52 protein-coding genes and 9 pseudogenes (1 of these 61 only partly in view) are annotated in these 56,631 nt (G+C 58.1%); 30 read left to right on the top strand and 31 right to left on the bottom strand.

The features are described from left to right. Positions 1-455, top strand: partial view of a Gfo/Idh/MocA family oxidoreductase gene (locus tag MHI61_RS32515; protein WP_239793561.1) — the end only. Its footprint begins 553 nt before the window's first position; only the last 455 of its 1,008 coding nucleotides appear in the window; its start codon lies beyond the left edge, outside the window; it ends in the stop codon at positions 453-455. A 168-nt stretch (positions 456-623) separates the two neighbouring features. Beyond that, positions 624-1,556 (top strand): SMP-30/gluconolactonase/LRE family protein, encoded by a 933-nt coding sequence (locus MHI61_RS32510; RefSeq protein ID WP_239793560.1) that lies wholly within the window; start codon positions 624-626, stop codon positions 1,554-1,556. A gap of 149 nt (positions 1,557-1,705) precedes the next feature. Here the strand turns inward: MHI61_RS32510 and MHI61_RS32505 are convergent, their stop codons facing one another. The 3 genes from MHI61_RS32505 to MHI61_RS32495 all read right to left on the bottom strand — a co-directional run bounded on the left by MHI61_RS32505 (position 1,706) and on the right by MHI61_RS32495 (position 5,573). Further along, positions 1,706-2,515 (bottom strand): shikimate dehydrogenase, encoded by an 810-nt coding sequence (locus tag MHI61_RS32505; RefSeq protein ID WP_239793559.1) that lies wholly within the window; start codon positions 2,513-2,515, stop codon positions 1,706-1,708. Further along, positions 2,509-4,482: a VCBS repeat-containing protein gene (locus tag MHI61_RS32500; protein WP_239793558.1), complete on the bottom strand. Its 1,974-nt coding sequence runs from the start codon at positions 4,480-4,482 to the stop codon at positions 2,509-2,511. Before MHI61_RS32500 ends, MHI61_RS32505 begins: the two co-directional genes overlap by 7 nt. A gap of 266 nt (positions 4,483-4,748) precedes the next feature. Then, a complete protein-coding gene (locus MHI61_RS32495) occupies positions 4,749-5,573 on the bottom strand; it encodes an IclR family transcriptional regulator (protein ID WP_239793557.1) in 825 nt (274 codons plus the stop codon). A 340-nt stretch (positions 5,574-5,913) separates the two neighbouring features. Here MHI61_RS32495 and MHI61_RS32490 point away from each other — a divergent pair, with 340 nt between their 5' ends. After that, positions 5,914-6,789 carry a ribokinase gene (locus MHI61_RS32490; protein WP_239793556.1) on the top strand — a complete coding sequence of 292 codons (876 nt, stop codon included), beginning with the start codon at positions 5,914-5,916 and terminating at the stop codon, positions 6,787-6,789. Between the two features lie 1,019 nt (positions 6,790-7,808). On the opposite strand, the pseudogene MHI61_RS32485 reads toward MHI61_RS32490, so the two are convergent. From MHI61_RS32485 to MHI61_RS32475, 3 genes and pseudogenes are all read right to left on the bottom strand, one after another. Continuing rightward, positions 7,809-8,828, bottom strand: a pseudogene (locus tag MHI61_RS32485) (nucleotidyl transferase AbiEii/AbiGii toxin family protein). Then, entirely contained in the window at positions 8,821-9,414 is a 594-nt protein-coding gene (locus MHI61_RS32480; protein ID WP_239793555.1) for a DUF6088 family protein, read from the bottom strand. The pseudogene MHI61_RS32485 and the gene MHI61_RS32480 overlap by 8 nt, the downstream one beginning before the upstream one ends. 136 nt (positions 9,415-9,550) lie before the next feature. Further along, on the bottom strand, positions 9,551-9,757 hold the full coding sequence (locus MHI61_RS32475) for a hypothetical protein (protein ID WP_183941098.1): 207 nt from the start codon (positions 9,755-9,757) through the stop codon (positions 9,551-9,553). A gap of 492 nt (positions 9,758-10,249) precedes the next feature. Between MHI61_RS32475 and MHI61_RS32470 the strand changes: the two genes are divergently transcribed. Continuing rightward, on the top strand, positions 10,250-10,999 hold the full coding sequence (locus MHI61_RS32470; RefSeq protein WP_239793554.1) for a sulfite exporter TauE/SafE family protein: 750 nt from the start codon (positions 10,250-10,252) through the stop codon (positions 10,997-10,999). A 173-nt stretch (positions 11,000-11,172) separates the two neighbouring features. On the opposite strand, the pseudogene MHI61_RS32465 reads toward MHI61_RS32470, so the two are convergent. From MHI61_RS32465 to MHI61_RS32440, 6 genes and pseudogenes are all read right to left on the bottom strand, one after another. Beyond that, positions 11,173-11,611 (bottom strand): annotated as a pseudogene (locus MHI61_RS32465) (hypothetical protein). 58 nt (positions 11,612-11,669) lie between these two features. Then, positions 11,670-12,485, bottom strand: a complete 816-nt coding sequence (locus tag MHI61_RS32460; protein ID WP_239793553.1) for a hypothetical protein — start codon at positions 12,483-12,485, stop codon at positions 11,670-11,672. A gap of 90 nt (positions 12,486-12,575) precedes the next feature. Further along, the gene (locus MHI61_RS32455) at positions 12,576-13,301 is read right to left on the bottom strand and encodes a DUF2726 domain-containing protein (RefSeq protein ID WP_239793552.1); all 726 of its coding nucleotides are present in this window, start codon (positions 13,299-13,301) and stop codon (positions 12,576-12,578) included. 339 nt (positions 13,302-13,640) lie between these two features. Beyond that, positions 13,641-14,231, bottom strand: coding sequence for a histidine phosphatase family protein (locus tag MHI61_RS32450; protein WP_239793741.1), 591 nt, complete (start codon positions 14,229-14,231; stop codon positions 13,641-13,643). A gap of 285 nt (positions 14,232-14,516) precedes the next feature. Next, complete coding sequence (locus tag MHI61_RS32445) at positions 14,517-16,610, bottom strand: ATP-binding protein (protein WP_239793551.1); 2,094 nt, start codon at positions 16,608-16,610, stop codon at positions 14,517-14,519. Beyond that, positions 16,607-17,347 carry a response regulator transcription factor gene (locus MHI61_RS32440; RefSeq protein ID WP_040113154.1) on the bottom strand — a complete coding sequence of 247 codons (741 nt, stop codon included), beginning with the start codon at positions 17,345-17,347 and terminating at the stop codon, positions 16,607-16,609. Before MHI61_RS32440 ends, MHI61_RS32445 begins: the two co-directional genes overlap by 4 nt. A gap of 216 nt (positions 17,348-17,563) precedes the next feature. Here MHI61_RS32440 and MHI61_RS32435 point away from each other — a divergent pair, with 216 nt between their 5' ends. The 7 genes and pseudogenes from MHI61_RS32435 to MHI61_RS32405 all read left to right on the top strand — a co-directional run bounded on the left by MHI61_RS32435 (position 17,564) and on the right by MHI61_RS32405 (position 25,606). Continuing rightward, positions 17,564-18,586 carry an ABC transporter substrate-binding protein gene (locus MHI61_RS32435; RefSeq protein WP_239793550.1) on the top strand — a complete coding sequence of 341 codons (1,023 nt, stop codon included), beginning with the start codon at positions 17,564-17,566 and terminating at the stop codon, positions 18,584-18,586. A 117-nt stretch (positions 18,587-18,703) separates the two neighbouring features. Continuing rightward, positions 18,704-19,732: an ABC transporter substrate-binding protein gene (locus MHI61_RS32430; RefSeq protein WP_239793549.1), complete on the top strand. Its 1,029-nt coding sequence runs from the start codon at positions 18,704-18,706 to the stop codon at positions 19,730-19,732. A 68-nt stretch (positions 19,733-19,800) separates the two neighbouring features. Continuing rightward, the gene (locus MHI61_RS32425) at positions 19,801-22,023 is read left to right on the top strand and encodes an iron ABC transporter permease (protein ID WP_239793548.1); all 2,223 of its coding nucleotides are present in this window, start codon (positions 19,801-19,803) and stop codon (positions 22,021-22,023) included. Continuing rightward, the gene (locus MHI61_RS32420) at positions 22,020-23,081 is read left to right on the top strand and encodes an ABC transporter ATP-binding protein (protein WP_239793547.1); all 1,062 of its coding nucleotides are present in this window, start codon (positions 22,020-22,022) and stop codon (positions 23,079-23,081) included. Before MHI61_RS32425 ends, MHI61_RS32420 begins: the two co-directional genes overlap by 4 nt. 31 nt (positions 23,082-23,112) lie before the next feature. After that, entirely contained in the window at positions 23,113-23,934 is an 822-nt protein-coding gene (locus MHI61_RS32415) for an inositol monophosphatase family protein (protein ID WP_239793546.1), read from the top strand. A gap of 122 nt (positions 23,935-24,056) precedes the next feature. Further along, positions 24,057-24,584, top strand: a complete 528-nt coding sequence (locus tag MHI61_RS32410) for an NUDIX hydrolase (protein WP_239793545.1) — start codon at positions 24,057-24,059, stop codon at positions 24,582-24,584. A 284-nt stretch (positions 24,585-24,868) separates the two neighbouring features. Further along, positions 24,869-25,606 (top strand): annotated as a pseudogene (locus MHI61_RS32405) (class I SAM-dependent methyltransferase). A 470-nt stretch (positions 25,607-26,076) separates the two neighbouring features. On the opposite strand, the gene MHI61_RS32400 reads toward MHI61_RS32405, so the two are convergent. Then, on the bottom strand, positions 26,077-27,096 hold the full coding sequence (locus MHI61_RS32400) for an inorganic phosphate transporter (protein ID WP_239793544.1): 1,020 nt from the start codon (positions 27,094-27,096) through the stop codon (positions 26,077-26,079). After that, positions 27,096-27,737 carry a DUF47 family protein gene (locus MHI61_RS32395; protein ID WP_239793543.1) on the bottom strand — a complete coding sequence of 214 codons (642 nt, stop codon included), beginning with the start codon at positions 27,735-27,737 and terminating at the stop codon, positions 27,096-27,098. Before MHI61_RS32395 ends, MHI61_RS32400 begins: the two co-directional genes overlap by 1 nt. A 1,029-nt stretch (positions 27,738-28,766) precedes the next feature. Between MHI61_RS32395 and MHI61_RS32390 the strand changes: the two are divergent. The 4 genes and pseudogenes from MHI61_RS32390 (at position 28,767) to MHI61_RS32375 (ending at position 33,678) form a co-directional block, all read left to right on the top strand. After that, positions 28,767-30,403, top strand: a pseudogene (locus tag MHI61_RS32390) (EAL domain-containing protein). A 483-nt stretch (positions 30,404-30,886) separates the two neighbouring features. Then, entirely contained in the window at positions 30,887-31,489 is a 603-nt protein-coding gene (locus tag MHI61_RS32385; protein WP_345774880.1) for an SMI1/KNR4 family protein, read from the top strand. Between the two features lie 198 nt (positions 31,490-31,687). Further along, positions 31,688-32,692, top strand: coding sequence for an HlyD family type I secretion periplasmic adaptor subunit (locus MHI61_RS32380; RefSeq protein ID WP_345774884.1), 1,005 nt, complete (start codon positions 31,688-31,690; stop codon positions 32,690-32,692). 539 nt (positions 32,693-33,231) lie between these two features. After that, positions 33,232-33,678: a helix-turn-helix transcriptional regulator gene (locus tag MHI61_RS32375; protein ID WP_239793542.1), complete on the top strand. Its 447-nt coding sequence runs from the start codon at positions 33,232-33,234 to the stop codon at positions 33,676-33,678. A gap of 298 nt (positions 33,679-33,976) precedes the next feature. Here the strand turns inward: MHI61_RS32375 and MHI61_RS32370 are convergent, their stop codons facing one another. After that, the gene (locus MHI61_RS32370) at positions 33,977-34,258 is read right to left on the bottom strand and encodes an alginate lyase family protein (RefSeq protein WP_275593100.1); all 282 of its coding nucleotides are present in this window, start codon (positions 34,256-34,258) and stop codon (positions 33,977-33,979) included. A 677-nt stretch (positions 34,259-34,935) separates the two neighbouring features. Between MHI61_RS32370 and MHI61_RS32365 the strand changes: the two genes are divergently transcribed. Continuing rightward, positions 34,936-35,610, top strand: a complete 675-nt coding sequence (locus MHI61_RS32365; RefSeq protein ID WP_239793540.1) for a transcriptional regulator — start codon at positions 34,936-34,938, stop codon at positions 35,608-35,610. 127 nt (positions 35,611-35,737) lie between these two features. Beyond that, entirely contained in the window at positions 35,738-36,286 is a 549-nt protein-coding gene (locus MHI61_RS32360; protein WP_239793539.1) for a hypothetical protein, read from the top strand. A gap of 204 nt (positions 36,287-36,490) precedes the next feature. On the opposite strand, the gene MHI61_RS32355 is transcribed toward MHI61_RS32360, so the two are convergent. Further along, positions 36,491-37,318, bottom strand: coding sequence for a helix-turn-helix transcriptional regulator (locus tag MHI61_RS32355; protein WP_239793538.1), 828 nt, complete (start codon positions 37,316-37,318; stop codon positions 36,491-36,493). A gap of 95 nt (positions 37,319-37,413) precedes the next feature. Here MHI61_RS32355 and MHI61_RS32350 point away from each other — a divergent pair, with 95 nt between their 5' ends. Continuing rightward, positions 37,414-37,665, top strand: a complete 252-nt coding sequence (locus tag MHI61_RS32350) for a DUF1127 domain-containing protein (protein WP_239793537.1) — start codon at positions 37,414-37,416, stop codon at positions 37,663-37,665. Positions 37,666-37,707: 42 nt separating this feature from the next. Continuing rightward, positions 37,708-38,442 carry a class I SAM-dependent methyltransferase gene (locus MHI61_RS32345; protein WP_239793536.1) on the top strand — a complete coding sequence of 245 codons (735 nt, stop codon included), beginning with the start codon at positions 37,708-37,710 and terminating at the stop codon, positions 38,440-38,442. 341 nt (positions 38,443-38,783) lie between these two features. On the opposite strand, the gene MHI61_RS32340 is transcribed toward MHI61_RS32345, so the two are convergent. Both MHI61_RS32340 and MHI61_RS32335 read right to left on the bottom strand, forming a co-directional pair. Further along, positions 38,784-39,080, bottom strand: a complete 297-nt coding sequence (locus MHI61_RS32340) for a type II toxin-antitoxin system RelE/ParE family toxin (RefSeq protein WP_239793535.1) — start codon at positions 39,078-39,080, stop codon at positions 38,784-38,786. Next, on the bottom strand, positions 39,077-39,343 hold the full coding sequence (locus MHI61_RS32335; RefSeq protein ID WP_077994576.1) for a type II toxin-antitoxin system ParD family antitoxin: 267 nt from the start codon (positions 39,341-39,343) through the stop codon (positions 39,077-39,079). Before MHI61_RS32335 ends, MHI61_RS32340 begins: the two co-directional genes overlap by 4 nt. A gap of 421 nt (positions 39,344-39,764) precedes the next feature. On the opposite strand from MHI61_RS32335, the gene MHI61_RS32330 reads away from it, so the two are divergent. Continuing rightward, positions 39,765-40,007, top strand: a complete 243-nt coding sequence (locus MHI61_RS32330; protein ID WP_239793534.1) for a hypothetical protein — start codon at positions 39,765-39,767, stop codon at positions 40,005-40,007. 340 nt (positions 40,008-40,347) lie between these two features. Here MHI61_RS32330 and MHI61_RS32325 read toward each other — a convergent pair whose 3' ends face one another. The 3 genes and pseudogenes from MHI61_RS32325 to MHI61_RS32315 all read right to left on the bottom strand — a co-directional run bounded on the left by MHI61_RS32325 (position 40,348) and on the right by MHI61_RS32315 (position 42,082). Then, the gene (locus MHI61_RS32325; RefSeq protein WP_239793533.1) at positions 40,348-41,349 is read right to left on the bottom strand and encodes an IS30 family transposase; all 1,002 of its coding nucleotides are present in this window, start codon (positions 41,347-41,349) and stop codon (positions 40,348-40,350) included. A 176-nt stretch (positions 41,350-41,525) separates the two neighbouring features. Next, positions 41,526-41,885 (bottom strand): annotated as a pseudogene (locus tag MHI61_RS32320) (type II toxin-antitoxin system VapC family toxin); the annotation flags it as partial. Continuing rightward, the gene (locus MHI61_RS32315; RefSeq protein ID WP_239793532.1) at positions 41,882-42,082 is read right to left on the bottom strand and encodes a type II toxin-antitoxin system VapB family antitoxin; all 201 of its coding nucleotides are present in this window, start codon (positions 42,080-42,082) and stop codon (positions 41,882-41,884) included. The pseudogene MHI61_RS32320 and the gene MHI61_RS32315, both read right to left, overlap by 4 nt. Before the next feature lie 159 nt (positions 42,083-42,241). Here MHI61_RS32315 and MHI61_RS32310 point away from each other — a divergent pair. Then, positions 42,242-42,361, top strand: a pseudogene (locus MHI61_RS32310) (IS481 family transposase); the annotation flags it as partial. Positions 42,362-42,377: 16 nt separating this feature from the next. On the opposite strand, the pseudogene MHI61_RS32305 reads toward MHI61_RS32310, so the two are convergent. From MHI61_RS32305 to MHI61_RS32275, 7 genes and pseudogenes are all read right to left on the bottom strand, one after another. Next, positions 42,378-42,581, bottom strand: a pseudogene (locus tag MHI61_RS32305) (helix-turn-helix domain-containing protein); the annotation flags it as partial. A gap of 315 nt (positions 42,582-42,896) precedes the next feature. Further along, positions 42,897-44,465, bottom strand: coding sequence for a BCCT family transporter (locus MHI61_RS32300; RefSeq protein WP_239793531.1), 1,569 nt, complete (start codon positions 44,463-44,465; stop codon positions 42,897-42,899). A 267-nt stretch (positions 44,466-44,732) separates the two neighbouring features. Beyond that, on the bottom strand, positions 44,733-45,008 hold the full coding sequence (locus MHI61_RS32295; protein WP_239793530.1) for a hypothetical protein: 276 nt from the start codon (positions 45,006-45,008) through the stop codon (positions 44,733-44,735). 1,051 nt (positions 45,009-46,059) lie between these two features. Further along, complete coding sequence (locus MHI61_RS32290) at positions 46,060-46,425, bottom strand: GtrA family protein (RefSeq protein WP_239793529.1); 366 nt, start codon at positions 46,423-46,425, stop codon at positions 46,060-46,062. Then, positions 46,422-47,126, bottom strand: a complete 705-nt coding sequence (locus tag MHI61_RS32285) for an HAD family hydrolase (RefSeq protein WP_239793528.1) — start codon at positions 47,124-47,126, stop codon at positions 46,422-46,424. Before MHI61_RS32285 ends, MHI61_RS32290 begins: the two co-directional genes overlap by 4 nt. Further along, a complete protein-coding gene (locus tag MHI61_RS32280) occupies positions 47,123-48,109 on the bottom strand; it encodes a UbiA prenyltransferase family protein (protein ID WP_239793527.1) in 987 nt (328 codons plus the stop codon). Before MHI61_RS32280 ends, MHI61_RS32285 begins: the two co-directional genes overlap by 4 nt. Before the next feature lie 596 nt (positions 48,110-48,705). Then, positions 48,706-49,071: a MarR family transcriptional regulator gene (locus tag MHI61_RS32275; protein WP_239793526.1), complete on the bottom strand. Its 366-nt coding sequence runs from the start codon at positions 49,069-49,071 to the stop codon at positions 48,706-48,708. A 98-nt stretch (positions 49,072-49,169) separates the two neighbouring features. Between MHI61_RS32275 and MHI61_RS32270 the strand changes: the two are divergent. The 9 genes and pseudogenes from MHI61_RS32270 to MHI61_RS32230 all read left to right on the top strand — a co-directional run. Next, positions 49,170-49,700 (top strand): annotated as a pseudogene (locus MHI61_RS32270) (hypothetical protein); the annotation flags it as partial. A 13-nt stretch (positions 49,701-49,713) separates the two neighbouring features. After that, on the top strand, positions 49,714-50,373 hold the full coding sequence (locus MHI61_RS32265; RefSeq protein ID WP_239793525.1) for a transglycosylase SLT domain-containing protein: 660 nt from the start codon (positions 49,714-49,716) through the stop codon (positions 50,371-50,373). Continuing rightward, positions 50,370-50,669 (top strand): TrbC/VirB2 family protein, encoded by a 300-nt coding sequence (locus tag MHI61_RS32260; RefSeq protein ID WP_239793524.1) that lies wholly within the window; start codon positions 50,370-50,372, stop codon positions 50,667-50,669. The genes MHI61_RS32265 and MHI61_RS32260 overlap by 4 nt, the downstream gene beginning before the upstream one ends. 5 nt (positions 50,670-50,674) lie before the next feature. Further along, positions 50,675-51,025 (top strand): VirB3 family type IV secretion system protein, encoded by a 351-nt coding sequence (locus tag MHI61_RS32255; RefSeq protein WP_239793523.1) that lies wholly within the window; start codon positions 50,675-50,677, stop codon positions 51,023-51,025. A 58-nt stretch (positions 51,026-51,083) separates the two neighbouring features. After that, positions 51,084-51,641, top strand: coding sequence for a thiamine pyrophosphate-dependent enzyme (locus MHI61_RS32250; RefSeq protein ID WP_239793522.1), 558 nt, complete (start codon positions 51,084-51,086; stop codon positions 51,639-51,641). Further along, the gene (gene fabG / locus MHI61_RS32245) at positions 51,638-52,414 is read left to right on the top strand and encodes a 3-oxoacyl-ACP reductase FabG (RefSeq protein ID WP_239793521.1); all 777 of its coding nucleotides are present in this window, start codon (positions 51,638-51,640) and stop codon (positions 52,412-52,414) included. Before MHI61_RS32250 ends, fabG begins: the two co-directional genes overlap by 4 nt. 38 nt (positions 52,415-52,452) lie before the next feature. Then, positions 52,453-52,893 (top strand): hypothetical protein, encoded by a 441-nt coding sequence (locus MHI61_RS32240; protein WP_239793520.1) that lies wholly within the window; start codon positions 52,453-52,455, stop codon positions 52,891-52,893. 11 nt (positions 52,894-52,904) lie between these two features. Next, a complete protein-coding gene (locus MHI61_RS32235) occupies positions 52,905-53,123 on the top strand; it encodes a helix-turn-helix domain-containing protein (RefSeq protein ID WP_239793519.1) in 219 nt (72 codons plus the stop codon). 355 nt (positions 53,124-53,478) lie between these two features. Then, positions 53,479-53,630: pseudogene (locus tag MHI61_RS32230) on the top strand (AAA family ATPase); the annotation flags it as partial. 85 nt (positions 53,631-53,715) lie between these two features. Here the strand turns inward: MHI61_RS32230 and MHI61_RS32225 are convergent. From MHI61_RS32225 to MHI61_RS32215, 3 genes are all read right to left on the bottom strand, one after another. Beyond that, positions 53,716-54,477 carry a slipin family protein gene (locus MHI61_RS32225; protein ID WP_239793518.1) on the bottom strand — a complete coding sequence of 254 codons (762 nt, stop codon included), beginning with the start codon at positions 54,475-54,477 and terminating at the stop codon, positions 53,716-53,718. Positions 54,478-54,505: 28 nt separating this feature from the next. Next, positions 54,506-55,906 (bottom strand): nodulation protein NfeD, encoded by a 1,401-nt coding sequence (locus MHI61_RS32220; RefSeq protein ID WP_239793517.1) that lies wholly within the window; start codon positions 55,904-55,906, stop codon positions 54,506-54,508. A 122-nt stretch (positions 55,907-56,028) separates the two neighbouring features. Beyond that, positions 56,029-56,532, bottom strand: coding sequence for a hypothetical protein (locus MHI61_RS32215; protein ID WP_239793516.1), 504 nt, complete (start codon positions 56,530-56,532; stop codon positions 56,029-56,031). Positions 56,533-56,631 lie beyond the last annotated feature (99 nt).

Genomic DNA, 56,631 nt, shown 5'->3' with positions numbered 1-56,631 from the left:
TCTCAGATCTGACAAAATCCCCCATCACCGAGGTCTCAGGCCAGGTCCAGATCTACCGGCCTGATGTGACCGTCGACGAACAGGCTGTCTTCACCTGCCGAACTGCCGCAGGACAGATCGGCGTGATCGAGACAGGGTATTTGTATCCCTCCACGGCCGACGATCAGCGGGATTTCGCCTTTTCGCTCTCGCATCGTCAATCCTACATTCGCGGTTACGCCGACCAGTTCTATGCTAAATCGCGGGAACACGAGAAGGCTTCTGCGACCACCATCGAGTATAACACGGACGAGTATTACCCGGTGTTTCTCCGCCGCAGTTGGGCGGACCTCGAGAATGGTCACCCTCCTGTTGCAGGCTTGCTCGAAGCGGAGCGAGCATTGGCCGTCATTGAAGCAGGCTATCGTTCGGCCGCCAAGGGGGGAGCGCCCGAGGTCGTCGACAGCACCATCTAGTTGTCCGCTGAACCTTATTTGGCGGCGCGCTACTGATTGGCGCTCGCTTTTGAAGCCAAGCTGACGTTTCAGTTGCGCAACAGCCTGATGTGTAGACGCTGCGAACACGCCCGAAACCGTTGCGTTACTTTTCGACGCCGACGGTTCCTTCCATCTTTGGCCGATCCTATGACGAAACCAGATATCGAGATTGTCGCGACTGGACTTCACTTCCCGGAAGGACCGGTCGAACTTCCCGACGGCTCCATAGCCGTCGTGGAGATTGGCCGCGGCAGGATTGTTAGGATCAGGGATGGCGGAAAACAGGAAGTAGTGGCGGTCACTAATGGTGGTCCTAACGGTATGGCTTTAGGGCCGGATGGGGCGCTCTACGTGTGCAACAATGGAGGTTTTTCCTGGGTAGAGGAGGGCGGTTGGCTCCGTCCCGTTGGCCTTGCCCCGGATTACGGCGGCGGTGTGATCCAGAAGGTCGATATCTCGACCGGCGAAGTCATGACCTTGTATGTTCAATGCGATGGCCGAACCCTTAGCGGCCCAAACGACATCGTTTTCGACAATCACGGCGGATTTTATTTTACCGACACGGGCAGGGTCCGGGAGTTCTACCGGGACCATGGGGCTGTTTATTACGGAAAAGCCGATGGCAGCTCGATAACGAAGGTAGTGTTTCCGCTTTTGGCACCAAACGGAATTGGTCTGTCACCCGACCTTAAGACCCTTTACGTCGCCGAGATGGAGACAGCCCGACTTTGGAGCTACGCTATCGCTGAGCCAGGGGTGGTCGATAAACGGCCCTTTCCGAGCTCAAACGGCGGTGAGCTCATTATCGGACTTGGTGGCTTCCAGCGCCTAGACAGTCTGAAGGTCGCGGCTTCCGGTAACATCTGCGTTTCAACCTTGGTGACCGGGTGCATAACGGTGGTGTCGCCACGAGGCGAGTTGCTCGACCAAGTGTGGATGCCAGAGATTTATCCCACAAATCTCGGATTTGTTGGCCAAGACTTGCAAGATGCCGTCGTGACCCTTTCGCTCACAGGTCAGGTTGGCAGACTTCGGTGGCCCGAGAAAGGTCTGAGACTGCAACATCAAGGAGACGGATAATCCTCGTCAACCCTCGGAAAAGGCATCGTGGATGTGTCATGGGAATTCAGTCCGGGAATCGTTTCCCTCGGAGGAGCGCGTTCGACGCAGGATAGCGCGGGAACGCCATGCCTGACGGTCAGTCATGGCGCCTGGTGCGGGAAACGTAGCTAAGCCCAGAGCTCACAGATGTGGTCGACGGTGAGGTCGGCTTGTCCGGTGATCATGTGCATGCCGGAATGGGTTTCGACACCTTTTGCCGCGGCCAGTGCGAGAAGTCTCGTGGTCTCTGGCTGGGCAATGACCTCGGCGAATGTCATTCCCGGCTGCAGCAAGTCCGGATCCAGCGGAAGCACGTCCGTGTCGTGAAGGCCGAGTGAAGTCGCATTGATGACGAGCTGACCAGCTTCTGGCTTGGGCCCGCCTGCTTTGGCAACCTTCCTTCCGAAGTCGGCATTTACCGCTTCCGCTAGCGCTTCAGCCTTGTCGAGGGTCCGATTTGATACCGTGATGCTATTGGCGCCGGCCTCGACGAGTGCAAACGCTATAGCGACCGAAGCGCCTCCTGCTCCGACGATGAACGCATCACGACCTCCGATAGTGATCCCCTTGGACTGAAGACCGCGCACAAAGCCCTTGCCATCAAATTGGTAGCCGCGGAAGCTGCCATCCTTCTCGCGGCGCACGAGATTGACAGCCCCGACGCGTGCGGCAACCGGGTCGAGACTATCGCACAGATCGATGGCAGTCTGCTTGTGGGGCAGGGTAATGCCGAACCCAACAAGGTTCGGCATCGCCTTCAGACCGGCCCAGATTGTAGTCAGGTCCTTTGCGGGTACATGGAGCGGGACAGATACGATATCTGCTCCGCGTGCCGCAAAGAGCGGATTGACCGCCGCCGGCGATTTGGCCTGGATGATCGGGTCGCCGATGATGCCAATCAGCCTGGTGGTGCCGCGAATGGTGACGCCGCCTACCACGACAGTTCCTCACGCTTGAGCCAGACAATGCTGCCGTCCTCGATGCCGACGATAATGTCGAGCGCGCCGCGACCAGCCCAATCGACGACTTCCGGGGAGGCGACATGCATCGCCATCTGAATGGTTTCATCCCGGTGCTTGATCGGAACTGGCAATGCAAAACGAGGCTCCTCCGGTGTCCCGACGTTGCGCGAATAGAAGAGGCCGGCCTGCTTGGTCGTGTTGCGCGGCGCACCGGTCTTCGGATCCGGCGGCACGCAGGCGCGGGCATGGGTACCGAAGATCAGGTCGGTACGGCCAGCGCCTTCCCAATCGCAGAAGCAAAGCTTCACACGGCCGCGCCCACCGCCAACGTCGACCGTGAAGCGCATGGCTTCGCCGTCTTGCCAGCGGAGGAAACGTTTGTCGACCAGTTCCGTGTCGGACGCCTTCCTCCAATCGCTGAGGACCCCGTCCTCATCCAGTGCGACATAGTGGAGGTCGCTATCCTTGAGCCAATCAACGACCGCCGGTCGAACCCGCCAAACTGTCTTCAAGGGCTTGCCCTTGAAGGTTAGGAACTCCTCCTCGCCGAACCGTGGCGGCAGGACCTTTTCGCCAGTGTTGCGGAATAGCCGATGACGGCCAGTAACATCGCTGACCAATATGTCCATGCTGCCATTGCCGGTCCAATCGGCAAGGGTCGGGCAGGAATAGCCGAACATTTTTTCCGACGGCCCCTGGATAGAGCCAGTCAATCCGGCTGCAAGCCGGATCGGCGTGTCGCCACCCTTGAGCATGATTTCCTTGTCGAGATAAATGATCCGGTTTTGTTCCCGGCTCTGGTAGAAGAGCAATTCGCCTGTGCTGTTGCCGACGACAAGATCGTAGTGCCCGTCACCGCTGAAATCATAGGCCGCCGGGCTTGGCAGGATACCCGCGTGAATCAAGGGCTTCGTGGTCTCGATGCGGCCGCGCTGCTCGAAACGTGGAAGTCCGTCTTCGCCATCGCCGACGTTCTTGAGAAAGCTGATGTATCCATCCTCCGCACCGTAAAGGATGTCTTCGCGACCGTCGCCATCCCAATCGACGACGCAGGGGAGATGGATACAGTGTCCGAGTTCCAGAACCTTGTCCTCGACAGCGCGGATCAGGCTGGTCGGCTCGAAGGTTCCGTCTTCTCGCTGGCGGGCAATATGCAGGATATTCCAGAACTCGCCTGCAATGAGGTGTTGCTGCTTAGTCCCGAATTTGCCGAATGCAGGCGCCAGCTGCCCATAGACCTCGAGTGGCGTTTCGCCGGCGATGAGGGCATGACCCTTTTCCAGCACGGGTGCTGCGAGCGTGCCTTTGTTTTTGAATGCGTATAGGAAGCCCCGCAGCGGACCGCCGAGCCAACGGCCGGCGTCGTCATAGCCGCGATAACCTTCATCGTTCCATTCGAGACCGTTCGGCCAATAGTCGTTCCAGTAGTCGCTACCGACGATGAGTTCCGCCACCCCGTCACCATCGATATCGTGGAACCGGGCCATATGGAGATATTCGTTACCCTTGACCCAGTCGGCATCGAGGTCAAGGCGGACGGGTTCGCCGAATTCAGGCTCACCTTTTTTTCCAACGTTGGGAAACACATAAATCTGCTTGCGCAGCCGCGACGCGGAGACAAGATGGAATACATCTCCGTCCTTGACGGCGGTCACGTAGCCGCGGACGCCTTCGACCAGTTCTTCTTCACCCAGGATAGGTGTGCCGTCAGGATAGGTGCCGATTTGGCGACGCAAGAAGATGCGACCGTCGTAGCAGGCGTCCCATGCAGAAATCAGCATGTCCTTTGTACCTGTGCCGCTCCAATCGACGATCTCGACACAGGTGATGATTCGACCTGCGACAGCCGCCGACTTGACGTCCGGATGATATTTCAAAGCCTCCGAGCCATAGTCTGGACCGTGCCAAAGAGTGGCGTCGTCCTCCCATCTTGTTACGCTCATCGCAAACTCTCTCCACTTGCAGAATTAATTGGAAATGATTTCTAAAACGAAACCGCCTTTCAAATCTAGTGGAAAATCGAGTTGGGCGCGCCTTCGGCACCGGGCAGAGGATAAACGCAAGCGTGCTCCTATTCAGCCTGCGTTACTGGCGGGCTGGCAGCCGACAAGCTGTTCTAGAGAGGGCGATGAGGTCTGCAGTGCTATAGCCCGGTGATCTTTGCAGATCCACAGGCCGTGATCATGCTTCAAAGTAACTTTAGACGCAGCTACCGCACTGCGCCGGTTGCAACGATCAGTGGCGTCATGGTTCGCTGACGAACTCGCAGAGGCCAGATATCGCTCAGTTCTTCCGCAGCCTTTTTGAGGGAACGAACTAAGTCGGGCCAACGATCTTCGGTTATGCGCATAAGAGGTCCCGCAACGGAGATCGTCCCAGCGACCGGCGCTTCAGCATCAGAACTCGTTCGAAAGGGAACCGCAATTGCTGCGGTACCAGCCTCACCCTCCTCGACAGAGGTTGCGAACCCTCGCTCCCGAGTTTCATTCAGTCGGACTCTGAGTTCATCGATTGATCGAGCAGAATTGGGACCAAGCTTCCGTTTAGCGGTAAAGCCGCGAGAATAGACGATTTCCAGCGCCCGTTCTTCGGGCAGAGTGGAAAGCCATGCCTTCCCATTCGCCGTTGCGTGGAGAACGATTTCCTGTCCCATGTCCGGATCATATCGGAGGCCGGTTGTTGCACCTTGTGCACGTGCCACCCATACCAAATCCTGACCTTCCAGGATTGCGAGACGACAATATTCTTGCGTTTCCGCAGCCAACCGATTCAAAACGGACTGGACCACGTCAGGCACATTCCGCGCATCAAGATTCCGGAACGCTAGGGCGCTCAATCGAAGAGAAAGGGCGTATTTTTGACTCGCGGCATCTTGTGTCACCCACCCGTGGGTAATCAGCGTCGTCAACAGACGATGGACCGCGCTCGCCGGCATGTCGAGGCGTCCGGCAAGGTCGGACAACTCGACTGATCCTGCTTCTCCAGCCAGCACTTCCAAAAGCGTGAGGCATCGTGATACGGCTGCGACGGTCAATCCTCAAATCTCCTTTTGGTGCAGACTAGAAGCTTTGTTTCCAATATGGAATAGGCTTCCATAACGATCCCCATTTTGTTGGCGCCTTCAAGTCTCGGTTTGTTGCTCCCGGGCACGCCCTCGCTCGGCACGTCCGGATTTGCTTTTTTAAGCTTGATGAAAATAGAACTCGATTCTAAATGAAAAATAATTTCTGATTACGCGTGATGCGCGTGAGAGTGAGAACTGAGCGGAATTGCGGTGATGTTAACTTCAATTACCAACGAAGATCACAGCCGTCGCGCATGGCCAAGGGACCATTTTGGCGCCGCCGGCGAGCAGCAAGCTAGGGGTTGGTAGTATGATCGTCACGTTCGGATCCATAAATGTTGACCTGATCTACTTGGTCAACGAGATACCTCAAGCGGGTCAGACTGTCTTGGCACGCGGATCGCGAACGGAGGCTGGAGGGAAGGGGGCTAACCAAGCGTTGGCAGCTGCGCGAGATGGCGCAAGCGTCGTCATAACGGGGGCGGTGGGTAACGACGCCATGGCCCCCATCGCCCTTCAGAATTTGGAAGGCGAGGTCGACATCAGCCGCGTGGTCCGATCGAAGGAGCCTACCGGCTCCGCCGCGATAGTCATCGATGCCGATGGCCGCAATATGATCGCAGTCGCAGCAGGCGCCAACCTGGTAGCCCAATCCGATGGCGTTGAAGATGAGCTGCTTCGTAACGCAAGTTATGTCCTGATGCAGATGGAGAACGACGCTGTTCAGATTGAAAATCTAATCAGACGGGTTTCCAATCATCCCGCAAAATCGATTCTCAACCTCGCGCCGCCCTACCGGCTGGATCGCGACCTACTATCTCTCGTCGATATCGTAATCGTCAACGAAGACGAGGCCGAAGCTCTTTCCGGTTGGCTTGGTTGCGAGCCGAGCGCGAGATCGTTGTCAGAGACTCTCAACACCGGGGTCTTACGCACCATGGGAGGAGAGGGAGCCGAAGCTTTCATCGATGGCGAGGAGATAAAGGTACCGGCAGTTCGCGTTGATGCCGTGGATACGACCGCAGCTGGTGATTGTTTCGTAGGCGTTCTCGCGTCGGCTCTCGATCGAGGCCTGTCGCTCGACGGGGCGATGCGACGAGCCGCAAAGGCCGCTGCGATTGCCTGCTCGCGTCCGGGAAGCCAGTCGAGCATTCCTCACAACGACGAGATAGATAGTTGGACCTGAGAAAAGCCAAGGGCAAATACCTGCGTGAACCCCATCCGAATTGACTGAGGACACAACGACTCCAGGCGACCTGCAATGAGCTATCCAACATTTATCTCGGCGGTGTTCATTCTCCTACTGAGTCCCGGCCCGACCAATACCTTGATGGGGCTGGCATCGGCACGCACCAGTTTTTGGCTCGTTCTGAGACTACTCCCCGCCGAACTGTTCGGTTACCTCACTATGATCTTGCCCCTTACGTGGCTTGGGGAGAGCTGATCAGCCGTTGGCCGGAAACCGCTCTGGTGTTGAAGGCCGCAGCGGCGATTTGGGTTATGTATCTCGCAATAAAGCTTTGGGTCGCGGGAAGCAAGGATGTCATGGACCGCAGCGTGACCGCTCGACGCATATTTGTGACGACGACGCTCAACCCCAAGGCCCTTGTGTTCGGACTTGTTCTTCTACCTCCGCCGATCGCGCCCGACTTCCTGCCAAAGCTTACAATCTTCGTTGCCTTGGCAAGCATCGTTGCCGTGATTTGGGGTTTGATCGGCAGGTTGACGCAGGTCGGTGCGCGAAGCCATTGGCGCCTAATGATACTTCAGCGGACCGCGTCCGGCTGGCTCGCTATCGTGTCCTGCACGGTTGTCGCGAGTCTTTTCAGGCCTAGGACCATTAGCTGATCAGGTCTAAGTCCGTGTCCGAGTACCTTGCAACAGTGACGCAGCAAGTTCGAAATCTTCAGCCGATGTTGAGGATACCTAGTCTATTCAAGGTGCCTAGTTGACACAAACATTCGACGCAAACGATTATCCTCCGCGTGCTATAGACTTGAATTGGCAGAACTTTGCGATCTGAGTGTTTTCGGCTCGTCGGAATGGCGGAAACCTGTGAGACGATAACCGACACGTAGTGCTATGCGGATGCGACTGAGAAATGGACCTTGCCTCGACAAGCCAAGAGTTCCATAAATACCTCTTATGCCAACGGCACTGAAAGTTGCAGGGTCGACGGTTCTGTTCCTTTTAAATTGTAAGTGGCTATTTCGGTGTGTCGGCTTTGTTGGCGCGCGCCTGAATTTGCGTGCATCGCTCGAATAGGTGCTCGAACGGCTCGGAATCGCCGAGCAGCAGACCGTCGTCGACCATCCGCGCGTAATCATCGCCGAGCGCGCGCAGACCTTCTCCGGATGGCGTCAGAACCAGATTGCCGTTGACGGCTGCGGCGTAGTCGATGGGCGAGCGGTCGGCCGCCTTTTCCGCAAAGAACATGGATTTGTGTTTCGCCACTGCATTGGCAAGCTGCCGATCGTTGAATGCCTTGTCGGCAAAACCCGCATCGTCCAGCCGGACGACGTCATGCCAGTGGCGCGCAAACCGATCACCGCGGAGGCGCTCCTGCAGGCAGAAGACATGGATCGCTGTCGCCTTCTCCCAGAATGTCCGCTCGGCATGCATGACGCGGGGGCTCGCTTTTGGAATCGACACCATCGACCTGACCCGACGCGTCGCAGTCCACATCGCGGATACTGGCTGGCTCGCCAGTCGACCGTGCGCCGAACTCGAGCATAACACTCGGGGTGACATAGCCGGACCCGCTGCTCACCGCTTCATAGTCCAGGTAGAGCGCATCATCCTCGATGCGGATTGCCGCCGGAAGAGAGTGATCGCGCAGCGCGCCGGCTATCACCGGTTCCACCGACTCCGCCACCCACACCGGAAGCCGCTTTCGCACCTCGCTGGTCCAGCGTTTCTCTTCGCTGCGGGTTTTCGGCATTGCTTCGTCGTTGTCGCCGACCAAGTCCGGCGCCAGGGCCCGGATATCGTAGGTCAGGTCGACATCCTCGGAGAACCTTTTGATGACCCCATAGGCTTTCGAAAGCGAGGTGCCGCCCTTGAAGACGAGATGCTCGCCAAGCCTGGAGGAAAAGAGCGTCTGCAGCGTCCAGACGACCCAGACATCCTTTTCGAGCAGATGAATGGCCGTCCGGTGCGGTCGGCTGCCACAGCCAAGGCTTCGCGCCGGTCATCCTTTGACAAGGTCAGGAACAGATCAGCCATGCGCAGCCTTTCCCACGCTTCTTGCAAGCCAGGTCGGGAACTGCGGAGCCGCCGTCACCAGCTCGCCGAACGCGTCCGGCGGCAGCTTTCGCTTGATCCGCGATAGTGCTTCATCGGCCTTCTCTGGCCCAAGCCAGGCGAGCGCACGGACCGCCACGCCGGCGGGCCGGTCGGCCAAGGCCAGTTGCCAGCGAGGCACATGCCTGAGCTCGACCGTCTGCTGTCCGAGGTTCATTGTCCGGCTGCGGCCGGATGTCAGGTAGACGGAGCGGACCGGGACCTGGGTGGTCAGGCCCAGGGCATTCGCAGCGGCGGCGCCGTTTGAGACGATGACCTCGCCGCGTTGCTGCGCCACGGCCTCCACTGCTTGTTCAACTGTCGGCGGCCGGCTTCCAAAACGGCTTTTGACAGGCCGCATATAGATGCCGCGGCCGGCCCGGACGAGCTCGCCGCGCTCGGCCAGGCGCGACAGAGCCTGGTCCAGGGCGGCACGATTTCCGAGATGCAAAAAGCTCTTTGCCGAAAGCGCGGATCCTTCCGGCAGTCCTTCAGCATGGCCCATGATTTGCGACGTCAGCTTTTGCACGGCATTTCTCCTGTCAGAAATATATGCGAGTTTCTGACAGTTTGCAACGGAAGGAGAAGGGCAGGGGAGCCGAACCGCGCCTACCAAAATTCATATCGACATATTGGTCAGTAGCCCGCCTATCGCCCACCCAGCGCTACTCGTCTATCAGGCCATCAAACACTTCCAACATCGCATCACTGATGGCCTTGCCGAGCGCGGCTGCAGTGTTCGCCAACGCCTCCTCGTTCATATCGCGGGCGGCCATGGCAAAAGCAGCTCCCTCGGACGTTACGATTTCCCGCGCCCGCTCGATTGCCCATAGGGCGAAGTCACTGCGGTTGCTGATCTCCACGGTTTCCATGTCGTCTCCTGATTCTTGTTCCGGGGGTGGCTTATACCGATTTGCCGGACAATGCAGACCGGAGAGTTCGTCCTACGCCCGGAAACGAGTGACCCAGCAGTTCGATTGCTTCTTGAGCGCATCCCTATGGGAGCGTGCTCTATTGCGCCGCACCTTGTCTCCACTTCGCTCTGACCAGGCACTGCTCCACCGAACCCCGAGCGGGTTTCTGGGCCTGGTGTCTAGAGTGAACGGGGCGCACATGGCTGCTTGTCGCCGCGGCCTCTATGAGCGGTCGGTCAGTAATCGGCCCCAAATTAGTCATTCCAGCCAGCCCAAGTTCTTAGCTCGCCTAAGAATCTATTGCACAGGGAATTTGGAATAACAGGGTCGTTGGTTCTAATCCCTTCAAGGCGGCCTACCTTTCCGCACCACTTAAGCCGGCGGGATTGCCTTAGGCCACGATTATAGACAAGTGTCTCGGCGGAGCTTCGGTGCTAAGGCGACCTGAACATGTACGATATCATTCTTCTTTTCCTGGCCGGCTTGTTGGCAGGCAGCATGAACGCCTTGGCGGGCGGCGGGTCGTTCGTATCCCTACCTGCGCTGATATCGGTCGGAGTGCCGTCGGTGGCCGCAAATGCGACAAGCACTTTAGCCTTGTTTCCCGGCGGTATGGCGAGCTCGTGGGTCTACCGTGATGGGGTTAGGAGTGTGTGCGGTATCAATGTCGTGGCCATTGCTATCGCGACGGTGTTGGGTGGTGTGGCCGGAAGTGTTTTATTACTTCTAACCCCATCCAGGATCTTCGACGGAATCCTGCCATGGCTTTTGCTGGTGGCGACATTGATGCTGGCTGCAGGGCCAAGGCTCAGCGCCAAGCTGCAGACGCAGGCACATCCGAGTGTTATGGCCTTCGCGACGGTTCAGTTCTTTCTCGGTCTTTATGGCGGCTATTTCGGCGGCGCGGTGGGCCTTATGATGCTCGCGGCATGGAGCGTGCTCGGGGGCGGGGAGATCAAGAGCCTGAATCCGACAAGAATGGTAATGGTAACTGCCGCAAACGCGGTCGCCGTCGTCGTCTTCGTACTGGCCGGGGCAATCGTATGGCAACAGTGCATTTCCATGACGTTCGGAGCTGTTATCGGCGGGTGGATCGGAGCGCATGTCGGACGCAGGCTGCCGTCATCGATCGTCCGGATGCTAACCCTCGCGGTCGCCCTTTTGACGACCGCTGTGTTCTTTTCGCGAGCTTATCTTTGAGCGGAGCTCCGGCACCCGCAACGAATCCGAGGAACTGAATGCCAAAAGACTGAAGGATGCGGGCTCCGCTTGGAGGATGCCGATCGGCGCCCCCTCATTATGCGGTGTGGGCCGCGAGCGGAAAATATCTCTTCGGTATCAATCTGCCACTGGCGCGATCACGGATGAAGTCGTCATTGGCCTTTGGGCAGATCGCTCCGCCTTATCCTCAGTAGAGGTTTAGCCGTTTTGGGAAGCTTCGCGCGGTCAACCATCCGCGATGAGACTTCACAGTCGGCGTTGATTTTCACGACGAGCAGCTTGCTGAATCTCCACGTGATCGTTACCAAGCCGCCCGTCGGCACCCTGCGCGCAGTTCTTGTTCAGCTTTATCCCGTAGGTGATGGCGCCGAACAGTTCACCAATGACTCCGTACACATCAAGATGACGACCGGTCTCAAGGTGGTAGCTTTCGGCCAGTGCCAACAGGTCCTGAAAACATGGGATCAGATGCCTTATCGCATTGGGGTATTTGGCCCGCCACTCCTGGTATTGGAGTTGTTCTTCCACGTCGGACCGGGAAACCCACTCGCCGTCGTCATAGAAGGCTCGATTCCAGATATCAGCATCCATTTCAAACCTCTTAGAAGCCCGATTTTCGCGACGCTGCCTGGGCGATCTTATGATCTATCTATGCAGCAAGGCTGTTCCAGAGCGCTCCGTCTCGGCTGACTTGGCAAGCTATTGCAATGATCTGCTGGTAGGAGATGGGCGTGATCGCCCCTTGGCCGGGGAGACCAGGAACTATCAGGCCTCGTTTCACTTTCCGCGCCGTTGGAAAACTTGGGTGATCGGCAAAGGCTGCCAGGGCAGTGGCTTGACGGTTGCGGTGCTTGCCGATCGCCGCCGCCAACACGGCGTTGCGCATCCACTGATAAGCGTCTCCCTTAAAAGGGCAGGGCGTATAGTCGGCACCCGGATCGAGCTCGAAGATTTTTGGGATGTATTCCCAGTACCGGATGCTCTTGCTTGTCAAAGCGCACCGCGACCGCACACCGTTGCCCGGGTTGATTTGGTCTTCGTAGTTTCCGTTGCATTGGCGTTCGCCCGAGCGAGAAACAGCCGTTTGGCTACATTGTCCTCCGGGTTCGGTGAACTTGCACTCGATGACGAGTGAGGCGGCGGAGCCGACGGCAAGTGCATCGACTTGGGTCGGCCTGGGTTCTCCCAGAAGCCGATCGGTATCGGTCCACTCGAGTGTTACAGTCCATGGGCCACCCGGTGCAACGCCCACACACTCGGCGATGGCGTCGAAGATGCGATCGCGATCGCTGCTCATCTTGAGTGTGCCGAACACATCGATAGCGAGGGCTTGCGACGAATGCGCCTTGTAGGCTTGAATTCGATTGGTTCGATCACGATGCCAGGGAAACGCCTCCCAGTCCTCGATCGCTGCGCGACTGGCCGGAAACAGATTTTCGCGAACTGCGTGGAAGTCGAAGATCATCTCGGATGCGCCTCAATTCCATGAACGCATGTCGATGCTTTGTTCCAGTCGAAGAGGCTCGATCGTGCAGACATTCTTGATGAGGTCCCATTAGGTGGCACTCGGCTTGTCCACCAGTTTCTCGACCAATCGCCTGAGTTCCGACGGCGTGGTTTGACCAGCCACCACCTCGTAATAGCCGATCCCGGCGCGTCGCAGCGCCTCCTTCTTGACCGCGTCGCGCGCGGCCGCGGCTCCTTGATGGTGCGCTCCGCCCTGGTATTCGATGACGTGCCGCGGCTGGCAATTGCCGTCGACGAGGAGCAAGTCGACACGTTTGGAATTGATGCAACTGTAGGCGTCTGGGTCGGCACTTCGAAGGATCTCGCCCAATGAAACCTGAGCCATCACCTGCCATGACGGATTGCAGCCGATCACGACACTGTCGAGTTCTCGAAACACCCGGGCTTCACTCTTGTTCAGCAATGGCTGGATGGTGAACTTCGAGCGCATCACGATACGCAGTTGATCCGTGGCATCGATTGGCCGCGATGGCTGAGCAGCTGGGGTCTGAAGCCAGGGGCCTTGTATGACGCGCTCGTTCCAGCGCCTTTCCTCCGATTGCGACCTGTTTCTCTCTCGCCACGCCTGTCTGCTCGTCGCAGTTAGGAACTGCTCGACGGCCATGCCGAGGATAATGCCCACGAACAGCGCGGCTATTAGCAGTTCCGGCTTTTCGAAGTCTGCAATGGTTATCCCGCCCGAAGCGCCGACTGCGGCAGCTCCGATGATCAGCCCAGGTGCTGCGAACAGCACCGACCGTTGGCGATATTGCATGCCCCTCTCCGGATTTCCCGCGGAGATAGTATGACGCTTTTACGATGCGCGGAAAGTCATCCAAAAGAATGAGGTCGCGCACGCGTAAACTTCTTCCCGACGACCGATTCCCTGACCCCGAGGGACCGATATTGGTTCTAGGGGCTAGTCGACATCCGCTTCAGTCAGGTTCCTACACCCGGTAGCACCGCGGGAGCTTTAGACGCAGCACCACGGCTTGTTGCCATGGTGTTCACGCTCGGGGCGAAGAAGATCGCATAATGGATCGTCAGGGATGGCCTGATCGCGCTGCTTGTGGCAGTCGATTCGAATTCAGCCGATGGATCCTGGCTGGCGCGCTTACTGCGCACTGAGAGCTGCGCCATCGACAAAGCTAAACTCACCTTCGTAGAGCCGATAGAACCCGTCTTGAGGAACGGGCAGGTCTAGCATTTCTCGCCTCGATAGACCTGAGTACACGCCCCGCACCAACCTACCGAATAGCCCGTGAGAAATCGCTACGGTCGGCCCTTGGACATCTGCAATCCAGTTCTTTGCACGGCCACACGCGGCATCGAAGCTCTCTCCATCCGGAGATCTGAAATACCAGTCAAAGGCGTCGGAACCGTCGAGCATACCTGGAAACTCATTGTCGATCTCGAACTTCGTCAAACCATCCCACGTGCCAACAGAAACCTCCATCAGTCGGGCGTCTTCATGTGTAGCCAGCGGTAGCACTCGCTGCAAACGTCTGGCGGTTTCCCGAGTTCTACCAAGAGGACTGACATGCATTTCGAAGGATGGCACATTGTCCGAGATTTCCTTGCGAAGAAGCCCCGCGACGAAATCCGCCTGCTGGACACCTCGCTCCGTGAGAGGGGAATCTCTTTGTCCCTGAAACCGACCTAAGGTATTCCAAATGGTCTCGCCATGGCGGAGGAGATAAATCACCGGCGCATGCCGCCGAAGGCGAGTTTGATTATTCACTTTTGCCCCCGATCATCGCGACCCAATCAGATGGGAAAAAATTTGGCGATCGCCTACGTTTGTTGTGGCTCCAGCTTGCGCGACTGAGCGGTAACCACGCGTTCCAGCAACTGCGTAAATGCCTCGGCGAGAGTAGGCCTTGCAAACTGGAACTTATTGACAAGAGAACCGAGCCGCAACCATGCGAGCATGGACGCTCTATGCTCCGGGTAATGCTTTGTTGGCTTTCGCGCCCTGGCTTGGAGAATTTCAGGCTGGAAACCAAAGTTCGACGACTGTCCCCTTTCCCGGCAGTGAGGTGATGCGAGCGTCGCCGCCGCTTTGACGTACGAAGCCATAGACTATGGCCAGCCCGAGACCGGCGCCGCCTTGTGCATCGCGGGTGGTAAAATAGGGCTCGAAAGCCTTGTCGACTGCCTCGGGTGTCATGCCGATACCGTCGTCCGCCACGCTAACGGTCATGCCAGTCTCGCTGCGGGCGCAACGGATGCGGATCGTGCCGCCTGCCGGCATGGCCGCGGCGGAGTTGAGGCAGAGATTGAGGATCGATTGTTCGAAAAGCGCCGTGTCGATGAAGATCATGGGCAGGTCGTCGGCGATCTCGAAGTCAAGCCGGCATTTCTCGCCGATGGCGATCTCCAGCACGTCGGCCATGCCGCGCAGCACCGAGCCGAGTTCTACCTCGCTCGGGTGGATTGGCTGCTGACTGCCGATGGAAAGCATGCTTCCGGCAAGCGATCTGCCACGGTCGGCCGCCTTGCGAATGCGCGCGAGATGTCGCTTTTGCCGGTCGTTGAAGCCCGTTTCGCGCTCGAGTAGGCCGAGGCTTCCGGTGATAATGCCGATCATGTTGCCCACCTCGTGGCTGACCTGGTGGGTCATGCGCATGATGCCATCAAGCCGTTGGATCTTCGCTGCCTCGGTTTCTTGCCGGTCGATCTCGGTGATGTCGCGCGCCAGCAGCACGATGCCGCCATCCGGTTGCCGGGATAACGACACCTCCGTCACGTATCCGGCATCAGTGCGGTGGCGCAGCACATACCGGTCCGCTAGCAGGCCAGGATCGTTCTCGGCCGGCAGGAGTGCCAGATCGATCTCCGGCAGCGGCATGACGAAGCTGCGCAGCGGCAGTTTTCTGGCCGAACCAGACCAGCCGAGCAGCGCGATGACGCGGCGGTTCATGGTGATCGGTCGGCCGCGCGGATCGAATAGAGCGATGCCTTCGTTCATGCTGCGGAAGGTGGAGCGGATGGTGCGGGCGGCCGCTTCCGCCGTGCGTCTCAGCCGCGTGACGCGCTCGACGCTCTCCCGGAACGCGCGGAACGCTTCGAGCAGACGCACCAGCTCAGTTTCCGTGCCGTCATAACGCGGCGCATCGACATCCTTTCGCCCCTCAGCCAAAGCATTCATGCCGTTTGAAAGGGAAACGATGCCGCGCGAGACGCGCATGACGGAACGGATTGAGACTACGGCCATTGCCAGCACGAGCAGCGAAGCGACGGCGACGATAACAAGGATGCGGCTCAGGGCATCAGAGGTCGAGACAAGGTCGTCGCTGAGACTGCGGGCAACGGTCTCGCTCTGGGTTTCCGTCGCATGCGACAGATCGCGCGAGACATTATGCAGGCGAGAGACAGCGCTGCGGATGGCGAACATTTCGAGCAAGTACTGCGTCTGTGCAGCGAAGATCCGTTCGTAAGGTGCAAGCTCGGCGGCAGCAATCCTGATATCCGGGGCAGCAGGTTGCAGGCGCGGGGCGGTCTCGGAAACGTAGCGCCGGCGCAATTCCCCGAGTTGAAAGAGACTGTCCGAATTGGAGGCGGCTTGTACGATGGCATTCAGGCGGCCGCGAAAATCAACATCCGCAATGCCGCTGCCGGTTGCAATCTCGCCGAGCGCTGCCGCAGCTTCCGCCTTATGCTGCTGGGCGGATTCTGCGTCGTCGGCAAGTGCCGTGGTTTGCGTGCGGATCGTCTCCAGCAACTCGACGATGCGGCCACTGCCAAAACCCCTGGCAGCGACTTCGCCGTTTTCAGGTTCCATCGCCCGGATTAGCGCGTCGACCTGCACGACAACCGAGCGACTTTCGCTGGAGACCCGGTAGGGGGAGGTCGCATTCATCAAAAAGGGCGCGCTCGAGACAAGATCCGAAACCTGCCGCGACACCAGCGAAGCCTTTGCGAGGCTCGAAAAAGCTTGCAGGCCATAGGCTGCCATTTCCTGGCGGGCTCGTTGCAAGCCGTAAATAGCGATGGCCGCCAGGCTGAAGACGAGGATACAAATGAAGACGATCGCAAAAGGCAGCCGAAAGGCGATGGAAGAGAGGAAGGGGCGGCTGATCAAGGTGCAATCTCGCCATCGTCCGTATCGAGAACATAGCCCTTGCTGCGCCGCGTTTTAATATGTCGTGGCAGGTCCGGATTGCGCTCGATCTTGCGACGCAGACGCAGCACGAGTACGTCGACATTGCGGTCGATATAACGTTCGCTTTCCGCGCCGAGCCGGTCGAGAATATGGGCGCGGCTGACGGGGGTGTTCGGCGTCTCAGCGAGGATCTCGAGCAGGGCGAATTCGGCGCTGGTGAGCGACTTTGCGGGGTCAGTGCGACACGTGGCGCGCCGATTCTTCAGATCCACCGACCAGTCGCCGAGCTTCAAGGAGGTGGGCTCATGCTCACGTTCGCTTTCCCGCTCCGGCTTGAGCGAAGGGATCGTCCTGCGCAGCACGGCCTTGATGCGGGCCGTTAATTCGATGGGTTCAAAAGGTTTAACGACGTAGTCGTCCGCCGCCGTTTCGAGGCCGAGCACCCGGTCCGCGGCGCTGCCGGCAGCCGTCACCATGACGATGCCGATATTCGTCTGCGCGCGCAGACGCTGCGCGAGGGTGCGGCCGGAGGTGCCCGGCAAATTATGGTCGACAAGCACGAGATGAACGGTTTCGCGCGAAAGCACGATCGCCGCATCCTCCGCCGATGGCGCTGTGAGCGGGGTCCAGCCTTCCGCCTCCACGAGGTCGGAGATAAGCTCCGCCATGTCCGGGTCGTCCTCGACGATCAGAATGCTTATCTTCTCATTCAACACATGCACGTCCTCCCGCATCCATTATAGGCAGGGCCTTCAAGATCTTCAAAGCAGCCTCTTGTTATGCGATTTGTCACATTTGTAACCTTTGTCATCTTTTCGACCGCAAGACCTCTCCCCGCTGTAAGAACCGTAACCATTCTCCGATTGCGCGGGGCGGTAGATGTGACATCCTGACTGTGGAGATTGGGACGTAACGTCCAATGGGAGGTAATCGTGAGAGGCATCACCGCTTTGAGCGCGGTCGCGGCTCTGTGGTTGGCGAGCGCCGGCACCGGCACGACTGCCCTATCCCTCACCGTTCTATGCGGTGTCGACGAGACGTGGTGCGCCGCGATGAAGACAGCCTATGAGGCGAAGAGCGGGCTCGAGATTTCGATGACCCGCAAAAGCACTGGCGAGATCTTCAATCAGATCCGCGCAGAGAAAGCTGCGCCAACCGTCGACGTCTGGTGGGGCGGGACTGGCGATACCCATCTCCAGGCTGGTTCCGAAAATCTTCTCGAGCCCTACCAGCCGGCTCATGAACGCGACATGCTGCCTTGGGCGCAGAATTTCTTTGCCATGTCCGGTGGCAGGTCTGCCGGGATTTACGCCGGTGCTCTCGGCTTTGCCTACAATGCCGATCTGCTGCGCGAACTGAAGCTTCCTGCCCCGACCTGCTGGAAAGACCTGGCGGACACCACCTATCGAGGGCGCATCCAGAGCGGGAATCCGACTTCGTCCGGGACCGCTTTCACGACACTTGCGACGCTGGTGCAGCTCTTCGGAGAGGATGAGGCTTTCCGTTACCTCGCTGCGCTCAACCGCAATATCGAGCGCTATACGACTTCGGGGGCTGCGCCCGTCAAAGCGGCAGCTCGCGGAGAAACGCTGATCGGCATTTCTTTTATGCATGATGCCGTCACGCAGAAGCAGGCGGGCTTTCCCCTCGTTATCGTCGCACCCTGCGAAGGCACGGGCTACGAGATCGGCGCGGTGAGCATCGTCAAAGGGGCGCGTAATCTCGCGGAAGCCAAGCGTTTCGTCGACTTCGCGCTCAGTCCGGAAGGACAGGGTACGGGTGCAGCCTCCGGCCAGAACCAGGTGCCGTCCAATGCGAATTCCAGCTTGCCGTCGGCAGCCCCTGATATCTCGATGATCAAGATGGTGGACTATGACTTCGCCACCTTCGGCTCCCCGGACCAACGAAGTCGACTGCTCCACAGGTTCAATGCGGAAATCGCCGCGACGAACTGATCGAGTCCTTTAGACAAAACGCAATCCGAGATCGTGAAGGCGCCGACGGGCAGGCCGATGGCCCCGCTGTGGCTTGTTCACGTGAAGAATCAACCAAGGCAACAGGAGGATGCCCCCATGAAAATGAAGACCTTTTCCATTATGCTCTTCGCCGGCTCTACTCTCGCTGCGCTACCCGCGCAGGCGGCTGGCGAATTGAACCTCATCTGCTCGGCCGATGTCGTCATCTGCGAACAGATGAAGGGCGATTTCGAGAAGGCCCATAGCGACATCAAGGTAAGCATGGTTCGCCTTTCGTCCGGCGAGACCTATGCCAAGGTGCGGGCCGAAGCTCGCAACCCGAAGACCGACATCTGGTGGGCCGGTACGGGCGACCCGCATCTTCAGGCGGCATCCGAAAATCTGACGCTGGAATACAAGTCGCCGAAGCTCGATGAACTCAACGACTGGGCGAAGAAGCAGGCCGAAAGCTCCGGCTACAAGACGGTCGGCGTCTACGCCGGCGCGCTCGGCTGGGGCTACAATACCGAGATCTTCAAGTCCAAGGGCTATAAGGAGCCGGTCTGCTGGGCCGACCTCCTGGCGCCGGAACTGAAGGGTGAAATCCAGATCGCCAACCCGAATTCTTCCGGAACCGCCTATACGGCGCTCGCCTCTCTCGTTCAGATCATGGGCGAGGACCAGGCCTTTGACTACCTGAAGAAGCTGAACACGAATGTTTCGCAGTATACCAAATCCGGCTCGGCGCCCGTTAAGGCGGCGGCACGCGGGGAGACGGCGCTCGGCATCGTTTTCGTGCACGACGCGGTGGCGCAAACGGCGGAAGGCTTCCCGGTCAAGTCAATCACGCCCTGCGAAGGCACTGGCTATGAAATCGGCTCCATGTCGATCATCAAGGGCGCACGAAATCTCGACAATGCCAAGATCTGGTACGACTGGGCGCTGACAGCTGAAGTCCAGTCGCGCATGAAGGATGCGAAATCCTTCCAGCTGCCTTCCAATAAGAGCGCGACAATCCCCGAGAAGGCGCCGCGCTTTGAGGACATCAAGCTAATCGACTACGACTTCAAGACCTATGGCGACCCGGCAAAGCGCAAGGCGCTGCTGGAGCGCTGGGATCGCGAAATCGGCGCTGCCGCCAACTAATGTGCCGACCGGCGGCGTCCGTCTCACCCGGGCGCCGCCTCCCTTAACTCAAAGACAGCGAGGTAGCCATGAGACATGGCAATCGCAGGCTGGATGTCGTCCTGGTCCTGGGCGCGGTCGCATTGACCCTATTGCCCTGGTACCGGATGGAGACCGGCTTCTTCGGACTCGGATGGTTGGCCGGCTTTCCCCTTTCCCCGGAAGCGGCCCCGGGTCTCGTGCAGATTTTCGCCTATGGCCGTGTGTGGCTTGCCGGTGCGCTTGTGCTTCTTTTCCTCGCGTTCGCAGCCCGCGGAATGGCGGATCCGATGCGCCGCGGCGCGGTACTCGCCTGGCTCGGTGCGCTCGGCGTTTTCTTTCTTTCGCTCCAAGGCCTCGCCATAGGCATTTCAGGCTGGACCTGGACCATGAGCGAAGCGCTCTTCGGCACGCTCGCGGATGGCCAGCCCTCCATGGGGGCGGGCGCGGTGCTCTCTACTATTGCCTTCGTGCTACTCTTTGCCTTCGGCCTTGCCGAGCGCGGTGCCATGAAGGGCGATGCGTTCGTCGTCAGCGCGATCGCACTGCTCGTCTTCCTCGTCACGGTCTTCGTGTTCTACCCGATCGGCAGTATGTTTGTCGGTTCGGTGCAGGATTTCGACGGCTCGTTCAATGCGGATAACTTCATTCGCAACGTGCAGGACCCCAGCATCTGGAGCCTCAACTGCGTGATCGGGGCCGGTCGCTGCGGCGTCGCCTGGCGCACGCTGTGGCTAGCCATCATGACCGGCCTCGGCTCGACCTTGCTCGGCCTTGCCTTCGCGCTTGTTGCCACCCGTACGCGTTTCCCCATGAAAAAGGGTCTCAGGCTGCTGACGATCCTGCCGATCATCACGCCGCCCTTCGTCATCGGGCTGGCCCTTACACTGCTCTTCGGTCGTGCCGGTGTCGTTACACAGGGGCTATCCGATCTGTTCGGCATTGAGCCCGGCCGCTGGCTTTACGGGCTGACCGGCATCTGGATCGCGCAGGTGCTGTCCTTCACGCCGATTTCCTTCCTCGTGCTGATCGGCGTCGTCGAAGGCGTCAGCCCGTCGATGGAGGAAGCGTCGACGACGCTGCGCGCTGACCGTTGGCGCACCTTCTGGCGGGTGTCGCTGCCGCTGATGAAGCCGGGGCTCGCCAACGCCTTCCTCATCGGCTTCATCGAAAGCATGGCCGATTTCGGCAATCCGCTGGTGCTCGGCGGCAGCCATGGCGTGCTGTCGACTGAAATCTTTTTCGCCGTGGTCGGTTCGCAGAACGATCCCTCGCGCGCCGCCGTTCTCGCCACGGTACTGCTCGCCTTCACGCTGTCTGCCTTCCTCGCTCAGCGCATCTGGCTGTCGGGCAAGAACTTTGCCACCGTCACCGGCAAGGGCGATAGCGGCTCCCACATTGCGCTCCCACGCGGGTTGTCGATCGCCGTTCACGCCGTGGTCATCCCGTGGATCCTCTTCACGCTGGTTATCTACGGCATGATTCTGATCGGCGGCTTCGTGAAGACCTGGGGCCTGGATAATTCCCTGACGCTCGACCACTACGCCAAGGCCTTCTCGATCAGCTTCGAAAGCGGAATTGCCTGGACGGGCGTTGCCTGGAACTCGTTCTGGACAACCATGGAAATCGCGTTGATCTCCGCGCCCTTGACGGCCGTCGTCGGCCTGCTGACCGCTTACATCATCGTGCGTCAGAAATTTGCCGGCAAGAATGCCTTCGAATTTGCCCTGATGATGAGCTTTGCCATCCCTGGTACCGTCATCGGAGTCAGCTACATCATGGCCTTCAACCTGCCGCCGTTGGAAATGACCGGCTCGGCGCTAATCCTGGTCGCCTGCTTCGTCTTCCGCAACATGCCGGTCGGCGTGCGCGGTGGCATCGCGGCGATGAGTCAGCTCGACAAGAGCCTCGACGAAGCCTCGCTCACGCTGCGAGCCAACAGCTTCCGCACGATCCGTAAGGTCATTCTACCGCTCTTGCGTCCTGCCGTCACCGCCGCGCTCGTCTATTCCTTTGTGCGTGCCATCACCTCCATCAGTGCCGTCATCTTCCTCGTCAGCGCGCGATACAACATGGCGACCTCCTACATCGTCGGCCTCGTGGAGAATGGCGAATATGGCGTGGCGATCGCCTATTCCTCCATGCTGATCGTCGTGATGATCACCGTCATCGCCGGCTTCCAGCTCATGGTGGGCGAACGTCGCCTGCGCCGTGAAAACCGCGTCGCCGGCATTGCCACTTCTGCTCCCTCTCGTCAGGAGAAAATAGCATGATCAACCAGAAAGCCGGTTCCGTCGTCTTCCAGAACGTACGCAAGACGTTCGGCGCCTTCACTGCCATCCCAGACCTCTCCCTCACCATTGAGCCCGGCACGCTCGTCACCCTGCTTGGTCCTTCAGGTTGCGGCAAGACGACGACGTTGCGCATGCTCGCCGGCCTCGAACATCCTTCAGCTGGAAAAATCCTCATCGGTGGCAAGGACGTCACGATGCTGCCGGCCAATGAGCGCGATGTCTCGATGGTGTTCCAGTCTTATGCGCTGTTTCCGCACATGAATGCCCGCGACAACGTCGCCTATGGCCTGGAATCCTCCGGCCTCAGTCGGAAGGAAGCACGGGAGAAGGCGGAGGAGGGGATGGCGCTGGTTGGCCTTGCCGGCATGGGTGGCCGCCTTCCCGCCGAACTGTCAGGCGGTCAGCAGCAGCGCGTTGCTGTTGCCCGCGCACTGGTGCTGGAGCCGCAGGTACTGCTGCTCGATGAGCCGCTCTCCAACCTCGATGCGCGCTTGCGCCGGAAGGTGCGCACGGATATCCGTGAACTTCAGCAGCGTCTCGGTTTTACCGCCGTTTATGTCACCCACGATCAGGATGAGGCTCTGGCGGTATCCGACCGCATCATCGTCATGAAGGATGGCGAGATCGCCCAGTCCGGCACACCGCGTGAGCTTTACGAAGCGCCCGCCTCCTCCTTCATCGCCGATTTCATGGGAGAGGCGAATGTCATCCCCTGCGAGGTGATCCGCATTGAAGGTGCGGAGGCGCTTATCCGCGTGGCGGGGGTGAACCACCGCCTGCCCGGGCGCGGCGCAAAACCCGGCATGGCGAAACTCGCCGTCAGGCCCGGTTCGATCTCCATCGCGGCACCCGGTCAGCAGGGTCTGGCGGGGCGGGTTCTCCACAGTGCATATCTCGGCGGTCATGTCGAATATGAAATCGAAACCGATGTCGGGACGCTCTTCATTATCGACCATGCCGTCGAAAGAAACCTTGCGCCATCGAGCGACGTCACACTTGGATTCGAGAGCCGCGGCATTGCACTGATCGCCGCCTGAAATATTGGAATGCAAATAAAAGGATAGAAATATGACTGTGCGTGACACGGATCTTGAGCGGCGCTTCATTTTGGCAAAATCCCTCGCTGAAAAAGCGGGTGCGCTTGCGCTCGATTATTTTAACAAGCGGGACACTCTCGTGATCGAGACAAAACGCGATCTTCAGGATGTCGTGTCGATAGCGGATCGTGACGTCGAGACGTTCCTACGGGAGCGCGTCGCCGCAGTATTTCCCGACGACGGCTTCCTCGGGGAGGAGTTTGGCCATGAAGTCGGAAGCTCGGGCTACACTTGGGTAGTCGATCCGATCGACGGGACCGCGCCCTTTGTCAACGGCATGCCGACCTGGTGCGTTTCGATCGCTGTCCTGCATGGCGGTCTTCCCGTCATCGGCGTGATCCATGTCCCGTGCGCCAATGAGCTATATGCCGCTGCTCTGGGCCTCGGTGCAAGCTTGAACCGAGAGATGCTGTCACTTGATCCGTCCCGAACAATTCAGAACGCGATGACCGGCATCGGCTGTAATACGTATGTGGCGCCGGAGCGTGTCGGCTCCATCATATCGGCCGTGCTCAACAACGGCGGCACATTTATCCGAAACGGCTCGGGCGCGCTTATGCTCGCCTATGTGGCGGCAGGCCGACTGGTCGGCTACTATGAACCTCATATGCGAGCCTGGGACTGCATGGCGGGTTACTGCCTGGTCAAAGAAGCCGGAGGCCAATATCTGCCGTTTTCGACCGCGGGAGAAGATCTGCTGGCGGGTCAACCTGTTTTGGCGAGCAATGTATCGGCCTATGCGGAGTTGTTAGCGATCCATAATGCCAATGGCGGCAACGGGTCCGGATCGTGAGCGGGGTTAGGGCGCCTACTCCGCCTCCGGCCGGCGGTTGCTCCCCCATTGATTGTCATCACCTGTCATGAACATGCTCTTAGAGAGGTGACGCGCCTACAAAACTCAGCAATGACAAGCACATGAAGACTCCGAAAAAACCCCGCAAGCCCCGGCCGGACAAATCGGAGCCACTGCTCCGCCAGCTTGCCGCCGTCTCCACGAAACTGTTTTCCGGCGCGTTTCGCCAACAGTATGGCGCGCTGTGCTTCCGTTACGCCGAAGGTGAAGTCGGGCTCCAGATTCTTGTGATCACGTCGCGGGAGAGTGGGCGTTGGATCATTCCGAAGGGATGGCCAATAAAAGGCAAAAAGCCCTTCGAAGCGGCGGCGGTCGAAGCGTGGGAGGAGGCTGGCGTGCGCGGGTCGGTGAGAAAGAAGCCGGTCGGCCGCTACACCTATCTGAAAGAATTTGACGACGGTGACATCGCCCCCTGCATTGTCGACGTGTTTCAGGTGGAAGTCACAGAGGTCGGCGACGGTTTCAAGGAGCAGGGGCAGCGTATTCTCGAATGGGTCGACCCGGTTGAGGCGGCACGACGCGTTCGCGAGGTTGAACTCAAAACTCTGCTGGTGGAATTCAAGGTCCGCGGCCGCAAGAAGGGCGGTTAAGGTACGAGTGGCACCCCGCTCACGGAAATCGCTCGCGAAAGCTGATGTTGTGACGATTTCGACATGAGCGTCGGCGGTTGATTTCATCAGATGCGTTGCTAAAATGTCGTTCATGGTCGAGCAGGACACCCATATTGTCCCCCGGGTTGCCGGTATTCCGTTGGCGGGATACCGGGATGTCGACCACGCAATCTAAACACGCGGATCGTTGCCTGGTCTCGCCCATAGCGGACGAGGCGCGTCGACGTTGCAGCCTTGTCCTCCCTATTTTCCTGGAGATTAACATGGCACAGAATATCTACGACAATCCCGATTTCTTTAGCGGTTACAGCCAGTTGCCTCGGCAAGTGCACGGGTTGGACGGCGCACCCGAATGGCCCGCGATCAAAGCGATGCTTCCAAGGCTAGAAGGCAAGCATATTGCGGACTTGGGCTGTGGATTCGGTTGGGCCTCACGATGGATGCGTGATCAGGGCGCGGCTTCAGTTATTGGATACGATCTTTCCCAGAACATGATTGCCCGAGCGAAAGCCGACACGGCTGACGCTGCCATCGACTATCGCTTTGCCGATCTCGATATTTTGGAATTGCCACATGCAAGCTTCGATCTGATCTATAGCGCCCTGACGTTTCACTACGTATAGAACTTCGACAGACTTGCGCGGATGGTTTACGATGCGCTCATCGCAGGGGGAGACTTGGTGTTCACCATCGAGCATCCTATTTTCATGGCAGCTCGGCATCCGCACTGGATTTTGGATGAAGACGAGCGCAAGACCTGGCCGGTGAATGGCTATTCTATCGAGGGAGAGCGCCGTACAGACTGGTTCACGAAAGGCGTTGTTAAACACCATCGGACCCTGGCGACGACCCTTAATACCCTGATCGAGGTCGGCTTCAAACTAAGCCAAATCAATGAGTTTGCGCCGACGGACCACCAGATTGCGGCGATGCCTGAACTGGCCGAAGAGCTTGAACGTCCGATGATGTTACTGCTCTCGGTCCGCAAGGCAGGAGCTTAATGCAGATGCGCCGCTCGATGGTCCGTGCCTAGGAATCTCAATTTGTCCTGGCTAGGGCTTTTGGCTTGTCTGCATGGATCAAGCATGTTCGGTAGTGAAAGCTCGACGCCAAAACTCTGACATTTTGCAAATGTGCCCTGGCAGCAACGTTTACGGTTGACGGGCGGACCTGGAGACAGCTCCTTATCGCAGACGGCATTGCGGTACCATTCCTTTGGCGGGAGGAGTGATGCCCCGCAAACCCCGAGACTGTGGTGCGGGCGAGATCATGATCATTCTCACAATAGCGCACCCGACTAGAATCAGCCGCCCGCGCCCCTAATGACTGTGTGTGAAATAGTCCGGCACTTTGTACCAATCCACCGCGGAGATCGACGCAGGTTCAGTTTTTCGCCAAGACCGACTTGCTCCGTCCGTCACAAAGCAAACCAAGCAGCCGGCGGCGATGCGGTGCCGGACGGATTCCGGCATCAAAGAATAAAGAACTGGTTCGCTACCGTCGTGAGCCAAAACGAAACTGCCGCAATGATTGCCGCCGCCGGTAGGGTGATAACCCATGCGACTACGATGTTGCCCGCCAGCCCCCAACGGACCGCAGATACGCGCTTTGCGGCGCCCACGCCTATGATGGCACCGGTTATGGTGTGCGTGGTCGAAACGGGTATGCCTAGCCACGTTGCGCCGAAGAGCGTCAAAGCGCCGCCCGTTTCGGCACAGAAACCCTGCATCGGGTTCAGCTTGGTAATTTTCGAGCCCATTGTGTGGACGATGCGCCAGCCGCCGAATAGGGTGCCGACGGCCATTGCTGCCTGGCACGAAAGTACGACCCAGAGCGGCACATGAAAGCTACCGCCGAGATAGCCCTGCGAATACAGCAGCACGGCAATGATGCCCATTGTCTTTTGTGCGTCGTTGCCGCCGTGGCCGAGCGAATAGAGTGAAGCAGAAACAAATTGCAGGAAGCGAAACGATCGATCGACCGCGAAGGGTGTCTGCCGGATGAATGTCCAGGTCACCGCCAAGATGAGAAGCAGCGCCAGAAGGAAACCGATCATTGGTGACATGACGATTGCCGACGCGGTCTTGAGGAGACCGCTCCAGACAATCGAGCTCAGTCCGGTTTTGGCGAGACCCGCTCCGACCAATCCACCGATCAGGGCATGGGAGGAGCTGGAGGGAATGCCGAATATCCAAGTGAGGACGTTCCAGACGATGGCCCCGACGAGAGCCGCGAATATCACTTGCGGAGTGACGATCGCCGGATCGATGATGCCGGTGCCGAGCGTTTCGGCCACGTGGAGCCCAAAGAACAGAAAGGCGATGAAATTGAAGAAGGCCGCCCAAAAGACAGCATATTGCGGCCGAAGCACCCGTGTTGATACGATTGTCGCAATTGAATTGGCTGCGTCATGCAGGCCATTGAGAAAATCGAACAGCAGAGCGACCCCGATTAGGCTGACGAGCAACGGGAAAGCAAGAGTGGCATCCATCAGATATTCTCGATCACGATGCCGCTAATCTCGTTGGCGACGTCCTCGAAACGGTCGACCACCTTTTCCAGCTCGCCGTAGATCTCGCTGCCGATCATATATGCCATCGGATTGTGCGCGCCGTGCCGGCGAAACAAGTCTTTGAGCCCTTGTTCGTGGAGCTCGTCTGATCGTCCTTCCACCCGCGTGACTTGCTCGGCGATGGCCGATAGACGCGCGGCATTGGCGTTCACTCGATCCAGCAGCGGGATTGCCTCGGCAATTAGATTGGCCGCCTCGACGACAGTCTTGCCCATCTCCTGCATGCCTGGGTCAAAGCTCCTCTGCTCGAAGAGGCGGATGGTCTTCACCGTTTTGTGCATCGTGTCGATTGCGTCATCCATGGATTGGATGAGATCCTTGATGTCTCCGCGATCGAACGGCGTGATAAAGCTTCGCCGCACGGCTTGCATGACTTCGCGCGTGACGTTATCCGCCTCATCCTCCAATCGGATGATTACTTCGCATTGATGCTCGATTTCTATCCCCGAAAGCAATCTGTCGAGCGCTTCTGCCGCTCCGACGATCGTCTTGGAATGTTGTTCGAAGAGGTCGAAAAACCCGTCTTCGCGTGGCATCAACCTACGAAACCAACCCAGCATGAGCACCTCGCGATTTTGGTCTGTGTAAGATATGTCGGACGGACGTCATCCGGGACCATTGTCTAAACATTATCTATTTGAGGAGATAGCGCCGAATTCTGGTTTATGACAGTTTTATGACAGACAAGGATGCGCGCGGTCGCCGGAAAGCCCCGTGATCCATATAGTGACCTCCCTGCCGACTTTGCCCACGTTTTTGTTTCCTTTCTTCGGGGTGGCGGAGGCGATGTCGGGCCCAAGCGCATGACGGTGAATATGGGGAGTTTGCTTGGAGGCCGCGCCCTCCGACGGTGGCTTCCGCGCCGAAACCTCATCCAGTCGAAAGGACGACATTCCGCAGCCAGCGATGTCTGGCGCTGGCCTCGGAGTTTCGCCATAAGAGCTTCATCTTCCCGCTCGTCAAGGGAGACTGATTCTAATTGCTACGTGCGAGCGACGCTTGCATGATACCGGTCAGTTTGCGCCCGGAACCGCAGCTCGGCTGTGAGCGGAAAGTGCTCGCGGTACTGGTCGTAGCAGAAGAAGATAAGGGTGCCATCGTGATCGTCACCAATGTCTGCCGGACCCGGTGCAAGTCCCGTTCAAGAACCCGCTTTTCGGTCACGTCCCGATTGTGAGGGATTATGCCGAGCAAGGTGCCGTCGTGTCGCGAAGAGGCACTTTGAGTTTCGAGAGACAAACTTTGCTTCCTTCCGCACGTTCGATGCGTTGCTCTATCGATGACCTTCTGCGCCAATTCCTCCTCACGGCGGAACGCCGCCGCCGTGTCGCTATCGAAGAAGTCGAAAGGATGATGAGAATAAGCCTGTATCGGGCGCCGATGACACGCGACATGGCTTGGCGGTCATCGCTCTCGGACGTCGCCGCATCACGCGAAAGGGCTCGGAGCGGCCGCGATCGAGCAATCGAAGCCTGGCTGCACGGTTGGCTCTCTCTGCGGAAAACGCTTTCAAGCTGTATTTCTGTTTATCGGCTAGGGCTGATTGAATATTCGCGCCGGCATGTTAGCCTTCGCACTGACTCAACGAGGTGGGGTCCGGTCAGCCTGATGAACTCGTTTCTTTCTATGGCAACAGCCTGGAAATAATCAAATGCTCTCGGGCGGTTACTGAGGTCTACAAAGTTGCAGCAGCGTCAGGTACGACCCTTTGGGATCTATATCCGGAGCTGCTCGAACCCGACCACATATCGGGGATCGAGGCCGTACTTGCCGGCGGCCTACCGCGCAACATCGCGATTGGACGCGGTCCTCCCAGCAAAAGTCGCAGTCTTCTGGTTTTCGGCACTGAACGGGGCCTCGGCGTCATCGAGTTCACAGAATGGGAACGCGATTTCGAAGGAAACGACCGGGGAACCCGACCGTGCTCTCCTTCTTCATCAGGCTAGGCACGACGTACTGACGGGACTAGCCAACCGTCGCCAGTTCAGCAGCGATCTTGAGACAGGCTTTCCCGTAACAAGGGATCATAAGGTAGCGCTGATGCAGCTCGATCTGGATGACTTCAAACCCGTCAATGACACCCTTGGTCACGGTGCCGGCGACGTGGTGCTCAAGATGACGGCGGAACGGATTCAGGCCTTACTTCGCGACGGCGAGACAGCTTATAGAACTCGCGGGCGACGAATTCGCCGTCATTCAGCGGCGTGGTGATCAGCCCGCGGAGGCGGAAAACCTGGCCGAATCTCTTGTCCGTGCGTTCAGAGAGCCATTTACCATCGACGGGATCGATGTATTTGTCGGCGCTAGCGTCGGTATCGCCATTGCGCCGAGCGATGGCAATGACGGCGAACAGTTGATGAAAGCAGCCGACATTGCGCTCTATGCTGCCAAGAACGACGGACGTGGCCGGGCGAGGACGTTCAATCGCTCGATGATGATCATGCTGGAGCAGCGCGAGACGCTGAGGCGCAGCTTGCGGGTTGCGCTCAAGGAGCAACAGTTCCTCATCGAGTATCAGCCTCTGGTGGAGGTATCGGAGGGGATCGTCGGCTTCGAGGCGCTGCTGCGTTGGCGCCATCCTTATGCCGGAGTGATTCCCCCAAGTGTTTTCATCCCCATGGCCGAAGCCGATGGCCTTATGGGAGATATTGGAGCGTGGGTGCTTGAACAGGCCTGTCGCGAAGCTTTGACGTGGCCCTCGCATTTCATCGTGGCGGTCAATCTCTCGCCGGCCGAATTCCTGCGCCGTGGCTTCACCGATCGCGTAGCCGGTATCCTCGACGATGTCGGGTTTCCCGCCGACAGGTTGGAGATCGAAATAACCGAAACCGTCCTGCTTGAGCGCACCACCAACAATCTCGATACGCTGCATACTCTGGAGGTCCTGGGCGTCCGAATCGCACTCGACGATTTTGGCACTCGCTATTCATCCCTGAGCTATCTACAGAACTTCCCGTTCGACACGATCAAGATCGACAGGCACTTCATCAAGGATGTCGAGACCAACCCGAAGAGTCAGACGATCGTGCGTTTCGTCGTCGGCCTTGCCCATGGGCTGGGGATGCGGATCACGGCGGAAGGCGTCGAAACAGCCGGTCAGGCGAGTTGGCTTAGAAGAGAAAAATGCGATCGACTACAAGGACTTCTGTTGGGCGCCGCGATGTCCTCCGATGCCATCGGCGATTTCCTGCGTCAGGAGTTGTTCGCGACGCGTTGGATCTGCTAGAGATCCCAGCCTGCTTCTGGTCGGCTCGACGGTTCTGGCACGGCGACAGCTTTCCCAGCGTTCGGCTTGTTGTTATGGGGTTCACGTTTTAGGCCAAAAAGATCGCATAATGGATCGAAGGGAACTAGGCGGCAGCGACGACGTAAGCAGACTTACCTTACCAGGCCGGTTTGTGCTGTGAATCAATTCAAGAGCACCTTTTCTAGGAGGCAATCGGCAGGTTCGTGAATACTTTGATCGCGGTTGTCATCCATAAGTAAGTACGAATTCAAATCGCTCATGACAAATTTTATCAATCGGCCTACTTGCAAATTGGCTGGCTAGATATGCCGGGAAAGTCAAACAGTGTGCTGGGAGGTGGGCTTTCCTCCCGAATTGGACAACGTATAGATGTAATTACAGTGGACGGGCAAATTCCATGAATACTCCCTATTAACCAACCTTGCGTCGTTAAGTGACGTCTGTCTCTACCCTGGGGCCAATTTGGCGATGGTAGATGAGCTTGAATCAATCTGGGGCATTCATCTTCCGACCGATCATCGGGCTGTTCTAATAGAGAGTAATGGTGTTCAAGTATTTGGCGGGTATTTTCGACTTTTTGGGATTGGTCCAGAGGCGAGCATAGATATAGTGAAGTGGAATGATCCGACACTCTGGAAATTCGCTTGGGAAACCCGTTGCTCTGACTATCTATGCTTTGCTGAAACGGCGTGTGGCGACCAATACGCTTACAATGCGGCCGCCTTGAAGGACGGATATTCTGAAGTTTATTTTCTTGATTGCCTTTCAATGTCGGCAACGTTATTAGCATCGACGTTTTTAGAATTCCTGCAAAATGAATTCCTACGCTGTGCCAAGGAGCCATATGACACCCTGCTTGCGGAGGCGCGCCAAATTATAGGCGATCTTGATACCCAAGAACATTTGATCTATGTGCCTTCTCCGCTCCTGAGGAGGAGCGGAAGTAATTTCAAATGTCCAAAAAATGGACGCTCGATCAGCGATGATTTGCAATGGCGACATTGCTATCCAACTAGACGCGGGTCCGGCAGATGGAAGCGTAAAAGCAATCATCCCATACGATGATATAGAAGGACGTATGCGCCTACGATTAGATTGGGCCTAGCGTGCTTGCACAGCTTGTCGGTCCCGCACGGTCGAGCGGACCTAGTGGTGAAGATGATCAGCCTCGCAGCGCTGCGGGCGGAGGTAACACGGCGAGGCGCGGCATTGGTCGAGGTCAATGCCTAGCAGAAGGGCGATCTCTGGAGCGGACCGCGTGGGATTGAGATCGTCCCCGATTTCGCCGCTTCCATACCGGCCGAGATCCGCACTCGCGAGGCGCTGCTCTACACTTCCGATCTCGAGCAGCTCGCATCGACCCTCGACAGCCTCGCGGCCCAGCGCAATCAGCAGTTCGCCGCTTTGAAGCGATATACCGAGATGATTGCCGCCCAGCAGGCGCTGGTCGCCACGCTGACAGATCGCGTCACCATGCGTTCCAACCTCGTCGATCTCAGTGCCGGCTCGAGATCCGGCGTCATCGATGCCGTCGAGGTCAAACAGAAGGAAGAGGCAACGCTTGCCGAGCAGATCGGTCAGCGGGCGGAGGCGGAGACGGCAATCGTCACGGCAACCAGCGAAGGCCTGAAAGCCATCAAGACCTTCGTCGCCGACAATGCTCAGAAACAGGCGCAGGCATCACGGGAGATCGACGAGAAGGAACAGCAACTGGTGAGGGCGGCCAAGCGGCTCGAATCGATGACGATCAAGAGCCCGATCAAGGGCATCGTCCAGACATCCGCCATCACGACAGTCGGCCAAGTGGTGACGGCCGGCGCGGAGCTGATGCGGATCGTACCGGACGACGCTTCGCTGGAGATCGAGGCCTATCTGCCGAACCGGGACATCGGCTTCGTCTCGCCTGGACAGCCGGCCGTCATCAAGGTCGAGGCTTTCCCCTTCACCCGCTATGGCACCCTCAACGGCACGGTCACCCGCGTCGCGACCGACGCCATTCCCGAACCCGACGCACAGCAGCTCGAAGGCCAGCCGGCAAAGGAGCTGCAGAGTGTGATCCCGATCGGCAACGCTCAGCGGGTTCAGAACCTGGTCTTCCCCATCGTCATCAAGCCGAATGTTGCGAGCATAGACATCGACGGAACCCGCGTCGCGCTATCGCCCGGCATGTCCGTCACCGTTGAGGTCAAAACCGGGAGCCGGCGTATCCTCGAATATCTTTACTCGCCGCTCGCGGAGATCGCCTCCCAGGCAATGCAGGAGAGGTGAGTGGGGCGAGTGCCAACAAGAGGAAGATAGAACACTAACCGGGCGCGTTAAAACAACAACGCGGCGGTAACAAAGAGTATTGACACTATCACCCCCTAATCATCTCATGGCGCGATCCGCATCCAGGACGATGTGCTCGGCTGGGTGCCGCAATATGATTTGTCCGAAATGACCCGCTCCGCCTGAACTGGCACTCAAAATCCACCAGCATTGTGGGAACGCTAGCCGTACGTCCTGCTGACCGCCGTCGACCAGCGACGGCCACCAACTGTCGGGCGTCGGTCATGTTTGTAAGGGCTGTTCCGCGACACCTGCCTGAGCGTGCCGATGTTTGCCAGGTCGAAAAGTGAGTCGGCAGCCGATTACGGGCCAGAAGGGGTAGACAAATATGGGAGCATAACATCGAGGCCCTTTGATGAAACGGAAGCAGAAATCCGAGTTCATCTTCCTGCCTGCGTTCTATCGAGTTTCGGCTTGCCCTGCCGATAGATTTGATGTCGAGAGGAGTAATGTCGCAATGATGCAATCGGAGCCAAGTTGTGGACCCAAAACGAACTGAACAAAAGCAGCGTCGGACGATCATAGCCGAGGGAGCCCATCCTGTTGATGCTCATGTGGGGCAGCGCATATTTGCAGCGCGCCAAGCCAAAGGGATGTCTCAAAAGATTCTGGCGGCACGGCTCGGGATAACCTTCCAGCAAATTCAGAAATACGAAAAGGGTAAGAACCGCGTCAGTGCGTCAGTACTCTACGGGATCATGTGCGCGCTGGACGTGCCCGCTACCTATTTTTTTGACGGATTAGCGGCCCCTGACAAGCTTGCGCTGCAGGCAGATCCCCCGCCAATGAGAAAACCGAAGGCAATGGAACCATTGTTTAGGGCCCAGGAAAATGTGAATCTCTTGCAAAATTACTTAGCCTCTTCCTCGGCCGTCCGGAAAGCGGTTCGCTCCCTGCTTTCACTCGTTGCAAAGGAGGAGACATAGGTGCCGATGCAGGACAGCAGGGTCCGGTTGTGAAGGGTCTCGATCCGGTGAATGACCGCGCGACAAGGTGGCAACAGCAGTCGGCGCATATGAGAAACCACCGCATCCTCCGGAGAACGCCGTCGACCCGAAATCCCCAGCCAGCCTCTGCTTGGATGCGATGCTCGGCTTAGTTTTCATGCCACGCCGAATCCGAGAGATGGTACGGGTTCGAATCTCAGCAACGGCGTCTCCGGCATCGCTCAAGGGGGACCGATCATCCGGAGGTGAGGAATTCAAGGACGATTGAAGGCCCCACTCAGAATATCGAAAGCGCATCGAGCTTAAGAGCCGCCGAATAACTCGATTCTTGAGAACTCGGTGCCTGACGTAGCCCGGCGATCTTTTCGAACTGATCCGGATCTTCGAGCGCTTCGTGGGTCATTGAGGCGAGGCGCTTGAAGCCATCAAAACACTTCGAGTGGAGAGGCTCCCCATGTTCCGCAGCAATTTTTGCGATCGCTGCCAGGGGGCGCAGCGCGCAAATGTGATAGTCCAACGCCCTGGTCCCACGAGCGAGTTCCGCGGGGCCGATCGGCATCCGTTCACTCGAGCGTTATCGCCCATGGACCGGCCGTCGCCACGCCCACACGCTCGGCGATCGCGTCGAAGATAAAGTCTCGATCCGTGCTCATCTTGAGTGTGCCGAACACATCTATGAGCAAGCAAATGCGGCAGGCTGGTTTATCGGCCCTCCTTATGCAGCAGCTGAGTTGGTTTTTGACGAAAACGATCTCGAAGGCTGTTCGCTTGAGACGGATGAGCTGTGAAGGCTAGACTGGAGAGTGGCAGGGGCTAACTTGGTGGAGGCGATGAAGCCAACGGGTGATCGAATGTGGACACGCTGGCGGGTGGTGGGATCCAGCTTCAGGACCAACGCGCACCCTACCATTGCGGGGCAGGGCGAGGGAGCCCTTCTTCACGAGCGCCATGCACGGCTTGTTTCGAGGATGTTCGCGTTCTGGGCCAAGAAGATCGCATAATGGATCGTCGGGACCCTTTGAAAATACCTCGGGACGAGCTACTGGCCGCCGCTCCCTTTCAAGAGCTTTGAGCGTATAGACCGCCCTCAGCCCCTATTAGATTGGCCACATATTCTGCCCCGGGCTGCGGTGGATCGGATATGACGGTGGTATAGACTGGTAGTCCGGTAGGCACTATTCGTGATGTACCAGCACATCACCAAACCATCCCGTGGATTCTCCAAGGCCTCCTATATTGAAAAAAGTGCAACGCAGTTTCGCCGTCGAGTACAAAAGCGGCAGGCGAAAACTAGATACCAGGTCAAACTCGATCTGGGGCAACGTGGCTCTAAAGTCCGTCGCTCGCGACCTGGAGAAAGAGACAATGCCGTTTCTGTCGGGTAGCCCTCAGGATGGCACATCCGACAGCGACATGTCTTTACCAAAAGCAGATCAGGCCAAGCCGTTGTTGACACCGCCTCTCGTGGCGTCGACAACTGCGTCAGATAAACAGGAGATAATCATGGCCGACGAGACCGCTACGATAACCAATGCCGATGGACCGACCGTTGGCGAAACGCCCATTGCGCCCAAGAAACAGCGCAAACCCCGCGCCAAGAAAGCCGCGGCACTCGAGACCACGTCAGCTGACGCTACGGCAGAGCCAGCGGCTGCTCCGGGTGGCGCCGGCGGTGTGAAGAGGAGAGGGCGCAAGGCGAAGGTGATCGAAGCTACGGCGAGCGCCAAACGCGCATCTGTGCGCCGTGCTCAAAAGGCCGTGAAGGCAGAGACGGCCGGGCCAATGACCGCGATCGATGAAATGGCAGACCTTTTGCAGTTGGAAGCGGAAAATCAGCGGCTGCGCAAGCTTCTGGCTGAAAAACTTCGCGCTGAAAATGCCGATCTGCGCAAACGGCTCAAGCTCGATTGATAAAGTAGCTGGTCAACCGCCGGCCGTATTTCCATGCTTATCGAGGCATGCAATTTGGCAACGGTGAATGCTGTTGCTGAACCAACATCCACTGCCTGCTTGCGGGATAAAGCGCGAGGTCGGATAGATGGCGTCTCCCTGGAAACTTCTTGCGCGACTGATCTCACCGGGACGCGAACAGAAGAGAGAAAGCGGTTCGACCGAGAAGGTTACGCCGGAGGCGTTGCCTATTTCCGGTCCGACTGAAACGGCTGGCGAGGAGAGCCTGATTAGCGCTGACCGACCGGCAACCGAGGAGCTACCTCGTCACGGTCAAGACGGTGCAATCTCCGTAGAGCCTGTGCAATCCGAAGAAGCCGTAAACAGTGGCCGCGATGAGGTCGCGCGCGGAGCCGCCAAGATTGTAGGGCCTACTGATCCCGCTTTATCCGGCGGTACTGGCATCGCCGTCACCGCTGCACAAGCCAAGATCAAGCGAGCTGTCGAGGTGGCACCGCGCAAGCAAAGGAGACGTGGCAAGGAAGCGGTAGCGGTTGCGAATTCTTCCCAAGTTAATGACACTGCAGACGAGATGAACCTCGATGAAGAGATCAGGGTGCTCAGGGATCAACTGGCAAGAAAGCTAAAGCTGCAAAACGCGCAGTTAAGAAAAATGCTTGAGCGATTTGAACGGTGAACGTGCCGCGATGCCTTGTCCATTGAGCCGGTATCGATTGCAAGCGTGTTGCAGGTAGAACAATCTCAGATTTGAATTGGGCGTCGCCGGTTCATATCCCTTCAAGGCGAAGGTCTATTCGCATCCGACTGTGCGGCTTTTGTCTTCAGTTTGGAGTTCGGCCGAAATGGTCGTCGGCAGCTTGGTTAGAATTGCGGGAATACATCACCTGCTCGACAACTGGTGCGCTTCGTTTGTGGTTTCCGTCTGGAAATATTGCCCGGGAGATACACCGAAGGCCGTCCTGAACACCGCGATGAAGGCGCTGGGGCCCGAGTAGCCAAGCGAAAAGGCGATATCGCCGACGCCTCGGCCGGCGGCGAGCCACTCCACTGCTTTGAGGAGTTTCGCATGCTGCCGCCAGGCGCGGAAACTCATGCCTGTCTCAGATTGGAAATGGCGCTGAAAGCTGCGGGGGGACATGGCCGCACGTGACGCAAGTCCATCGAGTGGCCAATCGGCACCCGGTTCGTTCCGGATGTCTGAAGCGATGCTCCGGAGGCGTTCGGATGCAGGCGAGGGAAGGGACAGCGGCGCGACTGGACTCGTCTCAAGCTGGTCGAGAATGACGGCGACGAGCCGTTCGGCACGGGCACTGCCGGCGTCCGCACGAGGTATCTCCAGAAACGCCAGGATCAGTTCGCGCAGGAGCGGTGTCGTACTGATCACGGAGACCTGGGAGGGCAGGTTCACGACCGCGTCGGGACGAAAGAAAAGGTAGCTGCGCTCCGTCTCCTGCAGGTATGTCACTTCGTGGAGGACGGCGGACGGAACGAATACGGCACGTTCAGGCGGAACGATGAAGTAGCCTCGCTCGGTCTCCAGCCTAAGCGAACCACGCACGATCTGGAAAAGCTGCGCGCGGTGGTGCGCGTGGAAAGAATAGGTTCGCCCGGCGGGCTCTGCTCCACCCTGAGCCACAGCTGTGTGCGGATAATCTCCAAACCGGTCTTCCGGTAGATGAACGTTGGTCAGGTTGTCGCGGGCAATCATGGCGTCTCACAGACATAATTTGACAGACTGCCGATAACACGTCGGAGGGCATTTCACTAGATTGATATCACCGCTGAACAACTTGGACGTAAGTTATGACATTCGAACTCCGACAAGCTGAAATTTCGGATCGTATTGCTCCAAGCCTTCTGACGAAGCTGGCAGCTTTGCGGTTTGGAGCGCCCGTCGTCCTTCGCTGGTGGCAACGGCGCGAAACGGAACAGGCACTACAGTGGCTATCGGAGCGTGATCTGGCGGACATAGGCGTCGCGCGCCATGAGATCCGTGAGGTGGCGCGATCGCGAGCGCAATTGGATGTGATGTTCGCGAGGTGGCGGGCAAGGTGATGGAAATACGTGAAGCAATGCCAACATCAGAGAGGTAAGCAAATGCACAACGACGGGTTTTTTGACGAAGAGGTTGCAGCAACCTATGACGACGATGGTGGCATCTCGGCCCCGGAGCTAGTTGATCCGGCCGTCAATCTCCTGGCCGAGTTTGCAGGAGGCGGGCGCGTCCTGGAGTTCGCGATCGGCACCGGCCGCCTGGCGCTTCCTCTCGCGCGGAAAGGGGTACAGGTGGAAGGCATCGAGCTTTCGAGAGCGATGGTGTCTCGCCTTCGCGCCAAGGAGGGCGGCGCGGAAATTCCGGTTGTGATCGGCGACATGGCCACCACCCGTGTCGAGCGGCGCTTTTCCCTCGTTTATCTGGCCTTCAACACGATCAATAACGTGACGTCGCAGGAAGCTCAGGTCGCTTGCTTTTTGAACGCGGCCGCGCATCTGGAAACTGGTGGGCACTTCCTGGTAGAGGTTGGCGTACCGCCGCTTCAGCGGCTTCCGCTCGGCGAGACGATCCTGGCGTTCGACCGCTCCGAAGCGCATTGGGGCGTCGACGAGTACGACGTGGTAAAGCAGAACTTCTCGTCTCATCACATCTGGTTCCGGGACGGAAGCTATAGGCACTTCTCGGTCCCGTTTCGTTATGCTTGGCCAGCGGAGTTCGATCTTATGGCGCGGCTGGCCGGCTTGAAACTCAAAGACCGATGGGGCGGATGGAAAAAGGAGCCATTCACAAAGGTCAGCGATCGACATGTCTCCGTTTGGCAGAAGATCGCAGATTAGCCCAGGGATACGTGCGCCCTGCGTCATAACCCAGCCGGCGGCGCGATCGTCATCATGCTACCGCGATTGAAGGCCGCCGGCGAACTCACCGAGTACGGACGCCGGCTATTTCGATGCTGTCGCAGTCTCTCAGAGCAGAGACTGCCGAATGGCGCAATCAATGCGCATGCCGTGAATTTCGGTTTATCAGGCGCTTAGTTTATCTGAGTTAAGGCACCGCCGGTTCAGATCCCTTCAACTGCATGATTGTGGAATGGCTGATCCGCGCGATGACACTGAGACGAGGGTAGCCGCTTAGCTCGGCTTTAGTGCGCGAGGTCGCCTCAGATCAACCCATTAAATTACTCGCCGAACAGGATTGCGCCATAGTCCGTCGCGCCGTGCAGGACATGGATGATGATCACCTTCGCGTTCTCGACGCGGTAGAAGATCAGATAGTTGCCATGAACCCGTCGGCGGATACTATGGTGCTCGTAGCGGGGAACGAGGGCGAAACCGTTGGGATTGTCGACGAGGTCTCCGCACTTGCTGCGGAGCTCCCGGACGAATGAAAGGGCACGGCGTGGATTGTCCCACGCGATGTAATCGGCGATCTGCTCAAGATCGTTCTCCGCCTCGTCGGAAAATTCAAGGATCATGCCGATTTTTCGGCCTGATCAACCATCACACTGTACTTTGCCTCGAGCCGGTCGAAGACATCGCTCGCCGGCTTAGTCCGGCCCGCCTCGGCATCGGCAATGCCGCGCATGATGGAAGCATCCAGTGCGGCAAGCCGGGTCTCCCTGTCCTGAACCAGTCGAACACCTTCGCGGAGAACTTCGCTTTTCGAGCCATAGCGACCTGTGTCGACAAGTTGCTGGATATAGGTTTCGAGCTGCTTTCCCAGATCGGCACTAATCATTCTGCTCTCCATCGGTTTTGACGGAGACAAGATATGCCGTTTATCAACTATTATCAAGCGTGATTGGTTCTCTCTCTCACTCTCTCTTGCTGTTCCGCGCCGGCCATTGCTACCTCAGCAATCTGGCTGAAGACATCTTTGACGATCATCTTGGCCCGTGCATTACCCAAGTTCTGCGGGACGGGATCTTGTCGGCAGTACCATTATGGTTGTCATGAAGCACAGTCTCCTCTGCGTGGTACGACATAGAAGTAGCGCAACCGCTGGCTCGGCCGTGCGATGTTTTCAAATGCCCACTTTCGTGACCGTCTAGAAGCATGACCGAACTGGCGCAAGCCATTGCGTCATGACGGCAATGTTCAAAACACCTAGAGCATAGTGGTCAACGTGTGACCGGGACCGCCGGCCGCGACGCGGCATTATGACGGACCTCTTCAAGGGCGCCACAGGCCAACTGCGCGAAGACCAGGGATATTGCCAAGTGGACTTGCTCAATATCTACGAGGGAAATTACATCGTCTCCGCCAGGATTGAAAAGGCCGGAGCGGGCACGAAGATCTCCGTCGAAAGCGGAAACAATTGGGCCAAGCAGAAATATATCGACAATATCTTCTGGCCTCGGGGACCAGAAATGCACGCCGGGCTAGATTCTCGAAACGGCTGATGCAAGCGTGGCCCTGAAGATTTCGCGAGGCCCTCCCGCACGCAACTCCCTTCGATACCTGCTGGGCACCAGGGTGCTGGCAGAAATAGGTCCAGGGAGCTCCAAATAATATGGCACCCTGGCCAGAACCGACAGCATGACGCGCTTAGCCGCTTGGATCATCGAGTCCGCTTCCATCGTCCTCTGATAAAGCTCGATCCGGTGCATCATCATGGCGTCCAGGCCCTGTTGTCCCTAACGGAGCCATTCTTCACGAGCGCGGCGGACGGCTTGTTGCTAGGATGTTCGTGTTCTGGAGAATTTACCCCAAGCGCATCATGCCGTTTTTGAGGGTAGGGGATCATGCCCCGTCTTGCAAATGCGTGAGGAAGACTTCGGCCGGCGCTCGATAGCCGAGGCACTTGCGAGGCTGATCGTTGAGCTGACGAGCGAGCTGGATCAGGTCCTGCTGCGAGACGGCCGTCAGGTCCGTCTCGCCCGGCATGAAGCGGCGGATGCGTTTGTTGGTGTTTTCCACCGCGCCTTTCTGCCACGGTGCGCTGGGATCGCAGAACCAGCTGCGTGCGCCGATGCCGTCTTCCAAAGCCCTGAATCCGGCAAACTCCGTGCCGCGGTCGAAGGTGAAGCTCTGGCGTGCGAATGCCGGCAAGGGAGAGAATGCTTTGATGATCTTGTCCATGATCGGTTGCGAGTGCCGGCTCTGGTTCTTGACCATGACGGTGTAGCGGCTTTTGCGCTCGACCAGTGAGGTGACGTTGGCGGGCCCCAGATCCCGCCGGAAGATCAACAGGTCGCCCTCCCAATGGCCGAATTGCGATCGATCATCAATAAAATCAGGTCGTTGCGATATCTTGCATACCTCAGGAAACACGCGGTCGCGTGGTTTCCTGGAGCCGCGGGGACGGCGTTTGCGGCGTGCCTCGGGCAGGTAGCGATAGAGGCCCAACCCATAGTCCTCCTTGGAATAGACGAAGCGATAGATCGTCTCGGCGCAAATCCGAACGAGGCTGAGGCCGTCCGCCCATAAACGGCCGGCGATCTGCTCGGGCGACCAGGAGGCCTGCAATCTGTCGACGATCAGGTCGCGCAATTGCGGATGCCGTCTGAGCTTCCTCAGGCGCTGCCGCCGGTCCTTGGCGATGTCGTTGGCAACCGTCGAGAAGTAGCCGCTATATTCGGGAAGCTCGCGATCATGGAATGTATTGCGCCTGATCTCGCGATAGATCGTCGAGCGGTGCCGGCCGAGCTGGCGCGCCATCTCATTGACCGGCACCTTGCGTTCGACAAGCTGGTGCAGGCGACGGCGATCGGCGAGGGTCAGTTGCAAATAGCATCGGGACATTCCAAAATCTCCAAAGGGAAGCCATTGTTTTTTCTGGCATGTCGCGCTTGGAAATAGAATGTACCGTTCTTGGCCAAAAAGATCGCATAATGGATCGATCGGAACTCTGCGCTCAAGCGACTCTCGTCCAGCATGAGCGCTTCGACACAGCATTTAGTTTCGCGCGTTGGTAGGGGGTGCAGTGAAGCTCCCGCCATTTCGGCCGCTGCCCGCAGACGCTTGTCTCTGGTCCATAAGGCCGCTCGCTGATCGAGGAGAACTGAGGCCATCAAGTGGGCATCTGTGTAGCCAATGCCCATGCTGAAAAGGGCGTGGCGATCAATCATCATCATGACTTCGTCGTGCGTCGCGACAAACGCTTCGCGCTGGGCCGCCAGGAAAGCTATCACGTTATCGCGATCCCGAAAGCTGCCAAGTGCGAGCTCTCCGATTACGGCTGGATGGCATAAGAGACGATCGTCCTCGATAATCCTCCGCAGCTCTGAATCGGCATACCTGATATGATCGATCCAGATGGAAGTGTCGGCAAGTATCACTTGCGAGCTGCGCTCCGGCGGCGTGGGGCTGCCTCCGCATCCGGCATAGTTCCGCCCAGCGCGATGAGGCGTTTATCCGACTCCAGACGGACAAGCGTCTCCAGCGCTTGGCGGACCAGAGTTGCGGTTTCTTTCGTGCCGGTGAGGGACCTAGCCCTTTCGATGAGGGTGTCGTCGAGATTGATAGTCAATCGCATTGTTGGTTCCCTGATTATGGCGTTATAGATAGCACCATTTGGTGATGAAATTTACGCCCGCTCTCCACTCCAATACGTCCGCCGTCGGAGATCGGGCAGCAGTCGCCAAGACTGATCAGAGGCGGCTCAGCCGACCTGTTCGATTGTAAGCGAGCCCTCAAGACCCTCAAGACCCTCAAGACCCTCAAACCCTACGAGTTCATCTGCAAGGCATGGGCTTCACAGCCCGAACGTTTTACCCTCGATCCGCTCCAGCAAATGCCGGGACTAAACAGCTAGCCATCAGAAGGTCGACGGCGGTGCGCCGCGGGCTCGCATGCGGACGGCGGGAGCGGTCCTCCACCGGCTCGCCTGCCCGCAGGCGCTGCAGCCAGACATAGCCTGTCTGCCGGCTGATGCCGAAGCGCTGGCAAAGCGCCGAGACATTCGCACCTTCGAGCCCCGCCAACCGGCAGAATTCCAAACGCTCATCCACAACTGACCTCGACCGCCAAACCATGCAGACCTCCCGAAAAAACATCTCGAGAGTGTCAGGCATGTCTCCGAACATCTGTCAGGTATGTATCCGGGCTTTACACCATGCAGGAGGATGACGAGGTAGTCGTGGGGATCAGGAACCTACAGCGCGCAACTCGAGGTCGAGACGGCCTCTTCTGGTCGTAAGGGACTGCTGGGCACATCTTAACGAACCCCGGCTGAGGCGCTCGGGCAGGTCCGCGGCACGCCGGCTCGGCACCAGCCTACGCCAAAGCCGCACCTGAAAAAATTCACCTCCAGGTGCGGTTCATTGGCGCTGGATGGAGAGACTCGTGATCTATTCAACAGCCGGTGTGGCCAATTGCGGACCTTCTGAAAGGGGAGAGAGTGGCTCAGGCCGGTCTTCGAGGTCGTCCAACAGAGCCGTCCATAGCGACGCGCATAGTCCGACCATGACGACGAGGAAGGGTGCTGCCGCGATAATCGACGCGGTCTGCAAGCCCTGCAAGCCTCCCATCACCAGCAACACACAGGCCGACGCTCCGGCGAGGCCACCCCACAGCACGACGATGCCGCGTGCGGGCTCAAGCGTGCCGCGAGACGAGAGCATGCCCATCACTATCGAGGCGGCATCCGCGCCGGAGATAAAGAAGATGGCGACAAGGAAGATCGCGACGAATGATGTGAGCGCGGTTGCGGGATATTGTTCAAGCAGGGCAAACAGCGATATGGCGGCCCCCTTCGTGTTGACAGCCTCGACGAGGCCGCCGGCCCCCATCAGTTCGGAATGTAGCGCCGTCCCACCCATGATCGTGAACCAGAGGAAGGTCACGCCGCTCGGAATGAGCAGAACGCCGATGATGAATTCACGGATCGTCCGCCCCTTGGAGATGCGTGCAATGAAGACCCCTACGAAAGGCGCCCAGGAAACCCACCAAGCCCAGTAGAAGATCGTCCAGCTGCCCAACCACTTGCCGTCGCTGAAGGCGGCGGTGCGGAACGACATGGTGACGAGATCGGATAGATAGTCGCCAAGTGCTTCGGTGAAGGTATTGAGGATGAAGATGGTCGGCCCGATGATGGCTAGGAACAGTAGCAACACGGCCGCGATCACCATGTTCATGTTACTCAGGAGCTGAACGCCCTTGCCCACCCCGGAAACTGCCGAAAGGATAAATAGCACCGACAACACCGCGATGATCGTAAGGGCAATTCCCGTCCCCTCACCTATTCCCCAAAGAAAATGCAGGCCGCTGTTGATCTGTTGGGCGCCAAGGCCGAGCGATGTCGCCGTTCCGAACAGCGTGGCTATCACGGCGAGAATATCGATCGCCTTGCCGATCGGTCCGTTGACGGCGCTACCGAGCAGAGGGGTGAATGCGCTCGATATCAGGATAGGCAAGCCCTTGCGGTAGGTGAAGTACGCGATCGCCAGCCCGACAATGGCATAGATCGCCCAAGGGTGCAGCGCCCAATGAAAGTAGGAATATTTCATTGCGACTAGCGCAGCTTCCCGGGTTTGCGCGACCGCCAGACCGTGAGGGGGTGCGCCAAAATGGAAAACTGGCTCGGCAACGCCCCAGAACATCAGGCCGATGCCCATGCCGACGCTGAACATCATGCAGACCCATGAAGCCGTCCGGAATTCCGGAAGCTCGTCATCGGCCCCAAGCCTGATCTTGCCGAAACGGCTGATCGCCAGAAACCCGGCAAAGATCAGGAAGAACGCGGTCGAGACAACAAAGCCCCATCCGAAATCGCCGATAATCGCCGAAAGCGTAGCTTGGGTGACGGAGGCAAGGCTCTCCGGAGCCACCGCTCCCCATGAGATGAACCCGGCCGCTATTGCTATTGCCGGCCAGAATACCGCCGGATCTATGCTGCGGAGTCTGTTCGTAGTCGACATGCTTTATCCCTCCAAGGTTTATGTGCTGACGTTCCCTTTGAATTTTAGAATGGATTTCGCGACAGGACCTGTCCGAGAGGCCAAGTCGTAATGCCAATGCCGTAGAGCTAACGACGCTGAACGCGCCTTTGTGACTATGCGGCTCTGGGGCCGCTTTCTTTATGTGACTAGCAGATCACCCGGTTTGCACTCGCCTCGGTTGCGACCGTCAGCTTATCTAAAACCGACCTCATCTAGACAGAACCGACATTCATTGCAGCAGATCAGTCAGGCTACGATGTAGGCGAAAACTGTGAAATTGATGGTTTCGCCCTGTTCCTGGCGGGTGGCGAAACGCAGCAGGCAAGCCAGCTGCACCGGAATGAATGCCGAAGCCACAGTCGCAGACGGAACTTGCTTGGCCTTCTTTATCCGTTTCCGGACAAGATTGGTTGACGTCGTGTCCAACGCCAGCCGTGAGACCGAAATGCAGGGCTCGGTGTGAGTTTTCAGGAGGTTGTCCATTCGGTGCTGGCCGAGAAAGCTCAGGTTGTGAAGCTTCAATGATTCTCGGAGGACCGAATGAACAGTCACAAGAATGCCCGTTTGACACCACGGTGTCGAGAGGAGATGGCGCTTGTTCCAAAGCCGATGCTGCGCGGTCATACGGGGTGACGTCGAAGGTGGTCACTTGTTGGACGGCGGGTTTTCTGGCGGATGGCGTCTCCCAGCCGGTGGTGGCTCTCGGACCAGCACGCTACCAAAGAGGAACGCCGGAACCCTAGCCGCCAACTCGCAACCTTTGAAGCAAGGCGTCCCAACCTGTTGATCTCGGAGGGGCGTTGCGGACCCGCTTTCGAAATCGGCGACATATGCTTGCGCGAAATTTGTGCAGTGTCCGAGAAAAGGCCTGCTGGCGGGCAGGCGGCCTCGCCTTTGGATGCGCTCGCCACGGGGGAGCCTAAAATCGGCTTGCCGGGTTCAAAATCAACGATCGCCATGTGGCGCCGTAGTGTGAGTTCGGTGGATGCCAGTAATCTTTCAAGGGTGAATTAACCAGCGGATCGCAACTGATTCTTTCCGGAACATTGTTCTACTACGCGATTCTATCTAGATATGAGATGAAATGTCGGTCACGCATTAATCCACCTGCCGCTTCCCAGTCCTTCTTTCGATTTTTGACCGCCGTTTGTGTTACAGACATTTTTCGGCTAGCGGTGTTGTATCCCGCGCCGCCGTCAAGCAAACGAAAAAGCACTTCCACTCCCTCTGGGCTGAGGTTCTTTCCGAACTTGTTTCGGGGGTCTCGGCAATCCTCCTCGGTAGGTTCCTTGTAGATTATGGCCCCGGTCGTGACGTGATTGTGTGCTGGCAAAAGCCTCTCTCGAAGAGCGTCGAAACATCGGTCAACGTTTGCGTGAGATTCGAGTCGCGCGGCTTCAATCGCCGCCTCGATTTCAATTTTTGATAACATAACAGACCTTTTCCCCGCCCAGAGACTATCTTGGGGCGCATTCCATGCAATAGTCGTGTACTACTCCAGCTTCAACTCTTTTATGAGTCATCGTCAGGCTCCGCTGAACCTTCTCTTATTCCGAGCATCGTCTGGCTGATGCTACCTGAACACCCAGACAAGGTTTATCAGGAAATTGAAGACGAAGGCCGTGCCGATGCCGAAAAGCTTTGCCCACAAGGGCGAGAGCCCGACCTGTTGCACGAGGATCAGCGTCACGGAGACATTGATCGACAGGCCGAGCAGCGCGCCGATCAGGAACAGCGAAGCGCGCTTGCGGCTTATTGCCTGATTGAAGACATAGCGGCTGGTGGCGCTATAATTGACGGCGGCCGCGATCAGCCAGCTCGATGTCGCCGAAAGGCCGAGGGGTGCGCTAAGCGCCAGCAGGCCACGGAACACCGACAGGTCGACGAACGCAGCCAGACTTCCGGTGAACACATAGCGGATAGCCTTGGACAAGATCATTTGGACGCTTCCTCTGCCCACAGCGCTGCGAATATAGGGTCCGAATAGGTCGAAAAGGTCAGCCAGCCCTCCCGCGGCCCGTCCGAGCGAATGAGCGCCAGGACGCCGGCGCGGCGCGCCGCATCGCCATCCCGCTCGGGTCTGTCGCCTATCAGAACGGTTTGCGCCGGCCTGACGCCGGCGCGCTGCATCAGCATATGCAGGCCGCGTGGATGAGGTTTCTGGATGCCGACGTCGGGATCGCTTGCGGCCAATATGTAATCGGCCGACAAGTTCATCCTCTGCAGCTTCTCGTCGGCAGGATAATCAGAATAGATCCCGATCGCCTTGTTCTGCCGTTTGAGGCCGGCAAATAATTCCGCCAGCCCATCATACCGACAGGACGCGATATGGGCGAGCGGACGGCGGCCGATCCACTCGCTGACGATCGCCTCTATCCTTCCGGCTGGCTCGCCGGTTTGCGCGACGATCCGAGCCATCAGGCTCGCCTGAAAATCGTCAACCTCCTCCTCGCCGATGGCTTCACGCAGTGAGCGGTATGCGTGCAGCACGCGCAGATTGGTAAGGCTACCTCTCGCCACCGCATCAGCAATCAATTCGCCGGCCATCCGAAGGCGCAGCCTGCGCTGGTTGTATAACGTTCCGTCGACGTCGAAGACGACGAAGTGGATACTGCCCCAGTCGACATTCCTCGCGATCATTGGATGATGATGTAGTGCTGCTCGGTCAGAGTAACCAGAAGCGGAATGTCGATGAATGTCGTGAAGATGAAGGCCGTCGCCAGGGCCGCGACGATCGCGATCAGGCCAGGCTCTCGGAACAGCTTTTCCGGTTTCTGCGCCGTAGAACCCGGTTTCGTCGCCATCACAAAATAGGTTGTGAACAGGGCAATGACGAAAGGCAGGACGAGCATGTACTCGATGCGATACTTGACCAGGAAGACCGACAGAAAGGCAATCGAAAACAGCGAATAGGCAATGCAGGAGGCGGTCAGCGAGACCTGCGTATACTGGGCGAAACTCGCCCGGTAGCGCGACAGCAGCTCCTTGCCATGCGAGGCGACAATCTCGTCATATTCCGATAAGCGCTTGGCCGCCATAAGGAACGCGCCGCCGAACCAGTAGGCCAGGATGATCGATCCTGGCGGCAGGCTCGTTGGGTCGATCATTGACCAGCCGATCACCAGACGGATCGGATTATTGATCGCTTCTGAGATGACGTCGAGATAGGCTTTGTCCTTGCTTCTGATCGGATCGAGATTGTAGAGGATTCCCTGAATCGCAAACAGGCAGGCGACAAAGAACAGAAGTTTGCTCGAGAGGATGGCGCAGCCGAGGCCGACAGTGAGCAGTACGGCCCATTCCAGTTGAACCAGCCTACTGTTCATCGCGCTTTGCACGGCTGACCGCTGCGATTTCGTCGGATGATGCCGGTCAAACTCGCGGTCGAACCACTCGTTAATACAGTAGTTCGCGGATGCGATGCAGAGCGCGGCTACAAGTCCCAGCAGGATCGAGGAGATCAGGTCGTCGTTTCTGACCCCCCGCAGAAGATAGGCGAGGATGATGCCTGGAATGATGAAGACGTGCTTCGTGCTGTGATCGAGCCGTGCAATGGCGATATAGTCGCGCAAGCCTGCTCGGCCTAATGGGGGCACCCTGGGGTCACCCAAGCTTGTGTTCATGCCGGACGCCTCCTTCATCATCAGACGGTCTATTTCCGATCACCGTTTCCAACAGATACACGGCATAGGTTTCGAAATAATTCGCAAGCGCCGAGTTCGCCGAGCAGCGTCGTCGACAGCAAATCGTCGATCGGTAGGGTGCGAGGCTCGGTAGCTCCAGTTTTAAGCACCCGATAAAGCTGAGCTGGAATTAGCCGCTTCAGCTTGTGCTGCACCACTGGAGACCCGGTGTTCGCGCGCATGTGCCGGCTGGTTTCCAGCATCTCTTCAAGGTCGGTCTGGAAGGCCGGACGCGGATGAGACGGTCGAGATCCCACTTCGGCTCTCCACCCTGCCGCCGCTGCAAGAGGCGCTTGTTAGCCTAACGATGCCTGACGCTGGTCGCCCCGAAAGTGAAAGAATTGGAGGGAATGGGAGTGGCACTCGTCAATCCGTGGAATCTTCCGGCATAGCATCATTTCGGGTCCGGTCAGGACGGATCTGCTTGTTCGTCAGTAGGCTTAGAATCAGAATGCTTGCAGATGTGACGATAGCCCCTTCTCACCACATCTTCTGCGATTCGCCGGCTGCACGATTACTCGCTGAAAATAGCTATTTTAATCCGACGCTCGGCTTTCATTAAAAGAGCTCAGCTTCTTCAACAGCCCTTCCGAAATCTCGAACTGGCGTGCCGTTCCACGGCCCATCGAGTTTTTCACAATCGTCTCGTTCAGCATTCCTCGCTTCACCAAAAGATCGACCGTCTCCTTGACGCCTGTGCGTGTCAAAGCCGTAACTTCCATTATGCTGGAAAGAGTTAGCTTCTGGTGAGCTTGGTTCATGCTGTAAATGATGGTCATCATGCCGACCTGCTTAAGCCGGGCCTGTGGGGTCTCATCTTCAAGCGGGTGGTCGAGGATCTCATGCAGAATGAGGCCTGAAAAGGCGAGGCTATGCCATTGCGTCTTCATTGCTCTTGCCATGTCATTTAACTGTGTTATATAAGTTAGTATATTCACACGCTGACCGTGTAACGTCCTCGGTTCGCGCTCTTGCATTGTGATGCCTGAGGGTCCGTCCCATGAAAAACCTTCTGCTGAATGGCCTGCTTGCGATTGGTTGCATGTTACCACCCTATCTCATTTCGGACAGCAACGCGCGAGCCGATGATTGGGGATGCCAGGTTCTCCTCTGCCTTTCGAATCCCGGCGGGGCGACCCAGTATGCCGAGTGCCGGCCGCCGATCCAGAAACTATGGCGGGAGCTTGCCGAGGGTCATTCGTTCCCGACGTGCAGCGGCGCCGGCTTTCGCAGCTCGCGACCGGGCTACGAGCCCTATTATTGCGACGCAGGATACAGGCTGGAAGGCAGCTATGGCCCGCGTGGAGAACAAGCGACCTGCATCTCGACATCGCTGCAGCGGGTCAGCGAGGCTTTTTGCCACAGCGGGCGGAGCGGCTATCGTGCCGAAAACAATTCGGTTCAATCGCCGCGGTGGCAGCGTGAGGACGGCCGCACTGGTTGCATGGCCTATCCGATCGTCCGTCCCAATGTCCGGTCGCAGCCGCACTACGTCGATGTGACGATCGATGGCGCCGGCACGCAGCGAGTTCTGGTACTGACCGATGGCGGCCTTCGTGGATATGGCGCAGAGCTGCGCGCCGATGGTTCAGGTGGAGACGCTGGCCGGCGTCGTCAGTCTCGAGAGCCGGTTTCAATCTTTTGCCATTCGCATCAACAGCGGCCCTCCGCTGGCGGCGCAGCCGACGACCAAGGCGGAGGGGATCGAGCTTGCCACGTCTCTTATCGCCGACGGCCAAGACATTCAACTCGGTCTCGGCGGTCTTGGCGTCGAGGAGCTTCGGAAACTGAAGCTGTCAATCTCGGATGCCTTCGATCCGTGCCTCAATCTCAAGGCCGCCGCACAGCTTCTCGACGGGTATTACCGCCTCGCACTGCGCGAGGGCGCGAGTGCGGTGCAGGCGCAGAAGGTGATGCTGCAAGCCTATTACGGCCGCGGCAATCCTTCCGTCGGCGCGATGGTCAGGTACGACGTCCAGGTGCGCGATGAGGCAAAGCGGCTGTTGCCCGGGCTTGCCTCGCTGACCATCGGGGATGCGTCCCGTCAGGCCGACCCAGGCGCGCATCGGGAAGACCAGGCGGCGCGCCCGCTTCAAACGCAAAATTCCACAACCGCCGAAGCTTTGCCCTGGGATGTTTTTAGCGCCGGGCGGCGCGCCTCGGTTCTCGTTTTTCAGAATGATCGATCGGAGCCTGACGAATGATATCCAAGACCCAACTGCGCCCAACGGCCGCCTCCACTCTCATGGCGGTCGCGATAGTCGCCTGCCTGGTCGAGCCGGCCTTCGCCCAGGCCGCCGGCGTCGAAACCGTGCTGCAGAATATCGTCACGATGCTGACCGGCAATATCGCCCGCCTTCTGGCGGTGATCGCGGTGATTATCATCTGCATTGCGTGGATGTTCGGCTACATGGACCTGCGTCGCGCCGGCTTCTGGATCATCGGCATCGGCGGGATCTTCGGCGCCACTGAACTGGTCAACACGATCGTCGGAGGCTGACCCTCATGGCAACAGCTCCCAGCCTCGAAGAAGACATCCTGTTCCTCGCCTGCACTCGCCCGGCGATGATCGCCGGCGTGACGATGGAGGCGATGGGCGTCAACATCATGCTGACGACCATCCTCTACATCACCGCGGGGTCGATCGCATATGCGTTGGTCGGCCTCGTCTTCCACGTCGTGTTCCGAGCACTCGTCAAGCACGACCACAACATACGAGGCCGTCAGGTTGGCGGGCGATGCTGCCGAGACTATTCGGGCGCTTCGAAGCGAACTCGCCGGACGCGATCTGTCCTACCGCGCATCGAAGCGCAATCAATTGACTGCTCGGATCGCCGGATTCTGGCGTTCGTTTGACACGGAGCGGCAATCCGTTGCCCGATCGGACACTCGTCCGATCCGCCCCGAGCGGATCATGGCCGAGCTGCAACAGTTGATGACGGCAGATACGACCGTTGTTGCCGATGCGAGCTATTCCTCGATGTGGGTCGCTGGACAGTTGCGGGCACTTTCGCCCGGCATGCGCTTTCTCTTACCGCGCGGCCTTGCTGGTCTCGGGTGGGGTCTGCCGCTTGCGCTCGGCGCGAAAGTGGCAGAGCCCGACAAGCCGGTCGTTACGATCGTCGGGGACGGTGGCTTCGCGCATAGCTGGGCGGAGCTGGAGACTATGGTGCGAAGCAAGCTTCCCATCCTTATCATCGTATTGAACAACGGCATCCTTGGGTTTCAACGTGACGCCGAAACTGCCAAGTTCGGCAAGTTCACGACTGCGTGCAGCCTTGCGGATGTCGACCATCGGAAAATTGCAGAAGCCTGCGGCTGCCCGGCAATCCGCATTTTCGATCCCGCCGACCTTCCCAGATACTTCGAGCGCGGTCTTTCTGGAGAGGGGCCGCTGTTGATCGAGGTCATGACAGACCCTGGCGCCCATCCGCCGCTATCGCTGTTTGCTGCAATGGACCAAGCGGCATGAGCGCGGACTGCAGCCCGCACGTTGCAGTCATCAGCGGGGGCACGACCGGAATCGGTCTTGCCACCGCGTTTCGCCTGCTCAAAGCCGGCTATCGGGTTGCCGTCTTCAGCCACGGCCGGGAAAGCGTCATGACCGCCGGCGCAGCACTTGCCGAGGCTTTCGGACTAGAGCGCTCGATTGCGAGACAGGTCGATCTCCGTGATCCGGCGGCAGTCGCACAGTTTTTTGGCGAAGTCGCGGATGTCTGGGGGCCACCCGGAAATCTCATCTGCAACGCGGGGATATCACCGAAAGGTCCCGATGGTCCCGTAGACGTCTCCGACCTTGCTCTTGAGGAGTGGAACGACGTGCTCGCCGTCAACCTGACGGGCACGATGTTGTGTTGTCGGGCCGTTCTGCCCGCCATGAAGGAAAGAGGTTATGGGCGCGTTATATTGGTTGGATCCCTTGCGGGCCGGACAAGACCACGGATCGCCGGCCCGAGCTATGTGGCGTCAAAAGCCGCACTTTCAGGCTTCTCCCGCGTGCTGGTCTCTCAATATGGCCCCTATGGCATCACATCAAATGTCGTGGCGCCGGGGCGAATCCTCACACCACTGACGGGGTCCTCCGAAAACAAGACAAACATCCAGGCGCTCGCCCGCATTCCGGCCGGTCGGCTCGGCTCTCCGGATGATGTCGCTGCCGTAATCGCGTTTCTGGCATCGGAGGACGCCGGGTTCGTCAATGGAGCTATCATCGATGTCAACGGCGGCGAGTTCGCGCCGAGTTGAGGGTGGCGTTTTTTCAAACGACAAAGGGGGTAATCGACGTGACACCTGTCGTTCTGGTTTGCTCGCAGGACGCCGAGCTTTTTTTGCTGCTCGCGCATATTCTGCGTAGCGAAGGCTTCGAGGCTCGTCTCGGTGCAAATGAAGGGGATGTTGTGGAGGCCTGCACGTCGGCAGAGATTTCTGCAGTCCTCCTGGATTGTGCGGGCTGGCCGAGTGATATTGCGTCTCTATGTGCGCTGTTGAAGGACGCGCGGGTTTCCGTGGGTGCGCTCATCGGTGGGGATATGCGCGCACAGCACCTGCAACTGATTAAGTCGGGCCTCGAGGAAGGCATCACGCGTCCGTTGTCGCCGTCGAAGCTTCTCGCCTTTTTGCGCGGAATAAAGCCGCGGTCGGAGGCTGTCACCTGGCGAAGTTTGGCCGTCCCTGCCGAGTTTATATTCGAGCCGCACGCTGTCGTCGTCGGGGGGAAAGAATAGCCCTTGCGCCTATGGAGGTAAGAATTCTCCGTTTCCTCTTGGAAAGGCAAGGTCAAGTCAGCACCCGGGGGCAACTCATTGAGGCCGTCTGGTCAGATCCGCACGCAGTGGAGAGTCGGACGGTCGATGTGCATATCGGCCGGCTGCGGAAAGCGTTTGCAGGACTCCGTAATCTGAGGATTCGTACTGTCTACGGTGCGGGTTATGCTCTTGAATATCTCTATGGTTGATGTCCGCATATCCGCGATTTCAAGCGTCCTATTGCCAATCATCATCCCGGGGAAGGATAATCCAACGCGTCGCTTTGTTATAACATATCGCCTAAGCAGAATTGTGGAACTTCACCCTTGTGGGAAATTTGGACTCACGCCTCGTCGCATTAGCAGAACCGCAGAGACAGCGATTCAAATGGGCACCGAATTGGTTAGCTGCCTGGAGCATCAGCAACAGGTGAAAAGAAAACATCATTCCATCTTGCCGGCACAGTTTTAAGGAGTTCGGTCCTTGCCATGAAACGCCGAAGCTGATGATACCCTTTTGGCTGAACTCCCCCATTCGGCCGCGACACCCTTGAGCTTCGCTTCGGGGCTCGTGCCGCCCTCCAAGACCGGCGCCGAATTGCTCTTCGAGCTGATCTCGCAACGTTGCGAACGGAGTGCCACCCTGGTAATCTTTCCTTGGACGAATACGAGAACACGGGGGCCGAGCGTCTGAGCGGCGCGCTGTTCGATCGTGTCACAAAGTCGCGCCCGAAAGACCGGCTGAAACCCACTTGAAGTTCGCCGCGCGCGCATGAGACCCCGGGCTATGCCCTTCGGTCGATCACTTCGGCTTAATGGCCATCAGATTGCCCAACTCCATCGGGAAGGGAAATAAAATCGTCGAAGTCTTCTCGCCGGCGATGACGTTCAACGTGCTCAAGTAACGAAGCTGCATCGCCTCCGGCTGCTTGGCCAGAATTTCGGCAGCTTCCAGTAGCTTGGCTGCAGCTTGCTGTTCGCCCTCGGCATTGATAACCTTTGCGCGGCGTTCGCGTTCGGCTTCCGCTTGGCGAGCAATCGCACGAATCATCGACTCGTTGATGTCAACATGTTTGATCTCGACAGTGGCTACTTTAATTCCCCAAGCATCCGTCTGAGTGTCAAGGATTTCCTGAATATCCGAGTTGAGCCTGTCACGTTCTGCGAGCATTTCATCGAGGTCGTGTTTGCCGAGCACGGAGCGCAATGTCGTCTGGGCAAGCTGGCTTGTTGCCATCATGAAATCCTCGACCTGTATTGTCGACTTCTCGGGGTCGATAACCCTGAAATAGATCACCGCGCTGACACGAACCGAGACATTGTCATGGGAGATGACGTCCTGGCTGGGGACATCGAGTACACGCGTGCGCAAGTCGACTCGGATCATCTGCTGGACATAGGGGATGAGCAGAATCAAGCCGGGTCCCTTGACTCCGGTAAAGCGGCCAAGTGTGAACACGACGCCGCGCTCATATTCCCTCAGGATCTTAACCGCGGATGCGAGGATGGCGACCGCAATGACAATGACCACCAAATAGAAGGCAAGATCTGCAAACATATCCATGACTCCTCCTCCTGCTTCCTGAGCGCCGTTAAGTGTCCTTTGGACGGCTGGCGACTTCGAGCGCCAGCCCATTGCGGCCGATCACGCGGACAGGGTCACCAGCAACAAGGGGTTCGGCGGAAACCGCCTTCCAGCGTTCGCCATGCGCAATGACGTACCCCGTGAGCCCCGTCCAACTCTCGACTTTACCGGAAATGCCGATCATCTCCTCTGCACCGGTGGCAACCTGGCGCAAGCGCGAGGTGAATGCCAGGCGAGCAACGACAAGGCTAAAGGCTAGAATCGCAAATGCAATTGCGCCCAGTAGGGGGCGTGACACTTCCAGGCCGGGTATATCGGGATCAAACAAAATGGTTGCTCCCAGGATCACGGCTACTCCGCCGCCGATGCCCAAAGCGCCGAAGCTTGGCGAGTGCGCCTCAGCCACAGTCAATCCCACGCCGAGGAAAATAAGCCCGAGGGCGGCAAAACTCACCGGCAGCAATGCCAGGGCATAGAGACCAAGCAGAAGGCAGATGCCGCCGATCGTGCCAGGAAGCATTGTCCCAGGTGCGAGAAATTCGAAGATCAGGCCATAGATGCCGACCATCATCAGGATGATTGCGATGTTCGGATCGGTGATGACGGAAAGCAGGCGCGTGCGCCAGTCAGGCTCGAATTCCTGCACGGCCAAACCGGCGGTATCGAGTCGGACCTCCGTTTGACCGACCCGCACCACGTGCCCTTGTGCCTTTGCAAGGAGATCGGTGACATCAACTGCCGTGAAATCGATGGCATGTTCGCGCACTGCCGCAGTGGATGAAAGGCTCGCAGCTTCACGGACAGCACGCTCCGCCCAGTCGGCGTTGCGATTGCGCAATTCCGCAAGCCCGCGGATGTAAGCGACTGCGTCGTTAACGGCTTTTGCTTCGCGGGCATCGCCTGGAGCTTCTGCCTGCTTGCCACCAGGTTCGCTCGGCTTCTTTTCGGGTTCCGTATCGCCGAAAGGCTTTACGCCGAGCGCGATTGGTGTCGCCGCACCTAAATTGGTCCCGGGCGCCATGACCGCAATGTGGCTTGCGTAGAGAATATAGGTGCCGGCGCTGGCAGCCCGTGCCCCGCTTGGCGCGACGAAGCTCGCGACAGGCACCGGCGAGGCAAGGATCGCGCGAATGATTTCCCGCATGGAGCTGTCAAGGCCACCCGGTGTGTCCATTTGCAGAATGATCAACACCGCTCCGCGTTCGCCAGCACGCTGAATGCCTCGTTTTACGTAGTCAGCTATCGCGGGCCCAATGGCGCCGTTCACCTTGAGAACGACAGACGCGCGGTCAGACGCCGACGGTGCGACGAAGCCCCATGCTGAGAGCAGCAAAAACAACAAAGTGAAGATTGGCGGTTGCCATCGCCAACACCTTAATCCCCGCGTGACAATCTGCGGAACGTACATGATATTTAATATATGTCGGAATTTACAAAGAAAAAGAATGAGGCGTCTCATGTTTACGAACAAGCGAGAACGCCGAGACTCTACCGATTATTATTGAGCAGGGGCGGTTCGACCCTTTTCGATCACGCGGACAGTGTGCGCTTGATGATTCTTAAATGACAGCAGATGCAGGCCAAGAAGACGGATATAAAAAGGAAGGTCCCGAGCGGTGAGTAGGATAGCGGCAGGAACGACCAGTCGCCTCGCTGAAGCTGAGGGATCGCAAAGTTGGAAAGACCGGCTTGCGCAACTGCTGCCCGCCCCAAGGTCAGACCGGTCGCGATCAGCGCTATATGGGCATGGATAAATCCTGACCGGTGGTGTCGTTGCGGCTGCAAGGCCACCCGGATCCCGAAAATCGATGCAAGCATCAACAGGACCATGGCGCTCCAAATTCCAATGCCGGGTACCGCCAAAAGCAGATAGATCGGCTCGCGCATGACAGGAAGAATTGTCATATGCAGCCACCAGGCGGAGGCACTCGAGGGGTAGCTTTCCAAGAGCAGCATGCTGAGGATGAAGATCGATGCTATCGCGTAGGCCAGTGATGGCCCAAGTCGCATCAGCGTGAAAATAGCGATCCGCATAGGCGTCCCATCTTTGACCTGACGAACAGGGTAGGTGACGTCGATTAATTTTCTACTCTGAGAATCACCGGGCACATGATACCAACTTTGGATAGTTGG

It is taken from the genome of Rhizobium sp. K102 (assembly GCF_022385315.1).
Lineage (GTDB): Bacteria > Pseudomonadota > Alphaproteobacteria > Rhizobiales > Rhizobiaceae > Rhizobium > Rhizobium croatiense.
The sequence above is the reverse complement of the archived record's forward strand: the minus strand, read 5'-3'. Positions and strand labels throughout refer to the sequence as shown.

Excerpts from the sequence above, each read along its gene's own strand:
- MHI61_RS32420 (WP_239793547.1), top strand. The coding sequence starts at position 22,020 with ATGATCAACCAGAAAGCCGGTTCCGTCGTCTTCCAGAACGTACGCAAG.
- MHI61_RS32315 (WP_239793532.1), bottom strand. The coding sequence starts at position 42,082 with ATGCGATTGACTATCAATCTCGACGACACCCTCATCGAAAGGGCTAGG.
- MHI61_RS32500 (WP_239793558.1), bottom strand. The coding sequence starts at position 4,482 with ATGAGCGTAACAAGATGGGAGGACGACGCCACTCTTTGGCACGGTCCA.
- MHI61_RS32220 (WP_239793517.1), bottom strand. The coding sequence starts at position 55,906 with ATGTACGTTCCGCAGATTGTCACGCGGGGATTAAGGTGTTGGCGATGG.
- MHI61_RS32370 (WP_275593100.1), bottom strand. The coding sequence starts at position 34,258 with ATGCCGATCGGCCCCGCGGAACTCGCTCGTGGGACCAGGGCGTTGGAC.
- MHI61_RS32470 (WP_239793554.1), top strand. The coding sequence starts at position 10,250 with ATGTACGATATCATTCTTCTTTTCCTGGCCGGCTTGTTGGCAGGCAGC.
- MHI61_RS32510 (WP_239793560.1), top strand. The coding sequence starts at position 624 with ATGACGAAACCAGATATCGAGATTGTCGCGACTGGACTTCACTTCCCG.
- MHI61_RS32340 (WP_239793535.1), bottom strand. The coding sequence starts at position 39,080 with ATGATCCTTGAATTTTCCGACGAGGCGGAGAACGATCTTGAGCAGATC.
- MHI61_RS32290 (WP_239793529.1), bottom strand. The coding sequence starts at position 46,425 with ATGATCTTGTCCAAGGCTATCCGCTATGTGTTCACCGGAAGTCTGGCT.
- MHI61_RS32335 (WP_077994576.1), bottom strand. The coding sequence starts at position 39,343 with ATGATTAGTGCCGATCTGGGAAAGCAGCTCGAAACCTATATCCAGCAA.
- MHI61_RS32475 (WP_183941098.1), bottom strand. The coding sequence starts at position 9,757 with ATGGAAACCGTGGAGATCAGCAACCGCAGTGACTTCGCCCTATGGGCA.
- MHI61_RS32285 (WP_239793528.1), bottom strand. The coding sequence starts at position 47,126 with ATGATCGCGAGGAATGTCGACTGGGGCAGTATCCACTTCGTCGTCTTC.
- MHI61_RS32255 (WP_239793523.1), top strand. The coding sequence starts at position 50,675 with ATGGCAACAGCTCCCAGCCTCGAAGAAGACATCCTGTTCCTCGCCTGC.
- MHI61_RS32280 (WP_239793527.1), bottom strand. The coding sequence starts at position 48,109 with ATGAACACAAGCTTGGGTGACCCCAGGGTGCCCCCATTAGGCCGAGCA.
- MHI61_RS32425 (WP_239793548.1), top strand. The coding sequence starts at position 19,801 with ATGAGACATGGCAATCGCAGGCTGGATGTCGTCCTGGTCCTGGGCGCG.
- MHI61_RS32325 (WP_239793533.1), bottom strand. The coding sequence starts at position 41,349 with ATGTCCCGATGCTATTTGCAACTGACCCTCGCCGATCGCCGTCGCCTG.
- MHI61_RS32330 (WP_239793534.1), top strand. The coding sequence starts at position 39,765 with ATGACGGACCTCTTCAAGGGCGCCACAGGCCAACTGCGCGAAGACCAG.
- MHI61_RS32260 (WP_239793524.1), top strand. The coding sequence starts at position 50,370 with ATGATATCCAAGACCCAACTGCGCCCAACGGCCGCCTCCACTCTCATG.
- MHI61_RS32300 (WP_239793531.1), bottom strand. The coding sequence starts at position 44,465 with ATGTCGACTACGAACAGACTCCGCAGCATAGATCCGGCGGTATTCTGG.
- MHI61_RS32225 (WP_239793518.1), bottom strand. The coding sequence starts at position 54,477 with ATGGATATGTTTGCAGATCTTGCCTTCTATTTGGTGGTCATTGTCATT.
- MHI61_RS32455 (WP_239793552.1), bottom strand. The coding sequence starts at position 13,301 with ATGCAATATCGCCAACGGTCGGTGCTGTTCGCAGCACCTGGGCTGATC.
- MHI61_RS32250 (WP_239793522.1), top strand. The coding sequence starts at position 51,084 with ATGGCCGAGCTGCAACAGTTGATGACGGCAGATACGACCGTTGTTGCC.
- MHI61_RS32410 (WP_239793545.1), top strand. The coding sequence starts at position 24,057 with ATGAAGACTCCGAAAAAACCCCGCAAGCCCCGGCCGGACAAATCGGAG.
- MHI61_RS32235 (WP_239793519.1), top strand. The coding sequence starts at position 52,905 with ATGGAGGTAAGAATTCTCCGTTTCCTCTTGGAAAGGCAAGGTCAAGTC.
- MHI61_RS32360 (WP_239793539.1), top strand. The coding sequence starts at position 35,738 with ATGGCGTCTCCCTGGAAACTTCTTGCGCGACTGATCTCACCGGGACGC.
- MHI61_RS32415 (WP_239793546.1), top strand. The coding sequence starts at position 23,113 with ATGACTGTGCGTGACACGGATCTTGAGCGGCGCTTCATTTTGGCAAAA.
- MHI61_RS32395 (WP_239793543.1), bottom strand. The coding sequence starts at position 27,737 with ATGCTGGGTTGGTTTCGTAGGTTGATGCCACGCGAAGACGGGTTTTTC.
- fabG (WP_239793521.1), top strand. The coding sequence starts at position 51,638 with ATGAGCGCGGACTGCAGCCCGCACGTTGCAGTCATCAGCGGGGGCACG.
- MHI61_RS32275 (WP_239793526.1), bottom strand. The coding sequence starts at position 49,071 with ATGGCAAGAGCAATGAAGACGCAATGGCATAGCCTCGCCTTTTCAGGC.
- MHI61_RS32350 (WP_239793537.1), top strand. The coding sequence starts at position 37,414 with ATGACATTCGAACTCCGACAAGCTGAAATTTCGGATCGTATTGCTCCA.
- MHI61_RS32215 (WP_239793516.1), bottom strand. The coding sequence starts at position 56,532 with ATGCGGATCGCTATTTTCACGCTGATGCGACTTGGGCCATCACTGGCC.
- MHI61_RS32265 (WP_239793525.1), top strand. The coding sequence starts at position 49,714 with ATGGCGGCCTTCGTGGATATGGCGCAGAGCTGCGCGCCGATGGTTCAG.
- MHI61_RS32400 (WP_239793544.1), bottom strand. The coding sequence starts at position 27,096 with ATGGATGCCACTCTTGCTTTCCCGTTGCTCGTCAGCCTAATCGGGGTC.
- MHI61_RS32355 (WP_239793538.1), bottom strand. The coding sequence starts at position 37,318 with ATGATTGCCCGCGACAACCTGACCAACGTTCATCTACCGGAAGACCGG.
- MHI61_RS32430 (WP_239793549.1), top strand. The coding sequence starts at position 18,704 with ATGAAAATGAAGACCTTTTCCATTATGCTCTTCGCCGGCTCTACTCTC.
- MHI61_RS32460 (WP_239793553.1), bottom strand. The coding sequence starts at position 12,485 with ATGATCTTCGACTTCCACGCAGTTCGCGAAAATCTGTTTCCGGCCAGT.
- MHI61_RS32345 (WP_239793536.1), top strand. The coding sequence starts at position 37,708 with ATGCACAACGACGGGTTTTTTGACGAAGAGGTTGCAGCAACCTATGAC.
- MHI61_RS32490 (WP_239793556.1), top strand. The coding sequence starts at position 5,914 with ATGATCGTCACGTTCGGATCCATAAATGTTGACCTGATCTACTTGGTC.